60 protein-coding genes and 1 tRNA gene (2 of these 61 only partly in view) are annotated in these 53675 nt (G+C 65.3%); 42 read left to right on the forward strand and 19 right to left on the reverse strand.

The window, feature by feature from the left end; genetic code table 11:
- The 4 genes in view from HCZ97_RS03605 to HCZ97_RS03620 are tightly spaced (at most 17 nt apart) and all read left to right on the forward strand, a layout consistent with a single transcriptional unit that may run on beyond the window.
- Window positions 1–265: the 3' end of a dihydrodipicolinate synthase family protein gene (locus HCZ97_RS03605; protein WP_167687305.1), read on the forward strand. The gene continues 671 nt to the left of window position 1, outside the view; the window shows 265 of its 936 coding nt (coding positions 672–936); its start codon lies off the left edge, out of view; it ends in the stop codon at window positions 263–265.
- Between the two features lie 17 nt (window positions 266–282).
- Window positions 283–2556: a molybdopterin-dependent oxidoreductase gene (locus tag HCZ97_RS03610; RefSeq protein WP_167687306.1), complete on the forward strand. Its 2274-nt coding sequence runs from the start codon at window positions 283–285 to the stop codon at window positions 2554–2556.
- Window positions 2557–2567: 11 nt separating this feature from the next.
- Entirely contained in the window at window positions 2568–3347 is a 780-nt protein-coding gene (locus tag HCZ97_RS03615) for an SDR family oxidoreductase (protein ID WP_167687307.1), read from the forward strand.
- A 9-nt stretch (window positions 3348–3356) separates the two neighbouring features.
- Entirely contained in the window at window positions 3357–4583 is a 1227-nt protein-coding gene (locus tag HCZ97_RS03620) for a D-amino acid dehydrogenase (protein ID WP_167687308.1), read from the forward strand.
- A 14-nt stretch (window positions 4584–4597) separates the two neighbouring features.
- Here the strand turns inward: HCZ97_RS03620 and HCZ97_RS03625 are convergent, their stop codons facing one another.
- Entirely contained in the window at window positions 4598–5074 is a 477-nt protein-coding gene (locus HCZ97_RS03625; protein ID WP_167687309.1) for an Lrp/AsnC family transcriptional regulator, read from the reverse strand.
- Between the two features lie 298 nt (window positions 5075–5372).
- A tRNA-Ser gene (locus HCZ97_RS03630) sits at window positions 5373–5462 on the reverse strand.
- A 191-nt stretch (window positions 5463–5653) separates the two neighbouring features.
- Here HCZ97_RS03630 and HCZ97_RS03635 point away from each other — a divergent pair.
- The 9 genes from HCZ97_RS03635 (at window position 5654) to aroQ (ending at window position 14583) form a co-directional block, all read left to right on the forward strand.
- Window positions 5654–6856 (forward strand): D-alanyl-D-alanine carboxypeptidase family protein, encoded by a 1203-nt coding sequence (locus HCZ97_RS03635; protein ID WP_167687310.1) that lies wholly within the window; start codon window positions 5654–5656, stop codon window positions 6854–6856.
- A gap of 11 nt (window positions 6857–6867) precedes the next feature.
- On the forward strand, window positions 6868–7497 hold the full coding sequence (tmk, locus tag HCZ97_RS03640; protein WP_167687311.1) for a dTMP kinase: 630 nt from the start codon (window positions 6868–6870) through the stop codon (window positions 7495–7497).
- A complete protein-coding gene (locus HCZ97_RS03645) occupies window positions 7494–8642 on the forward strand; it encodes a DNA polymerase III subunit delta' (protein ID WP_167687312.1) in 1149 nt (382 codons plus the stop codon). Before tmk ends, HCZ97_RS03645 begins: the two co-directional genes overlap by 4 nt.
- Window positions 8643–8690: 48 nt before the next feature.
- Window positions 8691–9503 carry a TatD family hydrolase gene (locus HCZ97_RS03650; protein WP_167687313.1) on the forward strand — a complete coding sequence of 271 codons (813 nt, stop codon included), beginning with the start codon at window positions 8691–8693 and terminating at the stop codon, window positions 9501–9503.
- Entirely contained in the window at window positions 9503–10300 is a 798-nt protein-coding gene (locus HCZ97_RS03655; protein WP_167687314.1) for an MBL fold metallo-hydrolase, read from the forward strand. Before HCZ97_RS03650 ends, HCZ97_RS03655 begins: the two co-directional genes overlap by 1 nt.
- A gap of 18 nt (window positions 10301–10318) precedes the next feature.
- Complete coding sequence (locus HCZ97_RS03660; protein WP_167687315.1) at window positions 10319–11251, forward strand: AEC family transporter; 933 nt, start codon at window positions 10319–10321, stop codon at window positions 11249–11251.
- 87 nt (window positions 11252–11338) lie between these two features.
- Window positions 11339–12112, forward strand: coding sequence for a hypothetical protein (locus tag HCZ97_RS03665; protein ID WP_167687316.1), 774 nt, complete (start codon window positions 11339–11341; stop codon window positions 12110–12112).
- Window positions 12112–14085, forward strand: a complete 1974-nt coding sequence (locus HCZ97_RS03670) for a sulfotransferase (RefSeq protein ID WP_167687317.1) — start codon at window positions 12112–12114, stop codon at window positions 14083–14085. The genes HCZ97_RS03665 and HCZ97_RS03670 overlap by 1 nt, the downstream gene beginning before the upstream one ends.
- A 57-nt stretch (window positions 14086–14142) precedes the next feature.
- Complete coding sequence (gene aroQ, locus HCZ97_RS03675) at window positions 14143–14583, forward strand: type II 3-dehydroquinate dehydratase (protein WP_167687318.1); 441 nt, start codon at window positions 14143–14145, stop codon at window positions 14581–14583.
- Here aroQ and HCZ97_RS03680 read toward each other — a convergent pair.
- The gene (locus HCZ97_RS03680) at window positions 14580–15452 is read right to left on the reverse strand and encodes a MurR/RpiR family transcriptional regulator (RefSeq protein WP_368484314.1); all 873 of its coding nucleotides are present in this window, start codon (window positions 15450–15452) and stop codon (window positions 14580–14582) included. The two genes, aroQ and HCZ97_RS03680, sit on opposite strands and share 4 nt — an antisense overlap.
- A gap of 117 nt (window positions 15453–15569) precedes the next feature.
- Between HCZ97_RS03680 and HCZ97_RS03685 the strand changes: the two genes are divergently transcribed.
- The 9 genes from HCZ97_RS03685 to HCZ97_RS03725 all read left to right on the forward strand — a co-directional run bounded on the left by HCZ97_RS03685 (window position 15570) and on the right by HCZ97_RS03725 (window position 24737).
- Window positions 15570–16352 carry an N-formylglutamate amidohydrolase gene (locus HCZ97_RS03685; protein WP_167687319.1) on the forward strand — a complete coding sequence of 261 codons (783 nt, stop codon included), beginning with the start codon at window positions 15570–15572 and terminating at the stop codon, window positions 16350–16352.
- Window positions 16349–16942 (forward strand): TRAP transporter small permease subunit, encoded by a 594-nt coding sequence (locus HCZ97_RS03690; RefSeq protein WP_167687320.1) that lies wholly within the window; start codon window positions 16349–16351, stop codon window positions 16940–16942. Before HCZ97_RS03685 ends, HCZ97_RS03690 begins: the two co-directional genes overlap by 4 nt.
- A 1-nt stretch (window position 16943) precedes the next feature.
- Window positions 16944–18269, forward strand: a complete 1326-nt coding sequence (locus HCZ97_RS03695; protein ID WP_167687321.1) for a TRAP transporter large permease subunit — start codon at window positions 16944–16946, stop codon at window positions 18267–18269.
- A gap of 54 nt (window positions 18270–18323) precedes the next feature.
- Window positions 18324–19373 carry a TRAP transporter substrate-binding protein gene (locus HCZ97_RS03700; protein WP_167687322.1) on the forward strand — a complete coding sequence of 350 codons (1050 nt, stop codon included), beginning with the start codon at window positions 18324–18326 and terminating at the stop codon, window positions 19371–19373.
- 103 nt (window positions 19374–19476) lie between these two features.
- A complete protein-coding gene (locus tag HCZ97_RS03705) occupies window positions 19477–20838 on the forward strand; it encodes a glutamine synthetase family protein (protein ID WP_167687323.1) in 1362 nt (453 codons plus the stop codon).
- Window positions 20839–20840: 2 nt separating this feature from the next.
- Window positions 20841–22217, forward strand: coding sequence for an aldehyde dehydrogenase family protein (locus HCZ97_RS03710; protein WP_167687324.1), 1377 nt, complete (start codon window positions 20841–20843; stop codon window positions 22215–22217).
- Between the two features lie 10 nt (window positions 22218–22227).
- Window positions 22228–23373, forward strand: a complete 1146-nt coding sequence (locus HCZ97_RS03715; protein ID WP_167687325.1) for an iron-containing alcohol dehydrogenase — start codon at window positions 22228–22230, stop codon at window positions 23371–23373.
- 94 nt (window positions 23374–23467) lie between these two features.
- Window positions 23468–24064: a DNA-3-methyladenine glycosylase I gene (locus tag HCZ97_RS03720; RefSeq protein ID WP_167687326.1), complete on the forward strand. Its 597-nt coding sequence runs from the start codon at window positions 23468–23470 to the stop codon at window positions 24062–24064.
- A gap of 52 nt (window positions 24065–24116) precedes the next feature.
- On the forward strand, window positions 24117–24737 hold the full coding sequence (locus HCZ97_RS03725; protein WP_167687327.1) for a hypothetical protein: 621 nt from the start codon (window positions 24117–24119) through the stop codon (window positions 24735–24737).
- Between the two features lie 23 nt (window positions 24738–24760).
- On the opposite strand, the gene HCZ97_RS03730 is transcribed toward HCZ97_RS03725, so the two are convergent.
- On the reverse strand, window positions 24761–25006 hold the full coding sequence (locus tag HCZ97_RS03730) for an accessory factor UbiK family protein (RefSeq protein ID WP_167687328.1): 246 nt from the start codon (window positions 25004–25006) through the stop codon (window positions 24761–24763).
- A gap of 136 nt (window positions 25007–25142) precedes the next feature.
- Here HCZ97_RS03730 and lgt point away from each other — a divergent pair, with 136 nt between their 5' ends.
- From lgt to pgeF, 3 genes are read left to right on the forward strand one after another with little or no spacing between them, the layout of a single operon-like run.
- Window positions 25143–26042: a prolipoprotein diacylglyceryl transferase gene (gene lgt, locus HCZ97_RS03735; protein ID WP_167687329.1), complete on the forward strand. Its 900-nt coding sequence runs from the start codon at window positions 25143–25145 to the stop codon at window positions 26040–26042.
- Entirely contained in the window at window positions 26039–27124 is a 1086-nt protein-coding gene (locus HCZ97_RS03740; protein WP_167687330.1) for a class I SAM-dependent methyltransferase, read from the forward strand. Before lgt ends, HCZ97_RS03740 begins: the two co-directional genes overlap by 4 nt.
- Window positions 27121–27876 (forward strand): peptidoglycan editing factor PgeF, encoded by a 756-nt coding sequence (pgeF, locus tag HCZ97_RS03745; RefSeq protein ID WP_167687331.1) that lies wholly within the window; start codon window positions 27121–27123, stop codon window positions 27874–27876. The genes HCZ97_RS03740 and pgeF overlap by 4 nt, the downstream gene beginning before the upstream one ends.
- A 7-nt stretch (window positions 27877–27883) precedes the next feature.
- Here pgeF and HCZ97_RS03750 read toward each other — a convergent pair whose 3' ends face one another.
- Window positions 27884–28387: an Lrp/AsnC family transcriptional regulator gene (locus HCZ97_RS03750; RefSeq protein WP_167687332.1), complete on the reverse strand. Its 504-nt coding sequence runs from the start codon at window positions 28385–28387 to the stop codon at window positions 27884–27886.
- A 186-nt stretch (window positions 28388–28573) separates the two neighbouring features.
- Between HCZ97_RS03750 and trxB the strand changes: the two genes are divergently transcribed.
- From trxB to HCZ97_RS03765, 3 genes are all read left to right on the forward strand, one after another.
- Window positions 28574–29572 carry a thioredoxin-disulfide reductase gene (gene trxB, locus HCZ97_RS03755; RefSeq protein WP_167687333.1) on the forward strand — a complete coding sequence of 333 codons (999 nt, stop codon included), beginning with the start codon at window positions 28574–28576 and terminating at the stop codon, window positions 29570–29572.
- Window positions 29573–29827: 255 nt separating this feature from the next.
- On the forward strand, window positions 29828–31906 hold the full coding sequence (locus HCZ97_RS03760) for a bifunctional sulfate adenylyltransferase/adenylylsulfate kinase (protein ID WP_167687380.1): 2079 nt from the start codon (window positions 29828–29830) through the stop codon (window positions 31904–31906).
- Window positions 31907–31947: 41 nt separating this feature from the next.
- On the forward strand, window positions 31948–32793 hold the full coding sequence (locus HCZ97_RS03765) for a glycosyltransferase family 2 protein (RefSeq protein WP_167687334.1): 846 nt from the start codon (window positions 31948–31950) through the stop codon (window positions 32791–32793).
- A gap of 6 nt (window positions 32794–32799) precedes the next feature.
- Here the strand turns inward: HCZ97_RS03765 and HCZ97_RS03770 are convergent, their stop codons facing one another.
- The 3 genes from HCZ97_RS03770 to HCZ97_RS03780 all read right to left on the reverse strand — a co-directional run bounded on the left by HCZ97_RS03770 (window position 32800) and on the right by HCZ97_RS03780 (window position 34572).
- The gene (locus HCZ97_RS03770) at window positions 32800–33684 is read right to left on the reverse strand and encodes a hypothetical protein (protein ID WP_167687335.1); all 885 of its coding nucleotides are present in this window, start codon (window positions 33682–33684) and stop codon (window positions 32800–32802) included.
- 224 nt (window positions 33685–33908) lie between these two features.
- Window positions 33909–34154: a DUF1150 family protein gene (locus HCZ97_RS03775; RefSeq protein ID WP_167687336.1), complete on the reverse strand. Its 246-nt coding sequence runs from the start codon at window positions 34152–34154 to the stop codon at window positions 33909–33911.
- A gap of 4 nt (window positions 34155–34158) precedes the next feature.
- Complete coding sequence (locus HCZ97_RS03780) at window positions 34159–34572, reverse strand: Hsp20 family protein (RefSeq protein WP_167687337.1); 414 nt, start codon at window positions 34570–34572, stop codon at window positions 34159–34161.
- A gap of 166 nt (window positions 34573–34738) precedes the next feature.
- Here HCZ97_RS03780 and HCZ97_RS03785 point away from each other — a divergent pair, with 166 nt between their 5' ends.
- The 3 genes from HCZ97_RS03785 (at window position 34739) to HCZ97_RS03795 (ending at window position 36683) form a co-directional block, all read left to right on the forward strand.
- On the forward strand, window positions 34739–34963 hold the full coding sequence (locus tag HCZ97_RS03785; RefSeq protein WP_167687338.1) for a YdcH family protein: 225 nt from the start codon (window positions 34739–34741) through the stop codon (window positions 34961–34963).
- A 165-nt stretch (window positions 34964–35128) separates the two neighbouring features.
- Entirely contained in the window at window positions 35129–35617 is a 489-nt protein-coding gene (gene purE, locus HCZ97_RS03790) for a 5-(carboxyamino)imidazole ribonucleotide mutase (protein ID WP_167687339.1), read from the forward strand.
- Window positions 35610–36683: a 5-(carboxyamino)imidazole ribonucleotide synthase gene (locus HCZ97_RS03795; protein ID WP_167687340.1), complete on the forward strand. Its 1074-nt coding sequence runs from the start codon at window positions 35610–35612 to the stop codon at window positions 36681–36683. The genes purE and HCZ97_RS03795 overlap by 8 nt, the downstream gene beginning before the upstream one ends.
- A 353-nt stretch (window positions 36684–37036) precedes the next feature.
- Here the strand turns inward: HCZ97_RS03795 and HCZ97_RS03800 are convergent, their stop codons facing one another.
- From HCZ97_RS03800 to HCZ97_RS03820, 5 genes are all read right to left on the reverse strand, one after another.
- Window positions 37037–38173 (reverse strand): alpha-D-ribose 1-methylphosphonate 5-triphosphate diphosphatase, encoded by a 1137-nt coding sequence (locus HCZ97_RS03800; protein ID WP_167687341.1) that lies wholly within the window; start codon window positions 38171–38173, stop codon window positions 37037–37039.
- A 151-nt stretch (window positions 38174–38324) separates the two neighbouring features.
- Window positions 38325–38822, reverse strand: coding sequence for a GNAT family N-acetyltransferase (locus HCZ97_RS03805; RefSeq protein ID WP_217701719.1), 498 nt, complete (start codon window positions 38820–38822; stop codon window positions 38325–38327).
- 398 nt (window positions 38823–39220) lie between these two features.
- Window positions 39221–40873, reverse strand: a complete 1653-nt coding sequence (groL, locus tag HCZ97_RS03810; protein ID WP_167687343.1) for a chaperonin GroEL — start codon at window positions 40871–40873, stop codon at window positions 39221–39223.
- A gap of 56 nt (window positions 40874–40929) precedes the next feature.
- The gene (groES, locus tag HCZ97_RS03815; protein WP_167687344.1) at window positions 40930–41217 is read right to left on the reverse strand and encodes a co-chaperone GroES; all 288 of its coding nucleotides are present in this window, start codon (window positions 41215–41217) and stop codon (window positions 40930–40932) included.
- Between the two features lie 310 nt (window positions 41218–41527).
- Window positions 41528–42013, reverse strand: a complete 486-nt coding sequence (locus HCZ97_RS03820) for a DUF2867 domain-containing protein (protein ID WP_254871324.1) — start codon at window positions 42011–42013, stop codon at window positions 41528–41530.
- A 373-nt stretch (window positions 42014–42386) separates the two neighbouring features.
- Between HCZ97_RS03820 and HCZ97_RS03825 the strand changes: the two genes are divergently transcribed.
- Window positions 42387–42779: a nuclear transport factor 2 family protein gene (locus HCZ97_RS03825; protein WP_167687345.1), complete on the forward strand. Its 393-nt coding sequence runs from the start codon at window positions 42387–42389 to the stop codon at window positions 42777–42779.
- Window positions 42780–42798: 19 nt separating this feature from the next.
- Here the strand turns inward: HCZ97_RS03825 and HCZ97_RS03830 are convergent, their stop codons facing one another.
- Window positions 42799–43572, reverse strand: a complete 774-nt coding sequence (locus HCZ97_RS03830; RefSeq protein WP_175581633.1) for a DUF2161 domain-containing phosphodiesterase — start codon at window positions 43570–43572, stop codon at window positions 42799–42801.
- Between the two features lie 174 nt (window positions 43573–43746).
- Here HCZ97_RS03830 and HCZ97_RS03835 point away from each other — a divergent pair, with 174 nt between their 5' ends.
- A complete protein-coding gene (locus HCZ97_RS03835; RefSeq protein ID WP_167687346.1) occupies window positions 43747–44442 on the forward strand; it encodes a ZIP family metal transporter in 696 nt (231 codons plus the stop codon).
- Between the two features lie 99 nt (window positions 44443–44541).
- A complete protein-coding gene (locus HCZ97_RS03840) occupies window positions 44542–45462 on the forward strand; it encodes a manganese-dependent inorganic pyrophosphatase (RefSeq protein WP_167687347.1) in 921 nt (306 codons plus the stop codon).
- A 99-nt stretch (window positions 45463–45561) separates the two neighbouring features.
- Here HCZ97_RS03840 and HCZ97_RS20695 read toward each other — a convergent pair whose 3' ends face one another.
- A complete protein-coding gene (locus tag HCZ97_RS20695; protein ID WP_303048688.1) occupies window positions 45562–45696 on the reverse strand; it encodes a hypothetical protein in 135 nt (44 codons plus the stop codon).
- 281 nt (window positions 45697–45977) lie between these two features.
- On the opposite strand from HCZ97_RS20695, the gene HCZ97_RS03845 reads away from it, so the two are divergent.
- Complete coding sequence (locus HCZ97_RS03845) at window positions 45978–46640, forward strand: class I SAM-dependent methyltransferase (protein ID WP_167687348.1); 663 nt, start codon at window positions 45978–45980, stop codon at window positions 46638–46640.
- 92 nt (window positions 46641–46732) lie between these two features.
- Here HCZ97_RS03845 and HCZ97_RS03850 read toward each other — a convergent pair whose 3' ends face one another.
- Entirely contained in the window at window positions 46733–47920 is a 1188-nt protein-coding gene (locus HCZ97_RS03850; protein WP_167687349.1) for an MFS transporter, read from the reverse strand.
- A gap of 112 nt (window positions 47921–48032) precedes the next feature.
- Here HCZ97_RS03850 and HCZ97_RS03855 point away from each other — a divergent pair, with 112 nt between their 5' ends.
- From HCZ97_RS03855 to HCZ97_RS03870, 4 genes are all read left to right on the forward strand, one after another.
- Window positions 48033–48638 carry a TetR/AcrR family transcriptional regulator gene (locus tag HCZ97_RS03855; RefSeq protein ID WP_167687350.1) on the forward strand — a complete coding sequence of 202 codons (606 nt, stop codon included), beginning with the start codon at window positions 48033–48035 and terminating at the stop codon, window positions 48636–48638.
- A gap of 134 nt (window positions 48639–48772) precedes the next feature.
- On the forward strand, window positions 48773–49645 hold the full coding sequence (locus HCZ97_RS03860; protein WP_167687351.1) for a TIGR01459 family HAD-type hydrolase: 873 nt from the start codon (window positions 48773–48775) through the stop codon (window positions 49643–49645).
- Between the two features lie 85 nt (window positions 49646–49730).
- Window positions 49731–50174, forward strand: coding sequence for a MaoC family dehydratase (locus HCZ97_RS03865; RefSeq protein WP_167687352.1), 444 nt, complete (start codon window positions 49731–49733; stop codon window positions 50172–50174).
- A gap of 38 nt (window positions 50175–50212) precedes the next feature.
- Entirely contained in the window at window positions 50213–51112 is a 900-nt protein-coding gene (locus tag HCZ97_RS03870) for a DUF817 domain-containing protein (protein WP_167687353.1), read from the forward strand.
- 7 nt (window positions 51113–51119) lie between these two features.
- Here the strand turns inward: HCZ97_RS03870 and HCZ97_RS03875 are convergent, their stop codons facing one another.
- Entirely contained in the window at window positions 51120–51494 is a 375-nt protein-coding gene (locus HCZ97_RS03875) for a hypothetical protein (RefSeq protein ID WP_167687354.1), read from the reverse strand.
- Window positions 51495–51589: 95 nt separating this feature from the next.
- Here HCZ97_RS03875 and HCZ97_RS03880 point away from each other — a divergent pair, with 95 nt between their 5' ends.
- A complete protein-coding gene (locus tag HCZ97_RS03880) occupies window positions 51590–52348 on the forward strand; it encodes an alpha/beta fold hydrolase (protein ID WP_167687355.1) in 759 nt (252 codons plus the stop codon).
- On the opposite strand, the gene HCZ97_RS03885 is transcribed toward HCZ97_RS03880, so the two are convergent.
- Window positions 52289–52570, reverse strand: a complete 282-nt coding sequence (locus tag HCZ97_RS03885; protein ID WP_167687356.1) for a hypothetical protein — start codon at window positions 52568–52570, stop codon at window positions 52289–52291. The two genes, HCZ97_RS03880 and HCZ97_RS03885, sit on opposite strands and share 60 nt — an antisense overlap.
- 162 nt (window positions 52571–52732) lie before the next feature.
- Here HCZ97_RS03885 and HCZ97_RS03890 point away from each other — a divergent pair, with 162 nt between their 5' ends.
- Together HCZ97_RS03890 and HCZ97_RS03895 are read left to right on the forward strand one after the other, a co-directional pair.
- Entirely contained in the window at window positions 52733–52870 is a 138-nt protein-coding gene (locus tag HCZ97_RS03890) for an entericidin A/B family lipoprotein (protein ID WP_167687357.1), read from the forward strand.
- A gap of 101 nt (window positions 52871–52971) precedes the next feature.
- A complete protein-coding gene (locus HCZ97_RS03895; protein WP_167687358.1) occupies window positions 52972–53109 on the forward strand; it encodes an entericidin A/B family lipoprotein in 138 nt (45 codons plus the stop codon).
- Between the two features lie 305 nt (window positions 53110–53414).
- Here HCZ97_RS03895 and HCZ97_RS03900 read toward each other — a convergent pair whose 3' ends face one another.
- Window positions 53415–53675, reverse strand: partial view of a cytochrome b gene (locus HCZ97_RS03900; RefSeq protein ID WP_167687359.1) — the 3' portion only. Its footprint extends 228 nt past the window's final position; 261 of the gene's 489 nt are visible here — the last part of the coding sequence; the start codon falls outside the window, past its right edge — the gene reads right to left on this strand; it ends in the stop codon at window positions 53415–53417.

Below are 53675 nucleotides of genomic sequence, written 5' to 3' on the forward strand. Positions count from 1 at the left end.
CAAGCCCTGGGAAACCGGTGAGGATGCCTTCAACCACCGCCAGGCCTGGCTGGACAACCTGGACATGCTGCATTTCGCCTATTCGACCATCAACCCGGTCTCCATGAAGACGCTGATGCGCGCCGTGGGTCTGCCCGCGGGGCCGCTGCGTTCGCCGCTGCAACCGGCAAAACCGGAGATCCTGGCCAAGGGCCTGAAGGCCTTTGAAAAGCTGGGTCTGGCCGAGAAGTACGGCCTGTCCGCGCCGAAGATCGCGGCCGAGTGACGGAGATGGCCGGGGATATGATCCAGACCGACACGCCTGCGGACGATGCCGCAGCGACCGGGCCGGGTGACCTTGGCCCTGTCTCGCTTGCCCACTGGGGCGCATTCCGCGCCCAGGTGAAGGAGGGGCGGCTGATCGGCGCCGCCCCTCTCAACGGCGCTGACCCGGACATGGTCGGCGCATGGCCCGAACTGGTGCATTCGCCGCTGCGTATCGACCGCCCCCATATCCGCCGGGGATGGCTGGAAAACGGGCCGGGACGCAGCGATGCGCGGGGCCGGGACGACATGATCCCGGTGGACTGGGAGACCGCCCTGGACCTTGCCGCGGGTGAGCTGGAGCGCATGTACCGCGATCACGGCCCGACCGCGATCATGGGGGGCAGCTATGGCTGGTCCTCTGCCGGGCGTCTGCATCACGCGCGCAGCCAGGTCCGCCGCTTCCTGGCCGCCGCGGGGGGCTTTACCGATCAGCAGTGGAATTACTCCTGGGGCGCGGCAGCGGCCATCCTGCCCCATGTGGTCGGCTCCATCGAGTCCGTCTCTCATGCCTCGACCAGCTGGGAAAGCATCGCCGAACATACCGACAGGGTCGTGGCCTTCGGCGGGCTGAACCCGAAGAACTGGCGCGTCAGCTCCGGCGGGTCGGTCGGGCAAACCACGCCGGACCTGGTCGCCAAGGCACAGGCGCGCGGCTGCCGCTTTATCGTGATCTCGCCGCTTGCGCAGGACGTGCCCCCGGGGCTTGAGGCGGATCTCATCCAGCCACGCCCCGGATCCGACACCGCCATCATGCTGGCCCTCGCCCATGAGGCCTGGATCAGCGGCCGCGCCGACATCGCCTTCCTTGAGGCCTATACCACCGGGCACGAGGCCCTAGTGGCCTATCTGACCGGCCAGACGGATGGCACGGCCAAGACGCTGGCCTGGGCGGCGGAACAGGCCGATGTGCCCCAGGCACAGCTTCAGGCGCTTTGGGAGCAGATCCGCGAAGGCCGCGTCATGCTCTCTGCCGCCTGGTCCCTGCAACGGGCCGACCACGGGGAACAACCCTTCTGGGCGCTGATCGCCCTGGCGGCCATGCTGGGCCAGATCGGCCTGCCGGGGGGTGGCTTCACCTTTGGCTACGGCTCCATGGGCGGGGTCGGCGTGAACGCGCGACGCGGCTACGTCCCCTCCCTTCCCGGCCTGGCGAACAAGGGCATGTCCGTCCCTGTCGCCGCCTGGGCGGATGCCATCCTGCACCCCGGCGAGACGCTGGAGTTCAACGGCCAGCAGATCACCCTGCCCGATATCCGCATGATCTACTGGGCGGGGGGCAACCCCTTCCACCACGCCCAGGACCTTTCCAAGGTCCAGGAGGCCTGGTCCCGGGCCGAAACCATCATCGTGCATGAGCCCTGGTGGACGCCCACCGCCCGGCGTGCCGACATCGTCTTTCCCGCCACCACGACGGCAGAGCGCAACGACATCGGCGGCACCTCCCGCGACCACTTCGTGGCCTTCATGCGCGCGCTTGTTCCGCCGCAGGGCGAGGCGCGCAATGATCGTGACATCTTCGCCGCGTTGGCAGACCGCCTGGGCTGCCGCTACACCTTTGACGAGGGCCTGTCGGAAGACGGCTGGCTGCGCCGCATGTGGGCCGGTTCTGAGGCCCGGGGCGCCAAGGAGGGGATCGAGGTTCCCGATTTCGAGAGCTTCCGGGACATGGGGCTGTGGCCCGTGCCCGCGCCGGAGGCGCCCGAAGTGCTGATGGAAGGCTTCCGGGCCGATCCAAAGGGCAATCGCCTTGCCACCCCCTCCGGCCGGATCGAGCTTTTCAGCCAGGCCGTCGCGGATTTCGGCTATGAAGAGACCCCGGGGCATCCCCATTTCGCGCATCCCGTCGAATGGCTGGGCTCTGCCGAGGAAGGTCAGTTCCACCTAGTGACCAACCAGCCCGAGAAGCAGCTTCACAGCCAGCTCTGGCATACCCCTGCGGGCATGAGCGGCGCGCCCGCGCCGCTGCGCATCAACCCCGCTGATATGGGCGACATGCAGGCCGGGGACACCGTGCGCCTCTGGAATGATCGAGGCAGCTGCCTTGCCACCCTGCGCCCGGACACCGGCGTGCGGCCCGGCGTGCTGGTCATGCCCACCGGCGCCTGGTTCGATCCGGACCCGCAGACCGGCATCGAGCGCAACGGCAACCCGAACGTGCTGACCTCTGACCGGCGGACCTCCCGCCTGGGGCAGGCCAGCGCGGCTCTCTCGGCCCTGGTGCGCATCGCGCCCGAGCCGGCAAAAGACTGAAGGAGAAGACTATGGATCTGGGGATCCGGGGGCGCCGTGCGCTTCTGACCGGTGGCAGCCGCGGCATGGGCCGTGCCTGCGCCATGGCCGTCGCCGCCGAGGGCGCAGAGGTCACCATCGCCGCGCGCGACGCCGCGCAGCTTGAAAAGACCGCACAGGAAATCCGGGCAGAGACCGGCGCGACCGTGCATTGGGTCAGCGCCGACGTGACGACGGAAGACGGCCGGGCCAAGATCCTGGAGGCCTGCCCCGCGCCCGACATCCTGCTGAACAACGCCGGCGGCATGCTGCCCGGCGATTTCCGCGACTGGAGCCGCGAAGACTGGATCGCCGCGGTGGACCTGATGATGCTGCCCCCCATCCTGATGATGCGGGAAGTGGTCGATGGCATGATGGATCGCGGCTGGGGCCGGATCGTCAACATCGTCTCGCGCTCCGTGAAGATCCCGCAGCTTGAGCTGGGCCTGTCCAATGGCGCGCGTTCTGGCCTGGTGGGCTTTACCGCCGGGCTGGCGCGTCAGACCATCGCCAGGGGCGTCACGATCAACAACCTGCTGCCCGGCCCCTTCGACACCAATGCCCAGCGGGAGCACATCGAAGGCATGGTGGAGCCCGGCGGCCCAACAGCCGATGAGCTGCATGCGCAGCGCGCGGCGGGCAACCCGGCCGGCCGGATGGGCCGTCCCGAGGAGTTGGGCGCCTATTTCGCCTTCCTGTGTTCGCAGAACGCGGGCTTCGTCACCGGGCAGAACCTGCTGGTGGACGGCGGCAGCTATCCCGGCACCTACTGAGGCAGGCCCATGAAGATCATCGTCATTGGCGCCGGCGTGGTGGGGGTCACCTCTGCCTGGTATCTCACCCGCGACGGCCACGAGGTCACCGTGCTGGAAGCGCGCGAAGGCGCGGGGCTTGAGACCTCCTTCGGCAATGCCGGGGGGGTGTGCCCCGGTTTCGCCGGTCCCTGGGCCGCGCCGGGGATGCCCTTCAAGGCGGCGAAATGGATGTTCCAGCCCTCTGCCCCGCTGAAGGTCCGCCCGCGCGTTTCGATGCACCAATGGCGCTGGCTGGCGCAGTTCGTCGCCAATTGCACGCCAGAGCGCTTTGCCGCCAACAAGGCCCGGATGCAGAAGGTCGCGCATTACTCCAAAGCCTGCCTGGTCGCCCTGCGACAGGAAACCGGAATCGAGTACGACCACGGCGAAGGCGGCGTGCTCCAGGTGTTCCAGACCCCTGATGAGCTGGAGGGCGGCAAGCGGTCCTCTGCGGTTCTGACCGAGCTCAGGATCCCGCACCGCATTTTAACGGCCGCCGAGGTGCTGGAGGTCGAGCCCGGGCTGGCGCGCAGTGACGTGCCCCTGTCCGGCGGCCTGCAGCTGACAACCGATGAGACCGGCGACTGCCACCTGTTCTGCAAGGCGCTGGCGCGCCTGGCCACGGCGGAAGGGGCGCAGTTCCGTTATGACACGCGGGTCACGGGCCTGCGTCTGGCGGGCGAAAAGATCACCGCCGTGAAGGTCGGCCCGGAAGAGATCGAAGCGGACGCGGTGGTGATTGCCACGGGCCCGCAGATCGACCTGCTGAAGCCCCTTGGTCTCAACGTGCCGGTCTACCCGGTGAAGGGCTATTCCCTGACCGCCGAGATCACGGATGAGACCGCCGCGCCGCGCTCTTCCGTCATGGACGAGCATTCCAAGGTGATGATCACCCGCCTTGGGACCCGCCTGCGCGCAGCCGGCATCGCAGAGCTTGCCGGCTTCGACGACCGGATGCCGGCGCCGGTGCTGGACGGCCTGAAAGCCCGGGTGGCAGAGCTGTTCCCCGGCGCCGCCGATTACGAAGCCGCCGCGCTGTGGCACGGGTTCCGCCCGATGACGCCCGATGGCCCCTCACGGGTGGAAAAGACACGCTACGGCAACCTGTTCCTCAACCTCGGACATGGCTCCAACGGCTGGACCCAGGCCTGCGGGACCGGCCAGATGATGGCGGATCTGGTGGCGGATCGTCCCTTCGACCCCGCCGTGCGCTGACGGCAGAAAGGCCCCTACCCCCGGGTCGGTGTCAGCGGGATCGGGCGCTGTTCCTCGATCGCCTCCATCGCGAAGAAGGAGGTGACCGTCTCAAGCTCTATCTGGGAGATGAGGCGGCGATAGCAGGCGTCGTAGCTTGCCATGTCCCGCGTCACGATCTTGAGCATGTAGTCGTATTCGCCGCCGATGCGGAAGACATCCACCACGTCCTCGATCTGGGCGACATGCCTGCGGAAGGTCTCAAGCCAGTCCGCAGAATGGTGGCGTGTGCGGATCATCACGAAGACGACCAGCCCGGCGCCCACGGCTTCGCGGTTCAGCACCAGGGTGCGATTGCGGATCGCGCCGGCTTCTTCCAGCGCCTTGAGGCGGCGCCAGCAGGCGTTCTGGGACAGCCCCACCTTTTCGCTCAGCGCGCGCTGAGACAGGGAGGCATCGCGCTGCAGCTCATGCAGGATGCGGCAATCGATTTGATCCAGTTTTATCGCCATCTGCCTATCACATGAATGAATTTAGCTTCTAAGTATCGAAGATTCGGGCCGTGATGAAGCGAAAACCCGGATATTTCAACGTCAGCCTGGAAAGATCTGGCTAACGCAGCATGTGTCACGGCCCGAAAATGGAGCACCGACATGAGCGGTATTTTCAGGCAGGCCGACCGCGGATGATGGCTGGGCCGGCTGCACAGGGCGGAGAGATGTTCTTGGTGATCCCCCTTGTCGACATTCCCGTGCAATGCCCTAGCGAGCAAGGGGATTAGCGACACGGCAAGTGCTGCGATCGGGATGATGGCGGAGGAGGTGGGATTCGAACCCACGGTACGCTTTCACGTACGTCGGTTTTCAAGACCGGTGCAATCGACCACTCTGCCACTCCTCCGACGCGGAAGGCTCTAGCGGGCGGCGCTTGATTCTGAAAGACGCAACTTGCGCTGCTACATGGCAGAGCTGACCTGGATTTGATCGGAAAGCGCTGGCCTTCCCCATGGCGTTCCGGTTACCAAAGTCAGCAAAGACAGGCATGATGGTACAGCCGCACGCCCCAAGAACGCCAAGCAGGAGCCCCTCATGATGCCCCGCAAACCTCTTCCTGCCCTCAAGGCCCTGCTTGTCACGGCCTGCCTGGCCGCAAGCACCCTGCCCGCAGCGGCCTTCGACACCAGCGCCCGTGCTGCCTATGTCGCGGACCTGAGCACCGGGACAGTGCTGCTGGCCAAGGATGCGGATACGCCGCTGCCGCCGGCCTCCATGTCGAAACTGATGACGCTCTACGTCGCCTTCGAGGCCATCCGCGATGGGCGGCTGAGCTTGGATGAAAGACTGCCCGTCAGCCAGCACGCGATGGATTACGGCGGCTCGACCATGTTCCTGGACACGACCGATCACGTGAAGGTCCGCGACCTTCTGCAAGGCATCATCGTGCTCTCGGGCAATGACGCCTGCGCCGTCATCGCAGAGGCGCTGTCCCCCGATGGCACGGAGGCCGGTTTTGCCCGCTACATGACCCAGCGGGCGCAACAGCTTGGCATGACGAGTTCCAGCTTCGCCAATTCGAACGGCTGGCCCGACCCCTACCAGCGCATGTCCGTGCGGGATCTTGCGCTGATCGCCACCCGCATCATCGAGGACTTCCCGGAGTTCTACCCGCTGTTCTCGGAGACGGAGTACAAGTTCGACGGCCGCGCGCCGCAGAACATCCACAACCGCAATCCGCTGCTGGGCCTCGGGATCGGGGCGGACGGCCTGAAAACCGGCCATACCCAGGAAGCGGGCTACGGCCTTGTGGGCAGCGCCAAGCAGGGCGATCGTCGCGTTGTCTTCGTGCTGTCGGGGCTGGACAGCGTCCAGGCCCGGGCAGAGGAAAGCCGCTCCGTCGTTAACTGGGCCTTTCGCAACTTTCGCGAAACCACGCTCGTCCCCGCCGGCGAAGTGATCACCACTGCCCCGGTGTTCCAGGGCGCGGCCTCCGAAGTGGGGCTGACGGTGACCGAGGACCTGATCACACTGGTGCCGGTGCTGCAGGCTTCTGAAGGGGTGACCTCCGAGGCGGTCTTCGACGGGCCGATCCAGGCCCCCATCGACGCCGGGCAAGAGCTGGGCAGGCTGATCCTGCGCCCCGAGGGGCTGCCGGAACGCAGCGTGCCGCTGGTTGCGGCAACGGCCGTTCCCCAGGGTGGTTTCCTGACCAAGGTCCAATCCGCCGCCACCTACCTGATGCGCCGCATCAATCGTGGCCCGGCCGATGAAGGTGCCGCCACCGAGGCGGCCTCCTGAAGAGCAGAACCATGGTCGCTGGGCTTTTCATCTCATTCGAAGGGATCGACGGATCCGGCAAGTCGACCCAGGCCCGCCGCCTGGCCGAAGCCCTGCGCGCGGCCGGCCGGGACGTGGTCCTGACCAGGGAACCCGGCGGCTCGCCCGGCGCAGAGGAGATCCGCGCGCTGGTGCTGAACGGCGACCCGGATCGCTGGTCAGCCGAAACGGAGATCCTGCTGTTCACCGCCGCCCGGCGGGACCACCTGGAACGCACGATCGCGCCGGCGCTGGAGCGCGGGGCCGTGGTGATCTGCGACCGTTTTGCCGACAGCACGCGGATGTACCAGGGCCTGTCGCGCGGCGACCTGAGGGAGACCGTCGACAAGCTTCATGCGCTGATGATCGGGCGGGAGCCGGACATCACCATGCTGATCGACATGGACCCGGCCGAGGGTCTGTCCCGCGCGCTTGGCAGACAGGGCGCGGACACCCGCTTTGAAGGCTTCGGCCAGGACCTACAGGACCGAATGCGCGCGGGCTTCCTGGAGCTGGCCGCGACTGAACCACGGTTCCGCGTGGTTGCCGGCGCCGGCTCTGAAGACGAGGTTTTCGCGCGGCTCACCAAGGCCCTGCCAGAACTTGCCGAGGCCCTGGCATGAGCGAAGAGGATCTGCCGGAACCCGACCGCGTCGAAGGCGCCCCCCACCCCCGCGATACCCTGCGGCTGATCGGTCAGTCGCAGGCGGAAACGGAATTCCTGGATGCCTTCAACACCGGGCGCCTTCACCATGGCTGGATGATCACGGGGCCGCGCGGCTCCGGCAAGGCGACCCTGGCCTGGTCCATCGCGCGCTTCCTGCTGGCAACCCCGGATCCCGCCGCTGAGGCAGATGGCCTGTTCGGCGGCGCCGGGCTGGCCCCGGAGCTGGCAGAGACACTGGCGGTTTCCGCCGACCACCCGGTCGCGCGCCGCATGGTGGCGGGCTCTGAACAGGGGCTTTTCGTCCTGCGGCGCGGGCACAACGAGAAGACCGGGCGCATCAAGGACCAGATCACGGTGGACGAGGCCCGGCGCCTGAAGAACTTCTTCTCGCTGTCGCAGGCCGATGGTGGACGCCGGGTGGTGATCGTGGATGCCGCCGATGAGCTGAACGTCTCTGCCGCGAATGCGCTGCTGAAACTGCTGGAAGAGCCGCCCGCACGGACCACCCTGCTGCTGGTCACGCACCAACCCTCTGCCCTGTTGCCCACGATCCGCTCGCGCTGCCGGATGCTGCGGCTGCACCCCTTGTCACCTGCGGACATGACAGAGGCCATGGACCAGGCCGGCATGACCGTTGAGCAACCAGAGCGCCTGGCCGCTCTTGCCGAAGGCTCTGTCGGGGCGGCCGTGCGGCTGACGAACCTGGACGGGCTGGCCCTTTACGCGCAATGGATCGCCATGCTGCGCGACATGCCACGGTTCGACCGGGCCCGTGCCCAGGCCCTGGCCGAAGCCGCCGCCGCACGCGGCGCGGAGGAACGGCGCGCCCTGATGGTCGTCCTGCTGGACCAGGCGCTGTCCCGCCTTGCCATCGCGGGGGCGACCGGCCAGATGCCCAGCCCCGAAGCCGCCCCCGGTGAGGCAGAGGCCTTTGCCCGGCTTGCCCCAACTCCCGCCGCAGCGCGGATCTGGGCGGCAGAAGCCCAGGAGATCGGCGCGCGTCTGCGTCACGGTCTGGCGGTCAACCTTGACCCTGCCGCACTCATCCTAGATACGGTTTTCAAGCTTTCCAAAGCCGCCGCAGAGGCTCAGGCCCGCTGACTTCCTTCCGGCATTTCGCGGAAGGCGGGACGACCAGACAGGAAAATGATGACCGATATTGCCCAGATCACCGACAGCCATTGCCATCTCGACTTTCCGGATTTCGAAGGCGAACTGGACCAGGTGATTGCCCGCGCAGCAGAGGCCGGCGTCACCCGGATGGTGACGATCTGCACGAAGCTGGTCAACGAACCCTCTGTCCGCGTCATCGCAGAGGCCCATGACCCGGTCTTCTATGCTGCGGCGACCCACCCGATGTCCGTCGGCAAGGAGCCGATGGCGCGTTTCGACCAGCTGGTCGAGATCGCGAAACACCCCAAGATGGTGGGGATCGGAGAGACCGGCCTTGATTACCACTACACGGCCGAAAGCGCCGAAGAGCAGCAGGAAAGCCTGCGTATCCATTGCGCCGCCGCACATGCTACCGGCCTGCCGCTGATCATCCATTCCCGCGACGCCGATGACGACATGGCCCGCATCCTGAGCGAGGAACATGCGAACGGCGCCTTTGACTGCGTGATGCACTGCTTCTCTTCGACAGAGGCGCTGGCGAAGGCCGCGCTGGACCTGGGTTTCTATCTGTCGATGTCCGGCATCGCCACCTTCCCCAAAAGCCAGGAGCTGCGCGACATCTTCGCCGCGGCCCCGCTGGATCGGATTCTTGTGGAAACGGACAGCCCCTACCTGGCTCCGCCACCCCATCGCGGCAAGCGCAACGAACCCGCCTTCAGCGCCCTGACTGCAAAGGTCGGCGCAGAGATCTTCGGGCTGGACTACCCTGCCTTCGCAGCACGCACCCAGGCCAATTTCGAGCGCCTCTTCGCCAAGGCCGCGGCCTGGCAGAAAGAGGGCGTTGCCTGATGGCCCAACTGCGTTTCACGATCCTTGGCTGCGGCTCTTCCGGCGGCGTGCCCCGGCTTGGCGGCCATTGGGGCGATTGCGACCCCGCCAACCCCCGGAACATCCGCCGCCGCTGCTCCATGCTGGTGGAACAGGAAGGCGCCGAGGGCACGACTCGTGTGCTCATCGACACCTCACCCGACATGCGTGCGCAGCTTCTGGATGCCGGGATCGGTGAGCTGGACGGGGTGGCCTTTACCCATGCCCATGCCGATCACGTGCATGGCATAGACGACCTGCGCCAGATCGTCTTCAACACCCACAAGCGGCTGCCCGTCTGGGCCGATGGCGACACGCAGGAAAGCCTGTATTCCCGCTTCGGCTATGCCTTCGTGCAGCCAGAGGGCTCTCCCTATCCCCCGATCCTAGAGATGCATACGATCGAGGGGGCGTTCACCATCAAGGGCGCCGGCGGCCCGATCACGCTGCTGCCCTTCCGGGTCAACCATGGCTCCATCGACGCGCTCGGCTTCCGGATCCGCGACCTGGCCTATCTGCCCGATGTCGCCAAGATGAGCGACGAGGCCTGGGAAGCCTGTGCAGGTCTTGATTGCTGGGTGCTTGATGCCCTGCGCCGCAAGCCGCATCCCACCCACAGCCACCTTGAGCAATCGCTGGACTGGATCGCCCGCGCCGCGCCGGAGCGCGCCGTCCTTACCAACATGCACATCGACCTAGATTACCAGGCGATGGCCGATGAAACGCCAGAACATATCATTCCTGCCTATGACGGACTTCAGATCACATATGAGATCTGACCGCCCGATCAGTGCCGCATGAGCGCCTTGCTGACCATCGTCCTGCCGGTCTTCATGGTGATCGGCGCGGGCTACCTGGCGACGCGGGTGCAGATCGTGAACCAATCGGTGATCGACGGGCTGATGCGCTTCACCCAGGGCGTCGCCTTCCCCATTCTGCTCTTCCGCGCCATCACCCAGTTCGACGTCGGCGCCGCCTTCCACCTGCCGCTTCTGCTCAGTTTCTATGCCGCGGCGATCACCTGTTTCTTCATCGGCCTCTTCGGCGCACGTGCGCTTGGGCGGGATGCCCAGGACAGCGTGGTGATCGGCTTCTGCTGCCTGTTCTCCAACTCCATGATGCTGGGGGTGCCGATCACGGAACGGGCCTTCGGAACCGGTGCGCTGGATGCGAACTTCGCCATCATCGCGATCCATGCGCCGCTGGGCTACACGATCGGCATCGTCGCGATGGAGATCGTGCGCGCCGGCGGCAGCGGGCTGGACGCCTGGAGCCTTGCGCGCCGCATCGTCACCCAGATTTCCCGCAATCCGCTGGTCATCGGCCTGGCCTGCGGCTTCGCGGTCAACTTAAGCGGCCTGCCGGTGCCGGTGTCGCTGGGCGATGCCATGGACATGGTTGCCCGCGCGGCCCTGCCCTGCGCCCTCTTCGCCGTGGGCGGTGTGCTTGTCCAATACAAGCTCGAGGGCGACTGGCGCCTGATCGGCATGATCTGCGTGGTGACCCTGGCCATCCACCCTGGCCTGACCTGGATCTTCGGCACGATGGGCAACCTGAGCGTCGGCGACTTCCGGTCCGCCGTCCTGACGGCCGCCTGCGCCCCCGGGGTGAATACCTATGTCTTCGCCAATCTCTATAACCGCGGAAAACGCTCTGCCGCCTCGGCGCTGTTGATCTCGACCGCTGTCTGCCTGTTCACAATGTGGTTCTGGCTGACCCTGCTGCCCTGACCGAAGTTCTTGCGCCAGGCCTCTGAAACCCTTACCCATTCCCGGGTGGTAGTGAGGGAGCAACGCCAGGGAGCGCAGAACCGGCCCATGGACATCACGATCTCTTACCAGCGCGGCGAAACCGATCCGGGCAATGGCCCGGTGCGGATCGGCTGGCTGCTTTCCGAAGCCTCTTCCCCGATCGTCTACGACCCGCCCCGACGGGTCAATTCCCGCGACGCCCGGCGCAGCCATGCCAAGTCCGCATCGCGCTGCCCGGCGATCCTGAACCTTGAAAGCCGCTACTTCGAGGTCCCCTGCCCCTTCGATCTGAATATCGGCTTCACCCGGGACGACAAGGGCCGCCCGGTCCTGCGCAACCTGGCCGGTGACAGCAGCACGGTGCGCGCAGGAAAGCTGAGCCAGCTGCTCTCGCTCGTCAGCGAAAAGGAATGGCGCTACCCGGACCGCCCGGTGCTGCAGCTCAAGCTGCCCTATCTCTTTCTCTGCGATGAACCGGTCTACCTGACCCAGCTTGATGCCTACCTGCATTATCGCCCCGTGCCGCTGCCCGGCACGATCTTCGGCGGCCGCTTCCCGATCCATATCTGGCCGCGTCCGCTGATGTGGGCCTTTGAATGGCATGACACCAGCAAACCGATCATCCTGAAGCGCGGTGAGCCGCTGTTCTATTGCCAGTTCGAGGCCGATGGCCCGGACCGGTCCGCCCAGCTGATCGAAGCCGAGATGACGCCGGAGCTTGAGGCCTACCTTGATCACATCACCGGGGCGGTCAATTACGTGAACCAGACCTTCGCTCTTTTCGAAGCGGCAGAACGGGTGCGCCCGCAGCAGCTTCTGACCCCTCGAAAGGAGAGGTAATGGCGGCCCCCCTGACCGGGGACAGGAACGGCGCCCCCACGCCGGAGGCACGCCGGGCCAAGGATATCGCGGCTGCCAGCAGGGCCTTCGACAATGGCCAGATCAGCCAGAGCCACGCCCTGATCGCCCCCTGGCTCAATCAGCCCGGGGCAACTGCCGACGAACAGAAGACGTTGGGGTTCCTGCAGCTTGGCTGCGCGCTTTACCGGCAGGGAGACCTGGAGGCCGCGCGCAAGCTCAACAAGGAGCTGCCGCTGGGACTCTGGCCGACCATGCGGTACCGGCTGTCCCTGCGGCTGCGCGACCCGGCCACCGCCAAGCGTCTGCGCCGACACCCCGGGATCAGCGCCCGCACCCTTGCCGATTTCCGAACCAGCGCCGGGCTCCATGCGCTTTGGGCCGGAAGGTACGGCATCGGCTTCAAGCTGTTCACGGCGCGCCACGCGGCGATCAATTTCCCCAGGGTCCTGCCAGACGGCGTGACCTACGCCCCACTGCCTGATGATCCCACTCAGGATCTGGACGTGATCCTGCTGGAGCAGGGGCTGGGAGAGGTGCTGTTTCACCTGGCCCATATCCGGGCCGAGGGCGCCCATGCGCGCAGCCATTTCATCGGGCAGCCCAGATACGGGCACCTTGTGCGGCGCTACCTGCCCGATGCCAGTTTCGCCCCCTTCGACTCGCCCGGACGAAGCGGGCCGGCCCACCTGGCCGGGGATTTCGTGGCGCGCCACTGGCGGCGCACGGGAAAGGTCGCACCGCCCCAGATGCTGGATCAGCCCACGCGGCATGCCTTCGACCAGCCCGTCTTCGGCCTGTGCTGGCGTGGCGGATCTGGGCAGAATCGGCGCGAGGAACGCCATGTTCCGCTGGCTTTCCTTCTGGACATGCTGCCCCTTGGCGCGCGGTTCCTGGCCCTGCAACACGACATGACTACGGAAGAGCGCAAGCTGCTGCTGGCCGATCCGCGCTGCGCCATCCCGCTGGCCGATATCACCCGCAACCCGGTCGCCACGGTCGACATGATCCGCCCGCTGGCCGGCGTGATCTCTGTCGACAGTGCCAATTGGCACATGGCCGGCTTCTGCGGCGTGCCGCTGCTGGCGGTGATGAACCGGACCGCCCATTGGTTCTGGGGCCGCGACGCGGATGCGGCTTCGGTCTTTCCCTCCGCCACGACCATTCAGAAAGAGCACCTGGATGCCGAGGCGATCGCGCCCTGGATCGAGCAGACCGCCCGGGCCTGGGCCGCGCGCCCTGTTGCCCCCCTGCCCGCCCGGCACAGCCAGCCACCCCGGCTTCGGGCAGAGCGCAGGCCGGTGTTCATCTGCGGCCTTCCGCGCTCTGGCACCTCCGTGACGACCCGCATCCTTGCGGCCCATGGCCTCTGGCTGGGTGAGACCATACCGGCCACGTCCGAGAACCCCACCGGCTTCCAGGAAAACCGCCGCCTGCGAGAGACGCTGCTGAAACCCACGCTGACCGCCCTGGGGGCGGATCCGCGCGGAGTCGCCCCCCTGCCCAGGACCGACAGCCTGCCGCCCTTTCCGGATCTTGCCCGCCGGATGCGCGGCATCATCCGCGCGGAAGGCTATGACGGGAAAAGCCCCTGGGGCTACAAGGACCCCAAGCTTGCCCTGCTCTGGCCGCTCTTTGCCCGCGCCTTTCCTCAGGCCACATGGGTTATCGTGAAACGCGACCGCGAGACGGTCCTGCGCTCCATCGCCCGCGCCAGTTTCATGCGCGTCCATTCCAGCTCTACCGAGTTCTGGATCCCCTTCTGCAACGCCTATGACAGCCGACTGCGCGCGCTGGAACGCAGCGGCGTGACCGTCCTGACCGTGGATGGCGATGCCGTGACGGGGGGCGACCATTCAAGCCTGGCCCCGGTCTGTGCCACGCTTGGGCTGTCCTTCGATCCGGAGCGTGCCGCGAAGGCCGCAGCCCTGCCAAACCCATCCGAGGGCGGATAGCCTTTTGCAAATGATGGGCTTAGGAAGGGCAAATCACATCAACAGCGGAGCTGCGCAATGTCAGGACTGATCCAGATCATCAACGGTCCGAACCTCAACCTTCTGGGTCGCCGCCAGCCGGAGATTTACGGCTACGAGACCCTTGATGATGTCGAGGCGGATTGCGCCGCGCTGGCCGCCGACCTTGACCTGGAATGCGCCTTCTACCAGTCGAACTACGAAGGGGCGCTGATCGACTGCATCCACCAGGCCCGCGAAAAGGCCGATGGGATCATCATCAATCCGGCGGCCTATACGCATACCTCTGTCGCGATCCTGGATGCGCTCAACGCCTTCGAAGGCCCGGTGATCGAGGTCCATATCTCAAACGTGCACAAGCGCGAAAGCTTCCGCCACCATTCCTATGTCTCGCTGCGCGCCGATGGGGTGATCGCCGGCTGCGGCACGGAAGGCTACCAATACGCGCTGCGGCGGATGGCGACGCTGATCAAGGCCTAGGTGAAGTTCCTGAAGACTCGGGTGGTGGTGAACATCGACTCGAGCTCTTCAAGCCGGTCGCGGCTTTCATCCCAACGCCGGGCCTGTACGTCCGCGATCAGCGCCTCGACAACGGCCATGATGGCGATGGTGCTGTCCCAGTTCGACGGTGCCTCCACCTGAAGGCGGAAGACATGCTGCGCCACTTCCGCGATCGGTGAGCCCCACTGGTCGGTGAACAGCACGATGGCCGCGCCGCGCGCATGGGCGAGTTCCGCGAGCTTCTGCAGATCCTTCTCATACCGGCGGATGTCGAAGACGACCAGGACGGCGGCCTCATCCATGTCCAGAAGGTAGTGGGGCCAGACGTTCGGCGTCTGGCTCAGCAGGGTCACGTTGGACCGGATGATCTGCATGTGATTGTGAAAACTGGAGGCATTGGCCCGGGTGATCCGACCGCCCACGAAGTAGGCCGGGCGCGCGCTGTCCGCCAGCAAGCTGGCCACTGCATCGAAGACCGCTGGATCCAGCCGCTCAAGAGAGGCGTTGATATTGGCCACCACGGCCTCTGCGAATCGATGCATGAGATGGCGTTCACCGCTTTCGGCACGGGCGTCGCGCTTGAGCGCGGGAGCCTTGATCCGCTCTGCTACCTCTTCACGCAGGGCGGTCTGCATCTCGGGGAAGCCCTCGTAGCCCAGCTTGCGCGCCATGCGGATCACCGTGGGGGTCGAGACCTCGGCAAGCTCTGCAAGCTTGGTCACGGATTGCATCCCGGCCATCGGGTAGTCCCGCAGGATCATCTCGCCCACGCGCTTTTCAGACGCTGTCAGGCGTGCATTGGCGGCGTGGATCGCTGCCTTGACCTCCTGGCGGGTCTCCTCCGTCACAGGCTGCGCCTCCTTAGTGATCTGATATGTAACAGTCTCTACAAATTATTCAGGGGCTGTAGCCATGTCTACAAAATTGCGTTGACAGCACGGGCTGAGGCGTCTTCTCCTGCGCGCATGCTGCAGACCGCGCCACAAATCCTGTCGAATGAGGAAATGCCCGCCGCCGAGGTCCTTACCCCCCTCGGTACCGGGCCGGTCGTGCTGGCCTGCGAACACGCAAGCCCGGCCATTCCCAAGTCCCTGTCCAACCTCGGTCTGCGCGATGCGGACCGGCTGAGCCATGCGGCCTGGGATCCCGGCGCGCTGGCACTGGCCAAGGCCATGTCGGAGCAGCTTCACGCACCGCTCGTGGCGTCGCGCGTCTCTCGCCTGGTGTATGATTGCAACCGCCCGCCCGAAGCAGACAGCGCCATGCCCCGCCTCAGCGAGGTGGTCGAGGTTCCCGGCAACCGGGACCTGACCCAGGAACAGCGCGACGCCCGCACGCGCGAGGTCTACGAGCCCTTCCGGACCACCCTTGCCACGGTCATGGACCGGCACGGCGGCGCGCTGGTCACCATTCACAGTTTCACACCGCTCTGGCACGGAAAGCCCCGCGCGACGGAAATCGGCCTGCTGCACGACAGCGACAGCCGGCTGGCCGACAGCATGATCGCGAACTGGTCCGGCGCCCTCAAGGCAGAGCTTAACGCGCCCTACTCCGCCAGCGATGGCGTGACCCATACGCTGGCCCTGCATGCCCTGCCGCGGCAAAGGCTGAACGTGATGATCGAGGTCCGCAATGACCTGATCGAAACGGAGGCCCAGGTTGCCGAGGTGGCAGAGCAGCTGTGTTGCGTGCTCAGCCGGGCCATGGGCCAGATGGCCACGCAGCGCCACGCGGAGGGCAGTGCATGAAGGTCATGCGCGGCTACATTCGCTGGATCGACGGTATGAACTGGCTGATCGGGCGTTTCGCGATGTTCGGGCTGTTCATCCTGATGGGCATCCTGCTGTGGTCCTCCATCTCCAAGACGTTTTTCCTGCCCTCCCTCTGGACGCTTGAAACCGCCCAGTTCGTGATGGTCGCCTATTACCTGCTGGGGGGGCCATATTCGATCCAGCTGGGGTCGAACGTGCGGATGGACCTGCTGTATTCCGAGCTTTCGGATCGCAAGAAAGCCTGGATGGATGCCTTTACCGTCTTCTTCCTGATCTTCTACCTTGGCGTGATGATCTACGGCGGGCTGGCCAGCCTGGCCTATTCGCTGGGGAATTTCATGGGCGGTCCCCTGCCCTTCTTCGGCAAGCTGATCCAGGCCTTCCTTACCGGCGGCCCGGATGCGGCCGGCGAAGTCATCGGCTATGTCGAAAGGTCGTCGTCTTCCTGGCGGCCGATCATGTGGCCCATCAAGTTGATTACCTGCATCGGGCTGTTCCTGATGCTGCTCCAGGTCCTGTCGGAATTCTTCAAGGATGTCCTGCGCCTGCGCGGAGAGACGATCTGACATGTCCTACGAATTGATCGCCCTGCTGATGTTCTCCACGATGATGCTGATGCTGCTGACCGGCCAGCGGGTCTTCGGCGCCATCGGCTTTGTCGCCGTGGTGGCCGCGCTGCTGCTCTGGGGCGACAAGGGGGGCTACGACCTGGGCTACGGGGCCCTCATGAAGCTCATGAAATGGTACCCGATGCTGACGCTGCCGATGTTCGTCTTCATGGGCTACGTGCTGTCGGAATCCAAGATCGCCGATGACCTCTACCGGATGTTCCACGTCTGGATGGGCGGCATCAAGGGCGGGCTGGCCATCGGCACCATCGGACTGATGGTGCTGGTCTCTGCCATGAACGGGCTTTCGGTCGCCGGCATGGCCATCGGCTCGACCATCGCTTTGCCGGAACTGCTGAAGCGCGGCTATGACAAGAAAATGGTGACGGGCGTGATCCAGGCGGGGTCTTCGCTGGGCATCCTGGTGCCGCCCTCCGTGGTGCTGGTGCTTTATGCGATGATCGCGCGGCAGCCCGTGGGCCAACTCTGGCTGGCAGGCGTGGGCCCCGGGCTTCTGATGGCCGGCCTTTTCATCGCCTATATCGTGATCCGCTGCGCACTGAACCCGTCGCTTGGCCCCACCCTGCCGGAAGAAGAACGCGCCCAGGTGACCCGGGCCGAGAAGTTCCGCCTGATGCGCGCGGGCCTGCTGCCGGTCGGGATCTTCCTGATCATGATGGTGCCTTTCGTGAAGGGCTGGACCTCTCTGGTGGAAGCCTCTGCCATCGGGGCCATCGCGGCCTTCCTGGCGGCTGTCCTCAAGGGGCGGATGACCTGGACCGTGTTCGAGACCGCAACGCGCAACACGCTGGGTATCTCCTGCATGTTCATGTGGATCATCCTGGCCGCCCTGGCCTTCGGGGCCGTCTTCGACGGGCTGGGCGCGGTCAAGGCGATCGACTTCCTGTTCACCGAAAAGCTGGGCCTGAGCCCCTGGATGATCCTCATCCTGATGCAGCTGAGCTTCCTGGTGATGGGCAGCTTCCTGGACGACACGGCCATGCTGGTCATCGTTGCACCGCTTTACGTGCCGCTGGTGGGCGAGCTGGGCTTCGACCTGGTCTGGTACGGCGTCCTTTACACGATCACCTGCCAGATCGCCTACATGACGCCACCTTTCGGCTACAACCTGTTCCTGATGCGCGCCATGGCCCCGCCTGAGATCACGCTGAAGGATATCTATGGCTCCATCGCGCCCTTCGTCGCGGTGATGATCCTGGCACTGGTCATCGTGATGGTCTTTCCGCAGATTGCCACATGGCTGCCCAACAATGTCTACCAATAGCAACCAGAACCCCGGCTCACGGGGCTCACGAATCGTAACAATGGGAGAAGACAGATGACCAAGACACCGACAAACAGACGTTCCTTCCTGCGCGGGGCCGCGATGGCTGCCCCTGCAGCCCTGGCAGCACCTGGCATCCTGCGCGCCCAGGAAGCCATCAAGTGGCGCTTCCAGACCTACGCGGGCTCTGCCCTGGGCCAGGAAGTCACCAAGCCTGCCATCGACGCGATCAACGCCGCCGCACAGGGCGAGCTTGAGATCGAGCTTTACTACGCCGACCAGATCGTCCCCACGGGCGAGCTGTTCCAGGCCCTGCAGCGTGGCACGCTGGACGGCGTGCACTCGGACGACGACTCGATGGCCTCGCCCACCCCGGTGCGCAACTTCGGCGGTTACTTCCCGCTGGCCACCAAGCATTCGCTCGACGTGCCGGTGCTGTTCAACCAGTACGGCCTGGCCGAGATCTGGGAAGAAGAATACGCCAAGGTCGGCGTCAAGTGGCTGTCGGCTGCCGGGCAGGATCCGTGCAACTTCAACACCAAGAAGGAAGTCACCAGCCTCGCGGATCTCGAGGGCCTGAAGCTTTACACCTTCCCGACCGCGGGCCGCTTCCTGCAGCAATTCGGTGTCGTGCCGGTGAACATCCCCTACGAGGACGCGCAGGTTGCCGTTCAGACCGGCGAGCTTGACGGCATGGCCTGGTCCGGGATCACCGAGGATTACACCGTCGGCTGGGCGGATGTGACCGACTACTTCCTGACCAACAACATCTCCGGCGCCTGGATCGGGTCCTTCTTCGTCAACCAGCAACGCTGGGCCGACCTGCCCGAGCACCTGAAGAGCATCGTCTCCTCGGCCATCGAGGCCAGCCACACCTACCGCAACCAGTGGTACTGGGGCGGCGAGGCACGGCTGCGTGCACAGGGCGACAAGCTGCAGCTGCGCTCGATCCCGCAGGAAGAATGGAAAGCCGTCGAAGAGGCTGCCGTCACCTTCTGGGACGAGATGGCCGAAGAAGGCGAAGTGGCCGCCAAGATCGTGAAGATCTTCCGCGACTACAACGACGTGACGTCCAAGGCAGGCCCGCCCTACACCTTCGGCTGAGCCGGGAAATAACGCGACGTGAACGGGGCGGCCTTTGCGGGCCGCCCCCTTGCGGGTTCAGGGCTTTCGCGCCAGACCCGGTTGAGAGAAGAGGGAAGAGAACATGGCAGCACTGAGCTTCGATACGTTGAAGAAACAGGTGAAGAGCGGCGAGGTGGACACGGTCCTGGCCTGCATCATCGACATGCAGGGCCGCCTGATGGGCAAGCGGTTCCACGCGGCGCATTTCATCGACAGCGCCTGGGAAGAAAGCCATTGCTGCAACTACCTGCTGGCGACCGACCTCGAGATGTACACGGTCGAAGGCTACGCCGCGACCTCCTGGGAGGGCGGCTACGGCGACTACATCATGAAGCCGGACCTGGAAACGCTGCGCCCCGCGCCCTGGCTTGAGGGGACCGTGCTGGTGCTCTGCGATGTGCTGGATCACCACAGCCACGAACCCGTCGCCCATTCCCCCCGCGCCATGCTGAAGGCACAGGTGGCCCGGTTGGCAGAGATGGGCATCACCCCGATGATGGCGACGGAGCTTGAATTCAACCTGTTCCGCAAGAGCTATGACGAGATCCGCGCCTCGGGCTACACTGACCTCGCGACGATCTCGCCCTACAACGAAGATTATTCGATCCAGCTGACCCTGCGCGACGAGGTGGTGCTGCGCCCGGTGCGCAACGCGCTCTACGCGGCGGGCATCCCGGTGGAAAACACCAAGGGCGAGGCAGAGGTCGGCCAGGAAGAGCTGAACATCAAGTATGCCCCGGCCGTGGATTGCGCGGACTACCACACGATCGCCAAGCACTGCGTGAAGGACATCGCGCTGGAAAAGGGGCATTCGGCCAGCTTCCTGCCCAAGTGGCACCGCGACCGGGTCGGCAACTCCACCCATATCCACCAGTCCATGTGGAAGGACGGAAAGAACGTCTTCTTCGACCCGGATGACAAGCTGGGCATGTCGGACCTGATGAAGAGCTATTGCGCCGGCATCATCAAGTACGCACCCGATTACACCTACTTCCTGGCGCCCAACATCAACTCCTACAAGCGTTTCCAGAAGGGCACCTTTGCCCCGACAAAGGCCGTCTGGTCCGTGGATAACCGCACCGCCGGTTTCCGTCTTTGCGGTGAGGGATCCAAGGCCGTGCGCATGGAATGCCGGATCGGTGGCAGCGACATGAACCCCTACCTGGGCATGGCGGTGCAGATTGCCGCTGGCCTCAAGGGGATCGAAGAGGGGCTGCAGCTGGCCCCGCCCACCGCAGGCGACGTCTATGACAGCGCCGCGGTCGTTGAGATCCCCGCGACGCTGCGCGCCGCGCGCGAGACGCTCACCGCCTCTGCCATGCTGCGCGAGGCCTTCGGCGATGCGGTGATCGACCACTACACGCATGCGGCGGACTGGGAACAGGAAGCCTTCGACGCAGTCGTCACAGACTGGGAATTGCAACGCGGATTCGAAAGAGCCTGACCATGACCGATACCGTGAAACTGATCTCGCCGGTGGATGGCTCCACCTACCTGGAGCGTGAACTGCTGGACGAGGGGGCCGCCCGCGCGGCCGTCGAGGCCGCCCGTGCGGCGCAGCCCGAATGGGCTGCCACCCCCATAGCAGACCGCATCGCCATGGTGCGCAAGGCCGTCGCCATCATCGGTGAACAGACGGACCGCATGACCGAAGAGCTCGCCTGGCAGATGGGGCGCCCGATCCGCTACGGCGGCGAATTCGGCGGCTTCCAGGAACGCGCGCTCTACATGGCCGATATCGCGGAGCAGGCGCTTGCCCCCATCGTGATCGAGGACAGCGCAGCCTTCACCCGCAAGATCACCCGCGAACCCCACGGGCTCGTCTACGTGATCGCGCCCTGGAACTACCCCTACATGACCGCCATCAATACCGTGGCCCCGGCGCTGATCGCCGGCAATGCCGTGGTGCTGAAGCACGCGGTCCAGACGCTGAAGGTCGGCGAACACCTGGCCGAGGCGTTCCACGCCGCGGGCGTGCCGGCGGATGTGTTCCAGAACATCGTGATCAACCACGCCGTTAGCTCTGCCCTGCTGGCCGATGGCCTGTTCAACTTCATCAACTTCACCGGCTCGGTTCGGGGCGGACGCGAAGTGGAACGCGACGCGGCAGGCACCTTCACGCCGGTCGCCACCGAACTGGGCGGCAAGGATCCCGGCTATGTCCGGGCCGATGCGGAGCTGGATGCGGCCGTGGACGGGCTGATGGATGGCGCCATGTTCAACGCCGGGCAGTGCTGCTGCGGGATCGAGCGGATCTACGTCCACGAAAGCCTGTATGACGCCTTCGTCGAAAAGGCCGTGGCCTGGGTAAAGGGCCAGAAGCTGGGCAACCCGCTGGACCCGGAAACCACGCTTGGCCCCATGGCCAACGTGCGCTTTGCCGGTACCGTGCGCGCGCAGATCGAATTTGCCGTCGCCGAGGGCGCCACCGCGCATATCCCGACGCTGCCCGAAGACGATGGCGGCGCCTACCTGACGCCGCAGATCCTGACCGGCGTGACCCACGACATGGAAGTCATGCGCGAGGAAAGCTTCGGCCCTGTCGTCGGCATCATGCCGGTCTCGGGCGACGAAGAGGCCATCGCCCTGATGAACGACTGCAAGTACGGGCTGACCGCCGCCGTCTTCACCAAGGACGCCGCGGCGATGGAGGTCATCGCGCCGCAGCTTCAGACAGGCACCGTCTTCATGAACCGCTGCGACTACCTGGACCCGGCACTTTGCTGGACCGGCTGCAAGGATACCGGCCATGGCGCGGGCCTGTCGGTGCTGGGCTTCCAGGCACTGACCCGTCCCAAATCGCATCACTATCGCAAATCCTGAGGAAGACCCCATGACCCTCACCGGAAACTGGTCCTACCCGACCGCAATCCGCTTCGGCGCAGGCCGTATCGCGGAAATCGCCGAAGCCTGCGGCGCCGCCAATATCCGCAAGCCCCTGCTTGTCACCGACCGGGGGCTGGCAAGCATGGACATCACCCAGAAGACGCTCGACCTGATGGTCGCGGGCGGGCTGGGACGCGAGATGTTCTCTGGCGTGGATGCCAACCCGACGGAAAAGAACCTGGAAGAGGGCCTGAAGGTCTATCGCGAGGGCGGCCATGACGGGGTGATCGCCTTCGGCGGTGGCTCGGGCCTGGATCTGGCCAAGATGATCGCCTTCATGTCCGGCCAGACCCGCCCGGTCTGGGACTACGAGGATATCGGCGACTGGTGGACCCGTGCCGACCCCGATGGCATCGCGCCCATCGTGGCCGTGCCGACCACCGCCGGGACCGGATCCGAGGTGGGGCGCGCCAGCGTCATCACCAACTCCGAGACCCACGTGAAGAAGATCATCTTCCACCCCAAGGTCCTGCCGGCCGTCGTCATCTGCGACCCCGAGCTGACCGTGGGCATGCCCAAGTTCATCACCGCCGGCACCGGCCTTGATGCCTTTGCGCATTGCGTCGAGGCGTTCTCCAGCCCCCACTACCACCCGATGTCCCAGGGCATCGCGCTGGAAGGCATGCGCCTGGTGATCGAGAACCTGCCGCAGGCCTACGAGGACGGCACCGACATCGAGGCCCGCGCTAACATGATGTCCGCCGCCATGATGGGTGCCACCGCCTTCCAGAAGGGCCTTGGCGCGATCCATGCGCTGAGCCACCCGATCGGGGCGGTCTACAACACCCACCACGGCACCACCAATGCGGTCTTCATGCCCGAAGTGCTGAAGCTGAACGCCGACGCGATCCGCGACCGCTTCGACGTGGCCGCGCCCTACCTGGGGATCGAAGGCGGCTTCGAGGGCTTCTGCACCTTCGTGCAGGCCTTCAACGATCGCCTTGGCATTCCGCGCAAGCTGTCCGCCATCGGCGTGACCGACGACCGGGTGGACGATATCGTCGCCATGGCGCTTGAGGACCCCTCCTGCGGCGGCAACCCGGTGACGCTGACGGCCGGGAACCTGAAGCCGGTGCTGGAAGCCGTTCTCTAAGACTGCTGACAGGGCGCTGTCAGCAGCGCCGATTGACTTGGATGCCACGGGCCGGGACAGTTTCCCGGCCCGTTTTCCTTTCCAAGAGGCGCCCATGACCATTCCCGGCCCCGATGGCCGCCCGCGCTGCACCTGGTGCGGCGGCGCGCCAGAGTTCTTTCCCTATCACGATGCCGAATGGGGCTTTCCCGTGGCCGATGACCAGCGGCTCTTTGAAAAGCTCTGCCTTGAAAGCTTCCAGTCCGGGTTGAGCTGGCGCACGATCCTGGCCAAGCGCGACAACTTCCGTGCCGCCTTCGACGGTTTCGACTTCCGAAAGGTCGCTGCCTACGGACCAGAGGAGGTGACCCGCCTGCTGGCGGACGCGGGGATCGTGCGCCATCGTGGCAAGATCGAAGCGGTCATCAACAACGCCGCCCGCGCGGTGGAAATGGTGGAAAGCGAAGGCTCCCTTGCCGCCTATTTCTGGCGGTTCGAGGAAGCCGCCCCCGGCACGCCGCTGAGCGCCTCTCTCACCGAGACATCGAAGAGGCTGTCCAAGGATCTCAAGGCGCGCGGCTGGAAATTCGTGGGGCCGACAACCGTTTTCGCCTTCATGCAAGCCATGGGGCTGGTCAACGATCACGCCGGCGATTGCGTGATCCGCGCCGAAGTCACCCGCGCCCGAGCGGCCTTCACGCCGCCCCTTTAACGGTTACGCGTGCTGGTCTAGGCTGGTGCCATTGCCGTGAAGGAGTTCCGCCATGATCCGGTTCCTCTGCCTTGCCCTCTCGGGCCTGCTTCTGGCCGCCTGCGCCAGCGTCACCACCCAGGTGGACGCGATCTCTGCCATTCCAGAGGGGGTCGAGCCCAAGACCGTCTACATCACACCCGCTCCGGGGATGGACGGCAACTCACTGGCCTGGCAGCAATATTCCAGGGTGCTGGCCGGCGTCCTGCTGGGCAAGGGGTATACGCCGCTGGCCAGCCGCTCGGGCGCGCGCCTTGTGGCCGCCTTCGGCTACCAGATCGACAACGGAGAGAAAGTGACCACCCAGTACTCGGTTCCCGAGCGCGGCATCATCGGCTATCGCAACGTGTCCCGCCCCGGACCGAACGGCGGGACGATCCAGGAAACGGTGCCGATCTGGGGTGTCGTCGGCTACGATTGGCGGACGCGGACGGATATCGTCTTTACCGCGCAGGTCAGCATCAACATGACCGACAGCCGCACCGGCAAACGGGCCTTTGAAGGGCGCGGGCTGAACCGCGGCGCCTGCAGCAACTTTGCCCCGCTGGCCGCGCCAATGATCGGAGCCGTGCTCAGCGACTTCCCCGCCGGCAGGCAGGGGCGCGTCACCATAGAGACGGAAGGCGCCTGCTAGCAGGCAGGCGCCAGGGCCACCGCTTACTTCGCGGCGGCTTCCAGCGCGTCAAGACGGGCCTTGAGTGCCTCGTTCTCTTCGCGTGCTTTCTTCGCCATCAGCTCCACGGCCTCGAACTGCTCGCGGGTGACAAAGTCACGATCCGCAAGCCAGCGGTCGATCATGGAGTTGAAGGCGGTCTCTGCCTCGTCCTTGGCACCCTGGGCAACGCCCATGGCATTGGTCATGAGCTGAGACATGTCGTCGAAAAACTTGGACCGGGTCTGCATTTTGGCCTCGCGCCTGGCTGTTACACTTCCCCCTCTATATGGGGGCGAACAGGCTGGCCTCAACCCCGCGTGATGCCGGACCCTGCCATACGGAGCGCGCTTGACACTCCAAGCGGCACAATTGCAGATACCGCCAATGCAGGCCGTGATCCCCTTCCCCGATATCGCGCCCGAGATCTTCTCCGTGAACATCTTCGGGCTCACTTTCGCTTTGCGCTGGTATGCCCTGGCCTATCTGGTCGGCATTTTCCTGGGCTGGTTGCTGGCCCGCAGCGCGCTGCGTCGCGCCAGTCTCTGGCAGCGCAACCAGCCCCCGATGAGCGATACGCAGCTGGGGGATTTCATCACCTGGCTGATCGTGGGGGTCGTCCTGGGCGGGCGGCTGGGCTTCGTGCTGTTCTACCAGCCCGCCTATTACTTCAGCCACCCGCAGGAGATCCTGGCGATCTGGCAGGGAGGCATGTCCTTCCACGGCGGGTTGCTGGGCGTGGCAGTGGCCACCCTGATCTATTGCGCGCGCTGGAAGGTGCCGCTGCTGCCGGCGATGGACATGCTGGCGCTTGGCACACCGCCGGGCCTGATGCTGGGCCGGATCGCCAATTTCATCAATGCAGAGCTTTGGGGCAGACCGACGGATGCACCCTGGGGCGTTATCTTCCCCGGACCGGCAGCGCAGAACTGCCCCGGTGTTGACGGCCTTTGCGCGCGCCACCCCTCTCAGCTTTATGAAGCCGGTCTGGAAGGTCTGGCCCTTGGGCTGATCCTGATCGTGCTGGCCTTTGCCACCCGCACGCTGAAACACCCCGGTCGCCTGACCGGCGTCTTCATCGCCGGCTACGGGCTGGCCCGGATGGTGGTGGAGCTTTTCCGGCTGGCGGACCATCAGTTCATCACCGCGGGCAACCCCCATGGGCATGTCATCCGCTTCTCCGCAGAGCTGGGCCTGACCATGGGCCAGGTGCTTTCGCTGCCGATGGTGCTGCTTGGGCTCGCCTTCATCCTGTGGTCCTTCCGCCCCGCGAAGGCCGCCCCATGAGCGCGCTGACCCAACACCTGCTGACCCGGATCGCCCAAGACGGGCCGCTCAAGATCAGCGATTACATGGCCGAGTGCCTGCTGCATCCGCAGCACGGCTACTACATCACGCGCGATCCCCTGGGACAGGCCGGTGACTTCACCACCGCGCCCGAGATTTCCCAGATGTTCGGTGAATTGCTGGGCCTTGCCCTGGCGCAAAGCTGGCTGGACCAGGGGTCACCGGCGCCCTTCACCCTGGCGGAACTGGGCCCCGGACGGGGCACGCTGATGGCGGACCTGCTGCGGGCCACCCGTGGCGTGCCGGGCTTTCACGACGCCATGCAGCTTTACCTGGTAGAGGCCTCTCCGCCCCTGCGCGCGGCTCAGGCAGAGCTCTTGGCGGGCTACGCCCCGCAATGGCTGGACAGGGTCGACGCCTTGCCGGAAGCGCCCCTTTTCCTTGTTGCCAATGAATTCTTCGACGCCTTACCGATCCGCCAGTTCATCCGGGCCGGCGACCTCTGGAGCGAGCGGCGCATCGCTGCGGAGGGGGACAGCCTGCAACCGGGCCTGACGCCGCCCGCGCCGGAACCTGCGCTGGATCACCGGCTGGCGGACACGAAGGACGGCGACCTGGTAGAGCTCTGCCCCGCTGCCGGGGCCATCGCCGGCCAGATCGGTGCCCGCATCGCACAGCATGGCGGCACGGCCCTTGTCGCGGATTACGGCGACTGGCGCAGCCAGGGCGATACGCTTCAGGCCCTGCGCAACCATGACCACGCCGATCCCTTCGAGACCCCCGGCGAAGCGGACCTGACCGCCCACGTCGATTTCGAGGAAATCGCCACCGGTGCCGCCCCCGCGACCCACAGCCTCTTGACCACCCAGGGCGTCTTCCTTGAGCGTCTTGGCATCACGGCGCGGGCGCAGGCCCTGGCCAAGGCCCTGAGCGGCGACGCGCTTTCCAGTCACATCGCTGCACATCGCCGCTTGACCCACCCCGAAGAAATGGGGACGCTCTTCAAGATTCTAGCCCTCTTTCCCAGGGGCCAGCGCCCGCCGCCCGGCCTGGAACCGCTCCCGACGACAAAGCCAGTATGACATTGGAAATCCTCACCTACCCGACTCTCGGCGCAATCCGTCATGGCTTCTTCACCCGCAAGGGCGGGGCCTCCTCAGGGATTTTCCACGGGCTGAACTGCGGCCCCGGATCCTCCGACCAGGCAGAGATCGTCTCCATCAACCGGGCGCGCGTGGCAGAGGCGATGGATGTCGCCCCCGCCAGCCTGGTCCAGGTACGCCAGGTCCATTCCAGCCGGGCGCTGCCGGTCCGGGACGCCTTCGACATCGCACCGGAAGCCGATGCCATGGCGACCGCGACTCCGGGCCTGGCCCTTGCGGTGCTGACCGCCGATTGCCAGCCGGTGCTTTTTGCAGACCCCAAGGCACGCGTCGTGGGCGCCGCCCATGCGGGCTGGCGCGGCGCGCGGGATGGTGTGCTGGAGGCCACGCTGGACGCGATGGAAGAGCTGGGCGCGCGACGCCAGGACGTGAAGGCCGTCATCGGCCCGACCATCAGCCAGCGCGCCTATGAGGTCGGCCCCGAGTTCCTTGACGATTTCCTGGCCGAAGATCCCGACAACAGCCGCTTCTTTGCCAACGGCAACGGCGACCGGCTGCATTTCGACCTGCCCAGCTACGGGCTGCACCGTCTGCGCTCTGCCGGGGTGGCGAGCGCGAACTGGACCGGCCATTGCACCTATTCGGATCCGGCGCGATTCTTCTCTTATCGCCGGGCCACCCATGAGGGTGAAGCGGATTACGGCCGGCTGATTTCGGTGATCCGGATCTAGGACGCGCTCAGGCGTCCCGCGCCAGCCGCTCTTCGAGCACTTCGAAGGGCACGCCGGGCTCATCCTTGGCGCCACGAATGACCAGGGACGTCTTCACGCTGGCGACGTTCTCTGCGCTGGTAAGCTGGCTGGTCAGGAATGTCTGGAAAGTAGAGAGATCCGGCGCCACGCATTTCAGGATGAAGTCGACCTCACCGTTCAGCATGTGGCATTCGCGGACCAGGGGCCACTCGCGGCACTTTTCCTCGAAAGCCACCAGGTCCGCCTCGGCTTGACTGACCAGCCCGACTGAGGCAAAGACCTGCACCTCGAACCCCAGTTCGCGGGAGTCGACCTCTGCATGGTAGCCACGGATGTATCCGGCTTCTTCCAGCGTCCGCACGCGACGCAGGCAAGGCGGCGCGGAAATGCCCACGCGCTTTGCCAGCTCGACATTGGTCATGCGTCCGTCGGCCTGAAGCTCCGCCAGGATCTTGCGGTCAATCGGGTCCAAACGTGTGCCAGCGGCCATAATTATCCTCTCCAGAATTGCGTTTCTTATAGCAGCGCCCCTGACTGGCGCAATAATATTTCGTATATCGGCAAGATTCTGTTACCGCCACCAGGAAACCCCGGCCGCCTTTCTGTGCATGGCCCATTCCTTGCACCCGGACGCCCCCGCGCTTAAGTAGGCAAAGCTGCAAATCAGGGGAAAGACATGGCCGAACAGCGCAAGACGAAGGTACTCATCATCGGGTCCGGCCCTGCCGGCTACACGGCGGCCGTCTATGCCAGCCGCGCCATGCTGGAGCCCATCCTGGTCCAGGGGATCGAGCCCGGCGGCCAGCTGACCACCACCACCGAGGTGGAGAACTGGCCCGGCGCGACAGAGATCCAGGGACCGGAACTGATGGTCAACATGGAAGCCCATGCCAAGGCGATGGGCACCGAGATCATCGGCGACATCATCACCGATCTGGACCTGTCCAAGCGCCCCTTCGTAGCCAAGGGCGACAGCGGCACGGAATACGTGGCCGATGCGGTCATCCTGGCCACCGGCGCCCGCGCCAAGTGGCTGGGGCTGGACAGTGAAGAGGCCTTCAAGGGCTTCGGCGTCTCTGCCTGTGCCACCTGTGACGGCTTCTTCTACCGCGGCCAGGAAATCGTGGTGATCGGCGGCGGCAACACCGCCGTGGAAGAGGCCCTGTTCCTGACGAACTTCGCCTCCAAGGTGACGCTGATCCACCGCCGCGATGAGCTTCGGGCAGAGAAGATCCTGCAGGACCGCATGGCGAAGAACCCCAAGATCGAACCGCTCTGGTTCCATGAGCTCGTCGAGGTCGTGGGCGAGGACAACCCCAAGGGCGTCACCGGCATCAAGGTGCGCGATGTCCGCTCCGGCGAGGAATCGGATATCTCGGCCAAGGGCGTCTTCGTGGCCATCGGCCATGCGCCGGCATCCGAACTGGTCAAGGACCAGCTTGAGCTGCACCACGGCGGCTACGTGAAGGTCACCCCCGGCTCGACCGAAACCTCGATTCCCGGCGTCTTTGCTGCCGGCGACCTGACCGACCAAAAGTACCGCCAGGCCGTGACCAGCGCCGGCATGGGCTGCATGGCAGCGCTTGATGCAGAGCGTTACCTGTCCGAAGTCGGGTTGGACGAGGGCAAGGATGAAACCCTGCCGCTTGGTTACGGCGCCCCCAACGAGGCCTGAGAGGCCTGCACATTCCTGACGTCTTATGCGCCGCATCCCTTCAGGGGGTGCGGCGCTTCCCGTTCCGGGCCCCTGCCCTGCCCGCCGGAGCCAGCAGCACGCCCGAAAGCACCCCGGTTGCCTAGGCAGAGCGTAGAAAGCAGGACCTTCCTGCGCCAAATGCGCCGATTCATGCCGGGAACACAAAAAACCCCTATGCAGCGCCCTGTCGATATGTAATGCGTTCAGCCGTGAACACACTTGGGTCGCACGATTTTGCCGTCACAGAAGACATCTCCGATTTCCGACGAAGAAGATCAGCTCTTCCGCCTCCTGCGCCATCTCGACATGGCACCGGACGCGTCGCAGCGCACGATTTCTTCGGCCATCGGCGTCTCCCTGGGAAGGCTTAACGCGCAACTTCGTTCGGCCTCAGAGGCCGGGTTCATCAAGGTCAGCCAACGTGCTGGCCCCGACAAGCGTCAGCGCTTTGCCTATGCGCTGACCACACGCGGCGCGGCAGAGAAGATCCGTCTTACGGATCAATTCCTTGCCGCGAAGTTCCTCGAGTATCAGATGCTCCATGCCGAATTGACCGGCATCCGCCCTGGCCTCACACCTTTAAGCGACAGGACTACTTTCATGCAAAATAACCTAGCCCCCATTTCGGAGCTCTACGTCTCCTCTGATTCTGCCCAGAAACTGAAGGTCGAAGCAGCCGACCTCGTCTCCTGGGACCTGACCCCGCGCCAGATCTGCGACCTGGAACTGCTGATGAACGGCGGCTTCGCACCGCTGAAGGGCTTCCTGACCGAGGCCGATTACGACGGCGTCGTCGAGAACATGCGCACCGCCGATGGCACGCTCTGGCCGATGCCCATCACGCTGGACGTCTCCGAAGAGTTCGCTTCCAAGCTGGAAGAGGGCCAGGACATCGCCCTGCGCGATCAGGAAGGCGTCATCCTGGCGACCATGACGGTCACCGACAACTGGACCCCCAACAAGTCCAAGGAAGCCGAAAAGGTCTTCGGCGCGGATGACGAAGCCCACCCGGCCGTGCATTACCTGCACAACACCGCCGGCAACGTCTACCTTGGCGGCCCGGTCACCGGCATCCAGACCCCGATGCACTACGACTTCCGTGCCCGTCGCGACACGCCGAACGAACTGCGCGCCTTCTTCCGCAAGATGGGCTGGCGCAAGGTCGTGGCCTTCCAGACCCGGAACCCGCTGCACCGCGCCCACCAGGAGCTGACCTTCCGCGCCGCGCGCGAAGCCCAGGCCAACCTGCTGATCCACCCGGTCGTCGGCATGACCAAGCCGGGCGACGTCGATCACTTCACCCGCGTGCGCTGCTACGAAGCCGTCCTGGACAAGTACCCGGCCTCCACCACCACCATGTCGCTGCTGCCGCTGGCAATGCGCATGGCCGGCCCGCGTGAGGCCGTCTGGCATGGCCTGATCCGCAAGAACTACGGCGTGACCCACTTCATCGTCGGCCGCGACCACGCCGGCCCCGGCTCCAACTCCGCCGGCGAAGACTTCTACGGCCCCTATGACGCGCAAGAGCTATTCAAGGAGCACGAAGAGGAAATGGGCATCGAAATGGTGCCGTTCAAACACATGGTCTACGTGGAAGAACGCGCCCAGTACGAGCCCAACGACGAGATCGAGGACAAGGACAACGTCACCATCCTCAACATCTCCGGCACCGAACTGCGCCGCCGTCTGGCCGAAGGCCTGGAAATCCCGGAATGGTTCTCCTTCCCCGAGGTTGTCGCCGAACTGCGCAAGACCAAGCCGCCGCGCGCCAAGCAGGGCTTCACGGTCTTCCTGACCGGCTTCTCCGGCTCGGGCAAATCCACCATCGCGAACGCCGTCATGGTCAAGCTGATGGAAATGGGTGGCCGTCCGGTGACGCTGCTCGATGGCGACATCGTGCGTAAGAACCTGTCCAGCGAGCTTGGCTTCTCCAAGGAGCACCGCGACCTGAACATCCAGCGGATCGGCTACGTCGCTTCCGAGATCACCAAGAACGGCGGGATTGCCATCTGCGCCCCCATCGCGCCCTATGCAGCCACCCGCCGCATCGTCCGCGAAGGGATCGAGCAGTACGGCGCCTTCGTGGAAGTGCACGTCGCGACCTCCATTGAGGAATGCGAACGCCGCGACCGCAAGGGTCTCTACAAGCTGGCGCGTGAAGGCAAGATCAAGGAGTTCACCGGCATCTCCGACCCCTACGATGTGCCCAAGAACCCCGAGCTGTCGATCGACACCGAAGGCACAGACGTCGACAACTGTGCCCACCAGGTCATCCTCAAGCTGGAAAGCCTGGGCCTGATCAACGGTAACTAAGGGCGCTTGCCCAAGGGTGGAAAGCGGGGCATGAAGACGACATGATCGTCGTCTCGCTTTCCACCATCCCGCCCCGCTTCAACATGCTGGGCCGTACACTTCGCGCCATCCTGGACCAGCGGCACAGGGTGGACGTGATCCGGGTGAACATCCCGGAAACCTATCGCCGTTTCCCCGACCATGAATTCACCCGCCCCCCTCTGCCAGAGGGTGTGACGCTGAGCGTGGGTGACATGGATTTCGGTCCCGCGACCAAGGTCCTGCCGGCCCTTCAGGATTACCGGGACCGCAATGACGTCCGCATCATCTACTGCGATGACGACCGCGTACCCCATCCCGACTGGGTAGGCAGCCTGATCGCCGCCTCCAACGCCCGACCCGATGATTGCATCGCCAACGCGGGCTGGAACCTGTCCCGGATCGGCATTCCCCACGCAGAGACCCGCCAGCCCCGCGCCCAGGCGCTGCGCAGCCGCTGGGACCTGCCCTATCGCCTGCGCCGCCTGCGCCAGACCCTGCGCGAAAAGAAGGACGGCCGGAAATACCCCAAGCCCGCCCGCAGCCGCAATTTCAGCGAGGGCGGGTACATCGATATCGCAGAGGGCTACGCCGGCGTCCTGGTCCGCCCTGCCTTCTTCGACGCGCGTGTCTTCGACGTGCCGGCCAAGCTCTGGACCGTGGATGACATCTGGCTGTCGGGTATGCTGGAGGCCGCGGGCACGGGCATCTGGGGCAATGCCAAGGGCTCCATCCCGCCGGAACAGGACGATGCCTTCGACGATGCGCTGTTCCTTCAGGTGATCGAGGGCCTGGACCGCAGCGAGGCCAATGCCGCCTGCGCCCGTTTCCTGCAAAGCCAATACGGTATCTGGCAGCCCGAAGCCTGAGCGCCCTCAGAAGGGTTTGCGCTGGCTTTCCCTGAGGCTTTCGCGCAGCGCCTCTGCCGTGCGCCGTTCCAGGTCCGTCCACAGCGCCGCCTTGGGGCGCGCGGCCTGCAAGCCCGGAAGCCGGGCGGCATAATCGGCCTCGCTCATGCTGCGCAGCGCCTTCTGTATATCGGCGGCGCTTTCACAGATCACCATGCCCTCCACCGGCATGTAATCGGCGATGTTCGGGCAGCCCCAATAGATCGGCACGGTCAGGCAAAGCACTGAATCGACAAGCTTTTCGCTGAAGTAATCCGGTTCGCGCGCGTTTTCGATGACGACGGAATAGCGGAAGGGGGCCAGCCCATCGGCCTTGGCATCGAAGGGGGCATAGCCGCCGCCCATCGCCTCAAGCGGCAGGCCTTCGGCGCGGGCCCAGTCCACGATCTCGTGCCGCAGGCGGTGGCCTTCCTGGCTGCGCTTGGCAGAGGCGATCAGCGAACACATGCGGGTTTTGGTCAGGTCCCGGTCTTGCCAGTCCGGCACCCAGGTGGTGCCGAAGGGGACGAAGACGCCATTGGGGATCCGGTTGATCAGCGCCCGGTCATGGGTGAGCACGCGGAAGAACTTGCGATGCGACAGGCCCAGCCAGCGCCGGTGATGGCCATGGATGACCCGCGGCTCCTGCACCATCAGGGAGATCTTCGCGTTCAGCCTGTGGAAGGGACGCAGGTGGAATTCGTTGCGGGGATAGAGGATCAGGTGATCCTGTTCGCCCATCTCGGCCAAGGTCGCGCCCTGCAGGCGCCGGGGCTGGCCCAGCGGCCAGATCAGCGCATCGCAGGACATCCTGTCGTAGCGACCGGAGAACCGCGTGCCGTAGGGCGCGATGGCGATGGCGGGATACTGCATGAAAGCCCCTTTATGACCGGGCGCAGAAGCCCTTCACAGCGGAGTAATCCATGCCGACGGGCAGTTCAATCCGGCCGATCCCTTCACTTGCAGCCCGACCGCCGTTCCCGCCGCTTGCCATCTGGCGCATCAGGTCCGGCCCACGCAGGATCGCGCGAAGGCGTTAAGGGGCCCTGAATGCCCCGTTCACCCCCCCGCAATCGCGTCGGGGGGCGCGGGAGGGTTCAGTGAACCGTGACCGGTGCCAGGTCGTTCTGGCGGGCCAGCACGAAGGCCATGTCGCGGTCCTTCACAAGCGCCAGGCGCTCGCCTTCGGCGTTGTGCACCGCAAAGACGCGGGTCTGACCGGGAAGCTGTTCCTCGATCTCGGCCTGCACCTCTTCGGGCAGGTCGGCAGTTTCTACGGGACGGACATAGACAAGCTCTGCCACGGCGTCCCCGGGCTGGTCGAATTCGTAAGTGCTATCCATCTTCTCACCCTTTCCTGATCGAGATCCGCTGCACAACGCGCTCGGGTTCTGCCCGGCTGAGGTCGACATGCAGCAGACCGTTTTCCATCATCGCCTCGCCAACCTCGACACCCTCTGCCAGTACAAAACTGCGCTGGAATTGCCGCGCGGCAATACCGCGATGCAGGAAAATGCGGCCATCGCCGTCCTCTCCTTGGCGTCCGCGGATCACCAGCTGGCGGTCTTCCACGGTGATGGCCAGCTCATTTTCGGCGAAACCGGCCACGGCCAGCGTGATGCGATAGGAGTTCTCCGAGGTCTGCTCGATGTTGAAAGGCGGGTAGCCTTCGTTGCCGGACTTCGCGCTGCGTTCCAGCAGGCGTTCCAATTGTTCGAACCCAAGAAGATAGGGGTGAGACCCCAGGCTCATTTTGCTCATTCTCGCGCGTCCTTGACCGTTAAGCGACGTCTGGTGCGGGACCCCCGTAAGCGGCAGACCCCGTTAGACTGAATATGGGTTTGGCCCCGCCCCGGTGCAAGACCTTTGCGATACGGGGGGTTTGGCCCTATCCTGAGACCCAAGCGAACTAGAGGCCGAATCACGCATGAATGCCCTGTCTGACCTGTCGATGAAGTCCGACGAAGTCCTTCGTGTGGAGCTGGAGGTTTTCCGGAACGAACACCGCGATCTGGATGACGCCATCAGCGCCCTGCAGGAGCGCGGACGCGCGGACCCCCTGACCCTGCAACGCCTCAAGAAGAAGAAGCTGCGGCTGAAGGACAAGATCGCGCAGATCGAAGACCGCTTGCTGCCCGATATCATTGCCTGACTGCCGCGGCGGCACCGCCCTGGCCTGCGCGATGAAAGCGGCCCCTCAAGTCATGCCCACCTGCCCGAATTACCGGGCGCAAACCCGGCCCGGACGGCTGCATTGCCCCTGCGGACAGATGCTCTATAAGCCAAGTCTCCTGACCATTTGACCGGGGGTTCGGCGATGAGCGACATCAAGGTTGGAATCATCATGGGAAGCCAGTCCGACTGGCCCACGATGAAGGAAGCCGCGCTGGTTCTGGATGAGCTGGGCGTGGCTTACGAGACGAAGATCGTCTCTGCCCACCGCACGCCGGACCGGCTTTGGGATTACGGCAAAACGGCCGCCGAACGGGGCCTTCACGTGATCATCGCGGGCGCAGGCGGCGCGGCGCATCTGCCGGGCATGATGGCTTCGAAAACCCGCGTGCCCGTGGTCGGCGTGCCGGTGCAGACCCGGGCGCTCTCCGGCGTGGACAGCCTGTATTCCATCGTCCAGATGCCCAAGGGTTTCCCGGTGGCCACCATGGCGATCGGCGCGGCGGGGGCGGCCAATGCGGGCCTGATGGCAGCGGGGATCCTGGCGGTCTCCGATCCGGCGCTGGCTGAACGGCTGGATGCCTGGCGCGCGGCGCTGGCGGCCTCGATCCCGGAGGAACCTTCCGATGCATGATATTTTGCCAGCCGGCGCCACGATCGGCATTCTTGGCGGTGGCCAGCTGGGGCGGATGCTCTCTGTTGCGGCGGCGCGCCTGGGGCTGACGACCCATGTCTACGAGCCGGGCAGCAATGCGCCCGCAGGCGAGGTGGCCCATGCGATCACGACAGCCAGCTACGAGGACGAGAGCGCCCTGCGCGCCTTTGCCCAATCCGTGGACGTGGTCACCTACGAGTTTGAAAACGTTCCGACATCCGCGCTTGACCTGATCGAGAGCCTGGTGCCGATCCGCCCCGGTCGCGAGGCCCTGCGCATCAGCCAGGACCGGATGACGGAGAAGGATTTCCTGACCGGTCTCGGTCTGCACGTGGCGCCCTATGCCCCGGTAAATGACCTGGTGGAGCTTGAGGCCGCGCTGGAGATGCTGGGCACGCCGTCGATCCTGAAGACGCGGCGCTTTGGCTATGACGGCAAGGGCCAGGTGCGGATCACGGCGGCGGAAGAGGCGGCCGGCGCGATCGTCGAGATCGCCGGTGTACCCGCGATCCTGGAGGGCTTCGTGGACTTCAGCGCCGAGATCTCGGTCATCGCGGCGCGGGGCGCCGACGGGGCCGTGGCCTGCTACGATCCCGGTGAGAACATCCACAGCGAGGGCATCCTGCGCCAAACCTGCGTGCCCGCCGCCCTGCCCACCGGGCTGCGCACCGATGCGGTCCTGCTGGCCGGTCGGATCCTGAATGCGCTGGATTACGTCGGCGTCATGGGCGTGGAACTTTTCGTGACATCCCAAGGGCTTCTGGTCAACGAGATCGCGCCGCGGGTGCATAACTCGGGCCATTGGACCCAGAATGGCTGCGTGGTGGACCAGTTCGAACAGCACATCCGCGCCGTGGCCGGCTGGCCCCTAGGCAACGGGAAGCGCCATGCGGACGTGGTGATGGAGAACCTGATCGGCGATGACATGGAACGGGTGCCGGAGCTGGCCGCGCGCTCCGATGCGGCGCTGCATCTTTACGGCAAGACAGAGACGCGCCCGGGCCGGAAAATGGGCCATGTGAACCTGGTCAAGCCGCTGGGCTGAGCCCGGCGGGCGGCGGGGACCGACGCGGTGTTTTCCGCGTCGGTACAGCATCTGTATCGTGTCGGTATCACGTCGGTATTACGTCGGTGCGCTCCGCACGTTGCGGTAAGGGAGCTTTCACAGGATTGAGGCTGATCGGGGCTGGGGATTTCCCGGCCCTTTTGCCTGCCTGGTTTGCGAGGCGGGCGGCTTTATTGGCATTGGCGCGCCTGGGGGCTGCCTTGGGCGGCCTCCGGCGGGAGTTTTTCGGCAAGAAGAAATGCGCAGGGGGCGCCTTTGGGCCGGGAGGCGCAGCCGACAACGGACGAGGGGCCCTCGATGGGCCGCTCGGGCGTCCCCCGGCTTTCCTGCGGTCAGAGCAGGCGGGTGGCGATCTGGGGGGAGAGCCAGGCGGGGCGGCCGGCGGCGAAGGTGGCCGCGACGCGCCCCGTGGCGGGGTCGAGCGCGATCATGTCGGCGCGCAGGCCCGGGGCCAGCTGGCCGCGATCCGTGAGGCCCAGAAGCTGCGCGGGACCGGAGGAGACCAGCGCCCAGGCGGGAGCGATCCCGATCTCTTCTGCCAGCGCCAGCGCGGCCTGGCGTGGGGCGGGGTAGTGGTAGTCCGAGGCCAGGGCCGTGCAATGGCCGGCGGCCACCAGGTCGCGGGCAGAGACCTTGCCTGCATGAGAACTGCCGCGCACGACATTGGGCGCGCCGAGGACGATCGGCTCGCCCGCTGCGGCGGCCTCTGCCGCGGCGTCTGCGGTTTCGGGGAACTCTGCGATCTTTGCACCAAGGGCGCGCCAGTGGCGGCGGTCTGCGGCGCTGGCATCGTCATGGCTGCCAAAGCGGGTGCCGCGCGGGGCAAGACGCTCCACGAGGGCCGCGATGGCGTTCGGGACCTCTGGACTGCGGGCATGGAGGTCTTGCAACAGGGCCAAGTGCGCCTCTGGGCTGCGGCCGGATTTCAGCGCCTGGCCGGTCAGCCGGGGCGGCTTGCGCCCCTTTTCCAGTGCCGCGTGGGGGATGTGGTCGTTGAAGACCAGGTAGGGGATCGCGTGATCTTCGACCAGGCGGGCGGCGCGGTCGAAATCTGCCAGCAGGTGGGTTTCCAGCCGCAATTGCAGGCGCAGGTCCAGCGTGGGGCGCATCTGACCGTGGGCTTCGACCAGGCGCGTGGCGAAATCCGGGCTGCGCATCCCCCCCTCCCAGGAGAAGAACTGCGCCAGCACCCCGGTCGTGATGCCGTTCACCGCAAGCTCTGCCTCTGCCATGGCCAGACCGTCGCCGAGGTCGCGCAGCGCGCCGCGTCTTGGGGCCAGGTGGCGTTCAAAACCATCGCCATGGGGATCGACGATGCCCGGCAGGAGCCAGTAGCCCGAGAGATCCAGCGCGCGGCCCGGCCGGCCCTCTGTCAGCAGCCCGTCCTCGACCCCGATGGGGCCGTCATCCCAGCCCCCGGGGCGCAGCACCCTGGCGCCGTGGATATGGAAGGCGGGCGCGGCGGTCATTTGCACGCCCCACAGGGGTGGCAGCACCCTGTCCGGGCGGGACGGGGCGCAAGGCGGGGGATCAGGATCTGAAGAACGCAGGGGGTCATGGCGCCCCTGTTAGCGCGGGCGATCGGCCTGGGAAAGCCCCTGCCCTAGTGAGCGCCGCCGCTTAGCGGGTGGGCGCGGTGCTGAACGCGTCAAAGGCAGAGGAATAGACCAGCCGTTCCTCTGCAAAGGCGGTGCCGGCCGCGATGGGGTAGAGCAGCGTGTTTTCGATGGAATAGGGCGTGGTCAGGTTCTTGGCCGCCTTGTAGGTGAAGCCGAAGCGCTGGTAATAGCGCCCGTCGCCCAGCACCGTCACGGCCCGCGCCCCCGCGCGGCGGGCGTAATCCAGGCCATAGCGCACCAGGTCCGCGCCCACGCCCCTGTCGCGGCATTGCGGGATCACGGCGAGCGGCGCCAGCGCCACCCAGCCTTCGGGATTGAGGTGCTTGGAGAAGCCGATGTAGCCCACGGTCGTGTCCTCGTCCTTGGCAACCAGCTCGACCAGCAGCTCACCCTTCTCGCGCAGGGAGGAGACCAGCCGCGCTTCGGCGGGCGTGTCGTAGCTTTGGGTCAGGACGTTGCTCACGCCGATCTCGTCAGCGGCGGCATAGAGGCGGAGCAAGAGGTTTGAGCGCTTTGCGGCCATGGTAATCCTGGCGTTGCTTGGGGATGAGGGGCTGGAGGCGTGCGGGCAATGGAACGAAGAGGGTCACGCCGGGGGCCGGTTGTGCATTCCGGAGGCGGGGCCTTCCCCCAACTTAGCCATATTGCCGGCGGGCGCACCCCGCGAATGCCGCAGAGCAGCAAAATTTTTCCATTTCCTGCAAACTGTTGCTGATTTTCTCACCATGGGGCAGCCCGTATCGCCCCCTGCACTGAAGTACGTACCCATACACCCTTCCGGTTGCGCCGCCCCGTGCTGCAGGGGCTGATCGGGGGCCGGAAGATGCAAAAAGGAGGCCCGGAGGCCTCCTTTCCGTCCCGTCCCGAGGGGCGGGAGATCCGAAATGGATCGGCAGATTACATCATGCCGCCCATGCCGCCCATGCCGCCCATGTCGGGCATGCCGCCGCCGGCGCCGGCGCCGTCTTTCGACGGTTTGTCGGCAACCATGGCTTCGGTGGTGATCAGCAGGCCGGCGATGGAAGCAGCGTCTTCCAGCGCGGTGCGGGTCACCTTGGCAGGGTCGATCACACCGAAGGCGAACATGTCGCCGTATTCTTCGGTCTGAGCATTGAAGCCGAACTTCAGGTCGCTGGATTCGCGGACCTTGCCGGCAACCACGGCACCGTCGACACCGGCGTTTTCAGCGATCTGGCGCAGGGGTGCTTCCAGGGCCTTGCGCACGATGGCGATGCCGGCTTCCTGGTCGGAGTTTGCACCGGTCATGCCTTCGAGGGCCTTGCCGCCCTGAACCAGGGCCACACCGCCGCCGACGACGATGCCTTCCTGAACGGCAGCGCGGGTCGCGTTCAGCGCGTCATCGACGCGGTCCTTGCGCTCTTTCACTTCCGTTTCGGTCATGCCGCCAACGCGGATGACAGCAACACCGCCTGCCAGTTTGGCAACGCGTTCCTGCAGCTTCTCACGGTCGTAGTCGCTGGTGGTTTCTTCGATCTGGTTGCGGATCTGTGCGACACGCGCTTCGATCTCTGCCTTGTCGCCTGCACCTTCGACGATGGTGGTCTCGTCCTTGGTGATGGAGACTTTCTTGGCGGAGCCGAGCATGTCCATGGTCACGGATTCGAGCTTCATGCCCAGATCTTCGGAGATCACCTGGCCGCCGGTGAGGATCGCGAGATCCTGCAGCATGGCCTTGCGACGGTCGCCGAAGCCCGGGGCCTTGACGGCTGCGATCTTCAGGCCGCCGCGCAGCTTGTTGACCACGAGGGTCGCCAGCGCTTCGCCTTCGACATCTTCAGCGATGATGAGGAGCGGCTTCTGGGACTGGATGACCTGCTCAAGCAGGGGAACCATCGGCTGCAGGGAGGACAGCTTCTTCTCGTGCAGCAGCACGATGCAGTCTTCCAGCTCGGTGGTCATCTTGTCGGCGTTGGTCACGAAGTAGGGCGACAGGTAGCCGCGGTCGAACTGCATGCCTTCGACGACTTCGACTTCGGTCTCCATGCCGCGGGCTTCTTCCACGGTGATGACGCCGTCGTTGCCGACTTTCTGCATGGCTTCCGCGATCATGGTGCCGATCGAGGCTTCGCCGTTGGCGGAGATCGTGCCGACCTGTGCGACTTCAGCGGAGTCGTTCACGGGGCGCGATGCGGCCTTGATGGCTTCGACGACTTTCAGCGTGGCAAGGTCGATGCCGCGCTTGAGGTCCATCGGGTTCATGCCCGCGGCCACGGCCTTGGTGCCTTCTTTCACGATGGCTTGCGCCAGCACGGTTGCGGTGGTGGTACCGTCGCCGGCTTCGTCGTTGGTGCGGGAAGCAACTTCCTTCACCATCTGGGCGCCCATGTTCTCGAACTTGTCTTCCAGTTCGATTTCCTTGGCAACCGAGACACCGTCCTTCGTGATGCGCGGTGCGCCGAAGGATTTGTCGAGAACCACGTTACGGCCTTTCGGGCCCAGCGTGACCTTGACGGCATCGGCGAGGATGTTGACGCCCTTGACCATCTTGTTGCGTGCGTCGGTGCTGAACTTAACGTCCTTGGCAGACATGTCTGTCTCTCCTGACTAGATTGTTTGAAACCGGGAAATGCGAAAAGGGCAGTCGCTTACGCGATGATGCCCATGATGTCGCTTTCCTTCATGATCAGCAGCTCTTTGCCGTCCAGCGTGATCTCGGTGCCCGACCATTTGCCGAACAGGATCTTGTCGCCTGCCTTGACGTCCATGGCGACGCGTTCGCCATCTTCATCCTTGGCACCTGCGCCAACGGCAACAACGACGCCTTCGGCGGGTTTTTCTTTTGCGCTGTCGGGGATGATCAGACCGCCTGCGGTCTTCTCTTCGCTCTCGACGCGTTCCACAAGCACACGGTCATGCAGCGGTGTAAATGCCATCTCTGAGGCTCCTTGGCTCAAAGTTAATTCCTGTCCCGCCGATCAGCGGGGTATTATCACTCACCAGTGGCGAGTGCTAACGACAGTGAGATAGGCAAAGCGACCCAACGAGTCAACGACAGTGATATGAATTTTTCGCCGCCCCGGGGGCGGGCGCCCCTTGTGGCGCAAACGCTGGCGGGATCACTGGCCTGTCCTGCCCCGCAGGTGGCGCCCTGCCCGACCCGTTTCAAGGCGAGCGGCACCGGGAAATCCCCGACCGGCGGATCGCCGCAGGGCAGATTGGGTCCTTTGTGCGGGAGTTTGCGCCCTACGCCGCGAGTTTCCTTTGAAGGCGACGCAGCATATTCCTGACAATGACCTTGTGAGCGATGCCCACCGGCAGCATGTAGGCTGTGCCAAACGCGTTATGCACGGTCACAGAGGAGGTGATGGAGACCTCCTGTCCCTCAACCGACACGCAGGTCATCACATCAAGATGCCGATCCCGTTCCGTCAGGACCAAGGTCGTGTCGTCGCTGTGTTCGACCAGGAAGAAGTCCAGGTAGTCACCTGCGCGGACAGTCTCTTTTGACATGCCGGAAAAGCCGCCAATGGATTTCACGCCAAACCCTCTGGAAACTGCATCGCGTAGCTTGAAGGCGATTTTCAAGAGAGGCTGCGGATCTTCCATGATCAGGTTCCACGCCTGCAAGGGTGTGACCTCGCGCGGCAAGCGCACGGTTTGACTGTCGAAATAGTCCAGCGTTTCCAAAGGTGCGAGGACGCGGATGTTGCTGCTTGCCATGCTGATCATAAGACCAGCTTAGCCGCGCTGCAGCATTATGCAATATGCGCTCAAGCCGGACATGCGCCGCAGTGGATCCATCCGGCCGCTTCTGCCTGCCGATTGCGATCCGGCCCCGTGCGCAGACCGGAAAGCCGGTTTGGCCGGCTGCCAACAGCACTTTGAGCGGCAACGACACGCGGCGTTTACCCAACATGCGTAATCGTATGCATGAGGCAATGCGAAGGGTCTATTTCTCTGGGGTTTGCGGCCTTTTGCGGCCCCTTGATCCCCTTAGGGAAACCGGCCTGAAAGCACGCCTAGAGCGCGAAATCGGACGATTCCAAGGAACTTCTGCGGGTTTCAGCGCTTGTTTCGTGGAACGCAAACCGGAGGAGACCGGATGCTTGAAGCGATTGAACAGACCCTTTGGAATGAAGAGCGGACGCTCTGGACAAGCGGAGTCGACAGCTTCGCCGAACGGATCACTCCGTTCTGCCTGATGGCCTTCCCGGGCGCGGGCATACTGAAGGGCAAGGAGATCCTGGAAGGGCTGAAAGAGGCCCCGCGCTGGACCTCCGTCAAGATGCTGGGCAAGCGGGTTTCCGAACACCATGGCGCCGCCGTACTGGCCTACCGGGCCCAGGCCGTGCGTGCCCGCACCGCAGAGCTTTACGAATGCTGGTGCACCTCCTGCTGGGTAGTGCGGCGCGGGCGCTGGCAGATGATCCAGCACCAGCGCACCCCGATCGATCCGGGCACCGAGGTCGATCCCGAAGACACCCTGGTGGCCTGAACGGCCACCAAAGGCTCGGCTAACCCGAGGCCTTGGAACGGGGCGCCTTTGATCGGGCGCCCTTCGTGTTTGCAGAATGCGACCCCGCTTCCGGGACCACATCCCCGGGGGCACTGGGATCAGGGACAGAGGGGGCCTGGCCTGCCTGCGCGGCAGCGGCCTGCCCCGCCTCTGTCAGGGCATAGATGCCCGTGGAGACCTTCTCAAACCAACCGTAGTGATCGTCCCGCATGATGCGGGTTGCCCGTGGCACGCCCGTGGCACGCGCCACCTCTGCCCCCTTGCTGGGGCCGGCCTGGGCAAGCTGGGCGGCACAGCGCAGCGCGTCCTGGCGATAGGCGGTCACCAGCGTGACCCGGTTCGATCCCCCGGTATTGGGATCGCCCTGCCGCATCTGGAATTCCTTCAGCAGCCGGCCCTGCCGGGGGCGCGACTTGCGCGGGGCATAGGGGCCGGGATCGCAATGCGGCGTGACGAAGCCATCGCGCAGCCGCACGGTCAGCAGGCCCAGCCCCAGGCGACGGCAAAGCGCGACATGGGCCGCCAGCTGCTTGCGCCCGCGCATGGCCGGGATCGCGAGGTAGACGAAATCCGTGACCGATTGCCGAGCGATCCCCTGTTGCAGCAGCGCCAGGGTCATGCCGGTCTTGAGCTCCACGATCACGGGGTGCGGGTCATCGGCGCGCATGGCCATGACATCGGCCCCGGCGACCTCTGCCTTGACCTCGTAGCCCTGCGCCTGAAGGAAGACTTTCACCGGAGCGTAAAGATCTGTTTCACGCAGCTTTGCCATGCCACAGGCCTAGCCTGCGCCCCCGTGCCCGACAACGTCAAAAAGAACGGCGGCAAAAACGACAGGGGCCATGCGGCGTGAGGGCGCTGGACAAGCGGGCCGCGCCGCCTAGCTTGGGATTGTCCCGACTGCCCAAGTCCAATCCCGGATTCCAATCTTCGCCGGAGCCCTCCGATGTTAGTTGCCATCACCGTCACGCTGGTTTCGCTTGCCCTGATCCTGGGCGCCGTCTGGGGCCTGTCGGGCAAGCTGACGCCGCGCACCGAAGGCTTCCTGGTGGCCCTGTCGGGCGGCGCGCTGATCGTCTCTGTCACCGAAGAGCTGATCCGCCCGGCCCATGCCAACCTGTCCCTGCCCTGGCTGTCGCTGGCCATTGCCGCCGGTGCGGTGGCCTTTACCGTGGCCGATACCGCGCTTGAGAAGAAGATGGGCGACAGCAAGGGCGGCGGGCTGCTGCTGGCGATCACCTTCGACGGGGTGCCGGAGAACCTGGCGCTTGGCGTGGCACTGATCGGCGCGGATGCCAAGGCGGTGGCGGCGCTGGCGGGCTCCATCTTCCTGTCGAATTTGCCGGAGGCCGCGGGCGGGGCCAACCAGATGAAAAAGGGCGGGCTGAGCCGCCGCCGCGTGCTGCTGCTGTGGTCGGGCACGGCCCTGGTCCTGGCCCTTTGCGCCCTGATCGGCAATTTCGCCCTGCGCGACATCGGAGAGGTCCCGCTGTCCGCCATCCGCGCCTTTGCCGCCGGGGCGGTCACCGCTTCGCTGGCGACAGAGGTCTTTCCGCAGGCCTACCAACATGACCACAAGGAGACCGGTTTTGCCGTAACGCTGGGCCTTATCCTGGCCTTTGTGCTGAGCGACCTTGGCTGAGCGGCGATTTTGCGGCATCGCAGCGTGGACCGGGTGACACTGCCCCTGCGCCCGATTATAAGGGCGCCGGATTTTCCTTCTTTCAAACGGATGCATCACATGACGATCAAGGTCTTTGGCCACAAATCCCCCGACACAGACTCCACCGGCTCGCCGCTGATCTGGGCCTGGTATCTCTCGGAAATCGCTGGCACCCCGGCCGAAGCCAAGCTTCTGGGCGAGCCCAACACCGAAGCCGCTTTCGTGCTGGAAAAGTGGAACTTCGAGAAGCCCGAGATCATCTCTGAAGTGGGCGAATCCGACGATGTCGTGATCGTGGACACCAACAACCCGGCCGAACTGCCCGCAGCGATCAACGATGCGAACGTCATCCAGATCATCGACCACCACAAGCTGGTCGGCGGGCTGGAAACCAAGGGCCCGATCGACATCACGATCAAGCCGCTGGCCTGCACCGCGACGATCATGCACGACATGATGGGTGATGACGCGGCCAAGATGCCCGACAACATCAAGGGCGCGATGCTGAGCTGCATCCTGTCGGACACGCTGGAGTTCCGTTCGCCCACCACGACCGACGTGGACAAGGCCCTGGCCGAGAAACTGGCCGGTGAGCTGAACCTGGACCTGGGCGCCTATGCCAGCGAGATGTTCGAAGCCAAGTCCGACGTCTCTGCCTTCTCCGATGCAGAGCTGATCCGCATGGATTCCAAGGAATACGCCGTGGACGGCACCAAGTTCCGCGTCTCCGTCCTGGAAACCACCGCGCCGAAGATCGTCCTGGACCGCAAGGCCAGCCTGATGGAAAGCTTCAAGGCTGTGGAAGCCGAAGACGGCGTGGACCAGGTCCTGCTGTTCGTGGTCGACATCCTGAACGAGGAAGCGACCCTCTTCGTGCCCAACGACCTGGTCAAGACCGTGGCCGAGAAGAGCTTTGGCGCCGTGGTCGAAGGTGACGCGGTTGTCCTGCCAGGCGTGATGTCGCGCAAGAAGCAGATCATCCCGAACCTGAAAGTCTGAAGCCTTAGGAGCGGAAATTGAAAAGGGCGCCTTCGGGCGCCCTTTTTGCGTTCAGCGGAAAGACCCGGCTGCCGGGGGCGGCTAGCCGGCGCGGGCGGCTCACTTGCCCTTCTTCTCACCAAGAGAGAAGGGTTTCGCCGCGCCGGAATTGGCGGTTGCCAGAACCTTGGGCTTTTCCTGCTTCGGTTTCTTGGCTTCCTTGTTGCCGCGCTTGTTGTTGCCTTTTCCCATCATGACCTCACGGGTTGAAACACCGCTCCGGCGACATGCCGGACGGATAGATCCTCAGCTAGATCAGGGTTGCCTGAAGGCGTCAGGGCGATGATTTCGATGAGCGCCGCGCGGCCTCCTCCGGCCGGGCGTGCCCTTCATATCTAAGCCTCTGCCGGGGGTCCGGCAAGGGGCGGTGCATCGGGGGCGGCATTGGCGCCATCGCCTCAGGGCATTGACTTAGGGCGGGCGGGGCGCGCATAGGGCGCTTTCTCACGCCCCTGCCGCGAAGGCCCGCCCGCCCCATGACCAAGAACCCATATGAAGCCGCCGGTTTCTACGATGCCGCCATCGCCAAGGGCCGGCACCGCGACGTGGTCGGCGGCCGCTGGGACGAGACCGGGCGCGTGCAGATGCAGGTGCTGCGGGCCGCCGGACTGGAGCCGCATCACCACCTGCTGGACATCGGCGCGGGGTCCCTGCGGCTGGGCTGCAAGGCGGTGCCCTACCTTGAGCCGGGCCATTACTGGGGCACGGATGCGTCGCGCGCGCTGCTGCTGGCCGGCCACGCGGCAGAGCTGGAAGACCCCGCCCGGCTGGACCGCGCCCAACTGGTGGAGGATGCCAACTTTGCCTTTCCCGGTGTCAGCGACCGCATCACCCATGCCATCGCCTTTGCCGTCTTTCCCCATCTGCACATGGCCTACCTGCGCCGCGCCCTGACCGGCCTGCAGCGCTTCCCGGTGCTGGAGCAGGTCCTGTTCACCGTCTTCCTGGCCCCCGATGCCGGGGCTGCCGCCCTGCCCTATCGCCAGCCCGACGGCGTGGTCACCCATGACATCCGCGCGCCCTATCACCTGCTGGAGGCCGATGTGCTGCACATCGCGGCCACGACCGGCTGGCAGGTCACCCGCGACAGCGTGATGCTGCCGCGCGGCCAGGTGCTGTTCACAGCCCGCCGGGCCTGACCGCCCGCTGACAGCGCGGCGCTTTTATGGCAAAGGAGGGCCCGGTTTCCCGGACCCTCCCTGTTGTTTGTCTGGCAGAATGGCGGCCCCGGTCAGAACTGCAGGGCAAAGCCCCGGCGTTCGCGGAAGATCACCAGGGAGATCAGGGCGCAGATCGCCAGGATCGCGCAGTAAACCTCGAAAGTGCCGAAGTAGCCAAGCCGGTTGACCAGCGGCAGGCTGAACAGCGGCGAGAGGAACTGGCCCAGGAAGATCGCCATGGAGACAGAGCCGGCAGCCATGCCGCGCCGGGCGGCGGGGGCCAGGTCCAGCGCCACGCCCATCAGGGTGGGCATGATCAGCCCGGCCCCGCCACCGACGCAGAGCGCCCCCACGGCGGCGATCCAGAGGTGGAAGGAGAAGCCCATCACCAGGAAGCCCAGGGCCGCCACGCTGAAGCCCAGGGCCAGCGTGCGTGCGCGCCCGAGGATGCCGCGCAAGCGCCCGTAGACAAGCGACACGACCCCGGCCGCGAAGGTCACGCCGACCATCAGCATCGCCGCGGCCGCCGGTTCCGGATGGCCGATGAGGGGCAGGAAGTAGGCCGCCTGCGTGGGCAGGATGTAGAAGGTCAGGAAGGTGATCCCGGACAGCACCACGGCGGCGATCAGCAGGCCGACCCAGCCCTGTGCGCCCTCTCCGCCCGGGGCATGGGCGGCGGCATCGCGGGAGGCCTTGCTGGGTTCATCCAGCGCGAAGATCAGGAACGGCAGGTAAAGGATCGCCACCCCGTAAAGCAGGAAGGGCAGCATGGCATCCACGCCCGCCAGCCCACCGGAGAGCGCGATCAGCACCAGCCCACCAAAGTTCATCGCCGCGATCTGCATGCCCATGAAACGCGCGCGCAGCTCTCCCTGGAAGTAGTCTCCGACCAGGGCGGTGACGGCGGTCATCATCATGGCGACGCCGATCCCCAGGATCAGGCGGCTGACGAAGATCGCCTCGAGGCTGGGCAGCCAGATCCCGGCGGTGCCGCAGACCCCGAAGAGCGCCACACCGATCAGCAGCTGGCGGCGACGGCCGAACCGGTCCGCCATCATGCCCGCGAAGGGCGCCACGATCGCCACGAGCAGCGAGGGCGCGGCGACAAGCATGCGGGTCAGAAGCTCAGCGTTGGGGTTGTCGGAGAAATGCGCCTCGATCCCGGTCAGGGAGGGGCTGATGATGGCGTTGGACATCACCGTGAGAGAGGCCGCCAGCATGAGCGCAATGGCGCGGCGGTCCTTGAGAAGAGCGGACATCGAAAATTACCTTCGGGACGGGCGTGCTGTGGGGACAGACTATGGGGACAGATTACAATTTACAAAACTTGTAACCTGTAACATAAACGCTGGCAAGGGGAGCGGAGACACCATGCCACGGACAGGATTGAATGCAGGTGAACTGAAGGAACGCGCGGTGGCGGTGGCCAGCGAGCGGATGGCCGTGATGGGCTGTGACAAGTTCCGGGTGACGGATGTGGCCGGGGCCCTTGGGGTCAGCCATGCCGCGCTTTACGCGCATTTCTCCGGCAAGGCGGCGCTGATCGACGCGGTGGTCGACGACTGGCTGGACCATTCCCGCGTGCCCCTGGCAGAGATCGTCGCCGGTGAGGGCCCGGCGCAGGAGCGCCTGCGTCTTTGGGCGCTGACCCGGCTGCGCCTGAAGCGCGAGGCCGCGCGCAAGGAACCGCATCTGTTCGCCGCCTTCGACCTGCTCTCGCACCGGCTGAGAGAGGTCGTGCTGCACCACATCGCCCACCAGCGGCTTGAGATTACCACCCTGCTGGCAGAGGCCTATCCCGCCCTGCCCGACCCGGAGCACGCCGCCAAGGTGGTGCAGGCCGCGCTGGTCGGCTACAGCCATCCCAAGCTGGTGGCGGAATACCTGTGCCTGCCCGACGAAGAGGTGGAGGGCAACCTGCTGGCGGTGCTGGACGCGGTGCTGAAGGGGCTGACGGCGGAGCTGCCGCAGGGCTGATCCCGCGCCGGTTCAGCGCCCAGTTCCGGTTTCTGCTGGTCCCGCAGGGCAAGCTGCGCCATATCTTCGGAAAGCGCCGGCTCCCCACCGGATCGCGGGCGCGGTTCCTGACCCTTTTCCAGCGCGAGATTTCCATGACCCGCATCGTTTCCGCCCTTTCCGAGATCGCCTCTGACTACGACGCGCTGTTCGTCGACCTTTGGGGCTGCGTTCATGACGGCGTGAAAGCCTACCCCGAGGCCGTCGCCGCGCTGCAGGAATACCGCAAGGGCGGTGGCACCGTTGTCCTGCTGACGAACTCTCCGCGCACCCGCCACGAGGTGGAAAAGCAGCTCAAGGTCTTCGGCGCGCCGGAAGATTGCTGGGACACGATCGCCACCTCGGGCGACAGCGCGCGATCGGCCATGTTCCAGGGAACCGTGGGCCACAAGGTCTATTTCATCGGCACCGAGGCCGAGCAGCATTTCTTCGAACCGCTGAACATCCTGGAAAACCCCGAATCCGTCGAGATCTTCCCCATCGAAGAGGCAGAGGGCATCGTCTGCACCGGCCCCTTCGATCCGATGGCCGATCTTTCGGTCCTGCGCCCGCAGCTTTTGCTGGGCAAGACCAATGGCTTGAAGCTGCTCTGCGCGAACCCCGACATCGTCGTGGACCGGGGCGAGGTGCGCGAATGGTGCGCCGGGGCCGTGGCCCAGCTTTACACCGAAATGGGCGGGGAAAGCCTGTATTTCGGCAAGCCCCATCCGCCGATCTACGACCTGGCCCGCCTGCGCCTGGCCGCCACCGGCGCGGATGTGCCCCCGTCCCGCGTGCTGGCGATCGGCGACGGGATCCGTACCGATATCCTGGGCGCGCTCGGGGAAGGGATCGACAGCCTGTTCATCACCGGGGGCCTTGCGGCTGAGGAAACCCGCACCACCGACCAGCCCGATCCCGAAGCGCTGGAGGCCTATATCACAGAGCAGGAACTGACCCCGACATTCGCTATCGGCAAGCTGCGGTAAGACTTGATTCTGCATCTGCGAAGTAATATTGTTGCTCAAGGCAAGATTCATGTGGCGCAATATTACTCACCCATTGGAGGGTCGGATGTTGGACAATTTCCCCCGGGGCACGATCTGCCTGGAAGACCTGGAGATGGGCATGACCCGTCACATCCGGAAGGTGGTGACGGACGAGGATATCGAGATGTTCGCCCAGGTCTCTACCGATCGGAACCCGGTGCACCTGGACGATGCCTATGCCCAGGACACGATCTTCGAGGGGCGCATCGCCCACGGGATGCTGACGGCGGGGCTGATCTCGGCCGTGATCGGGGAACAGCTGCCCGGTCATGGCACCGTTTATATGGGACAGAGTCTTAAGTTTCTGGGACCGGTCCGTCCGGGGGACATGGTGACCGCCGAAGTGGAGGTCACCGATATCAATTACGCCAAGCGCCGGGTCACGCTGGATTGCCGCTGCACGGTGGACGGCAAGAAGGTGCTGGCGGGCGAAGCGCTGGTGCTCGCGCCCTCGCGCAAGTTCGACTGAGGACTGGACAGCCGGCCCCCTGCGGGTGAGAAACCGGCATGATCCGACGCAGCCCCGACAGCCCCCTGACCCGTGCCGCCGATGCGCTGCGCCACCGCCTGCCGCCCGTCTGGGCGCGGCTGGCGATCTTCGTTGCCAAGCAGCTTTGGGCAGGGCTTTTCGCCATCATCATCCTGGGGGCAATCCTGATGACGCGGGCCATCTGGTCGCCGGACTGGGCGCTGCAACGCTATGATGCGCTGTTCCTGATCGCCATCACCACACAGGTGGTGCTGATCGCCACCCGGCTGGAAACCTGGGACGAGGCCAAGGTGATCCTGCTGTTCCATTTCACCGGCACGGCCATGGAGTGGTTCAAGGTCAACGCGGGCAGCTGGGGCTACCCGGAGCCGGGGATCTTCAAGGCCTTCGACGTGCCGCTTTTCACCGGTTTCATGTATGCCTCTGTCGGCAGCTACATCGCCCGCGCGATCCGGCTGTTCGATGCGCGCTTCGCCCCCTACCCGCCCTACTGGGCCTCTGTCCTGCTGGCGGTGGCGATCTACGTGAACTTCTTTGCCCACCACTGGTTCGTGGATATCCGGCTGGGGCTTTTCGCGGCCAGCCTGCTGCTGTTCGCGCGCACCCGGATGTGGTTCCGGGTGGGGGGCAGCTATCACTGGATGCCCTTCCCGCTGGCCGCGCTGATGATCGCCTTCGCGCTTTGGGTGGCAGAGAACATCGGCACCTTCACCGGCACCTGGGCCTATGCAGGGCAGCGCGATTTCCAGCTGGTGAGCTGGGGCAAGATGGGATCCTGGTACCTGTTGTTCTTCGTCAGCTTCACCACGGTGACGCTGGTGCTGCGCGATGCGCTGTCAGCGCGGCCCTTCAGGCCCGAAGCTTTCGGGGAAAGCCCTGGCGAACAAGTACCTGCGGAACAGGATCCCGCCAGGTAAGAGCCTGTCAGATAAGGCCGCGCCAGTGGGCCAGGACCAGCATGATCACCCCAAGCACCAGCAGGTTGAAAGCCAGGGCGCGCAGCACGCTGAGCAGCAGGTCGATCCGACGCGCCTTGTCATCGTAATCGCGCACCGCATCCCCTAGCACCCGGACGGAGCCCTTCAGCCGCTCGCCATCCACGACCCGCGCCAGGCGGGGGTGGTGGGCCATCTGGCGGGCCTCCTGGATCTCTGCCGCGGCCTTATGGGCGCGGGTCGGCAGCCGGCGTCCGGCACGGCGCATCAAGCGGTCGATCCCCCAGCGGGAATGACCGAACTTGCGGTGCAACTGCCGCTCTACCTTTTTCAGTTCCGGCTCGACGCTGGAGAAACCCGACATGCCCTGCCCCCCGGTTGATCCGCGCAGGTTAGCGGTTTCGCGCGGCGATTCCAATTGGTCTGGAATGCCCCCGGGCCATCGGCTATGGCTTGCTCATGCTGAACGTGATCCGCCATGACGGCCCCGCAGAGGCCACCCCGCTTGTCATCGCCCATGGGCTTTTCGGCTCTGGCCGGAACTGGGGTGTCATCGCCAAGCGCCTGTCCACAGAGCGCCCCGTCATCGCCGTGGACATGCGCAATCACGGGCTGTCCCCGCGCAGCGATAGCAATTCCTACCCCGACATGGCGGATGACCTGGCCGAGGTGCTGCAGGCCGAGGGGCGCCCCTGCGCGGTGCTGGGCCATTCCATGGGCGGCAAGGCTGCCATGGTGCTGGCGCTGCGCCATGGTGCGCTGGTCGAACGCCTGGTCATCGCCGATATCGCGCCGGTCACCTATGGCCACAGCCAGCAGGAATTCATCGACGCGATGCGCAGCGTCGATTTGGACACGGTCAGCCGCCGGTCCGACGCAGAGGCCCAGCTGGCCGAGGCCGGCGTGCCGCGCGCGCTGCAAAGCTTCTTCACCCAAAGCCTGGACGTGCAGGAAAAGCGCTGGCGGCTGAACCTGGAGGTGCTGGAGGCGGAGATGGACAAGATCACCGGTTTCCCAGAGATCACGGGCAGTTACGAGGGGCGCACGCTGTTCCTGACCGGGGCGGACAGCGATTACGTGCTGCCCGAGCACCGCGACCGGATCAAGGCGCTCTTCCCCCGTGCCGCCTTTGCCAAGCTGCCCGGTGCGGGCCATTGGCTACATGCGGACAAACCGCGGGAATTCGAAGCCGCGGTGGCCCATTTCCTGACCCTTTGACGCCTGCCTGACGCTGGCGGCGGCGATCTGCCCGGGCTGATCGGCGGCGGCAACCGCGGCCTCGATCCCGCGCGAGAGCGGGAAAGCCAGTGCAATTCCAGCAAGATAGGTCAGTGCCAGCGCGGGCCATCCCGGAAGGTCCAGCAGCAGGACAAAGGTGCCACCGGCGCCGCAGAGCGCAAGCGCGGTCAGGCTGAACAGCAGGACATGCAAACGTGTCATGGCAGGACTCCCTTTCCTGCCGTCATGATGCCGCCAGGGGCGCGGCGCGGCCTTGACGTGGATCAACGCCAGGCGACACCTTTTGCGCTGGCGTCGGCGCGCGGGCTGCGGCTAATCTGCTCCGGCGCGCGCAGAGGCGCGAACGGTATGACGGAGAGACAGATGATCAGACTTCTGAGCTGCCTTGCGGCGCTTCTTGCCCTGACGGCCTGCAACACGGTGCGCGGCGCCGGACAGGACATCCAGAGCGCGGGCCAGGCGATTTCCAGCACCGCCTCGGAGACGCAGAGCAAGCTTTGAGGGGCTGAGCGCGGATTGTTTTTTCTGGCTTTTTCTCGATCCGGCGGAACCCTTTGGCGCGCCGGGGGTTGGGCCTGCGAAGCCAGAAACAGGAGAATAGCATGACCCGTATCGTTGCATCCCTTGCCGTCCTTTGCGCCCTTGCCGCCTGCGAGACCGTCGAAGGCGCAGGCCAGGATATCGAGAACGCCGGCCAGGCGATCTCTACCGAAGCAAACGACACCCAGGCCGAGATGTAAGACCCCTAACAGGGCCTTTTCCAAAGCCTGGCAGAAATGCCGAAACCCCTTCGGAGCCGCGCGCTCCGGAGGGGTTTTTCATGTTTTGGAAAGGTTTGGGGCCGAAGTATGCCCCTGACGGCCCGGGCTGGGCGAATCGCCACCCCGGGCCTTGGTTAACTGGGGTTTCGGGGCATCGGTGCGACGTCTGTATCGCGTCGGTATGACGTCGGTATCACGTCGGTGCGCAGCGTACGGTGCCCCCGCCGTTAACGCCCCGCGCGCTGGGGGCGTTAACCTTTGACCTGGCGATGGAGCCCGCGCCGTTAGTGGGGCGACATGCGGCGGAGAAGCCCGGTCTTCAGCACGAACTGCTGGTAAAGCGCCCCGGCCACATGCAGCGCGATCACCGCCCAGAGCAGCGTGGTCAGCACCTCATGCGCGCCAGCGGCGGGCGCGACCTGCCCGAACCAAGCCGCGAGGCCGGAGAGCGGGATCAGCACCAGCAGCGCGTAGAAGACCCAGTGGACGATTCCGGCGAGCGCCTTCAGCGGGCCCGGTTCCTCCTGCGGCAGGGGCGGCGCGCC

The organism is Pseudooceanicola sp. HF7 (assembly GCF_011806405.1).
In the GTDB taxonomy this organism is placed as follows: Bacteria; Pseudomonadota; Alphaproteobacteria; order Rhodobacterales; family Rhodobacteraceae; genus Pseudooceanicola.

Coding starts and splice junctions, on each gene's coding strand:
- HCZ97_RS03825 (WP_167687345.1), top strand. CDS start 42,387: ATGCTTGAAGCGATTGAACAGACCCTTTGGAATGAAGAGCGGACGCTC.
- HCZ97_RS03770 (WP_167687335.1), bottom strand. CDS start 33,684: ATGCAGTATCCCGCCATCGCCATCGCGCCCTACGGCACGCGGTTCTCC.
- groES (WP_167687344.1), bottom strand. CDS start 41,217: ATGGCATTTACACCGCTGCATGACCGTGTGCTTGTGGAACGCGTCGAG.
- HCZ97_RS03620 (WP_167687308.1), top strand. CDS start 3,357: ATGAAGATCATCGTCATTGGCGCCGGCGTGGTGGGGGTCACCTCTGCC.
- HCZ97_RS03700 (WP_167687322.1), top strand. CDS start 18,324: ATGACCAAGACACCGACAAACAGACGTTCCTTCCTGCGCGGGGCCGCG.
- HCZ97_RS03685 (WP_167687319.1), top strand. CDS start 15,570: ATGCTGCAGACCGCGCCACAAATCCTGTCGAATGAGGAAATGCCCGCC.
- HCZ97_RS03890 (WP_167687357.1), top strand. CDS start 52,733: ATGATCAGACTTCTGAGCTGCCTTGCGGCGCTTCTTGCCCTGACGGCC.
- HCZ97_RS03780 (WP_167687337.1), bottom strand. CDS start 34,572: ATGAGCAAAATGAGCCTGGGGTCTCACCCCTATCTTCTTGGGTTCGAA.
- HCZ97_RS03710 (WP_167687324.1), top strand. CDS start 20,841: ATGACCGATACCGTGAAACTGATCTCGCCGGTGGATGGCTCCACCTAC.
- HCZ97_RS03880 (WP_167687355.1), top strand. CDS start 51,590: ATGCTGAACGTGATCCGCCATGACGGCCCCGCAGAGGCCACCCCGCTT.
- HCZ97_RS03875 (WP_167687354.1), bottom strand. CDS start 51,494: ATGTCGGGTTTCTCCAGCGTCGAGCCGGAACTGAAAAAGGTAGAGCGG.
- HCZ97_RS03725 (WP_167687327.1), top strand. CDS start 24,117: ATGATCCGGTTCCTCTGCCTTGCCCTCTCGGGCCTGCTTCTGGCCGCC.
- HCZ97_RS03835 (WP_167687346.1), top strand. CDS start 43,747: ATGTTAGTTGCCATCACCGTCACGCTGGTTTCGCTTGCCCTGATCCTG.
- HCZ97_RS03670 (WP_167687317.1), top strand. CDS start 12,112: ATGGCGGCCCCCCTGACCGGGGACAGGAACGGCGCCCCCACGCCGGAG.
- HCZ97_RS03740 (WP_167687330.1), top strand. CDS start 26,039: ATGAGCGCGCTGACCCAACACCTGCTGACCCGGATCGCCCAAGACGGG.
- HCZ97_RS03855 (WP_167687350.1), top strand. CDS start 48,033: ATGCCACGGACAGGATTGAATGCAGGTGAACTGAAGGAACGCGCGGTG.
- aroQ (WP_167687318.1), top strand. CDS start 14,143: ATGTCAGGACTGATCCAGATCATCAACGGTCCGAACCTCAACCTTCTG.
- lgt (WP_167687329.1), top strand. CDS start 25,143: ATGCAGGCCGTGATCCCCTTCCCCGATATCGCGCCCGAGATCTTCTCC.
- HCZ97_RS03800 (WP_167687341.1), bottom strand. CDS start 38,173: ATGACCGCCGCGCCCGCCTTCCATATCCACGGCGCCAGGGTGCTGCGC.
- tmk (WP_167687311.1), top strand. CDS start 6,868: ATGGTCGCTGGGCTTTTCATCTCATTCGAAGGGATCGACGGATCCGGC.
- HCZ97_RS03730 (WP_167687328.1), bottom strand. CDS start 25,006: ATGCAGACCCGGTCCAAGTTTTTCGACGACATGTCTCAGCTCATGACC.
- HCZ97_RS03695 (WP_167687321.1), top strand. CDS start 16,944: ATGTCCTACGAATTGATCGCCCTGCTGATGTTCTCCACGATGATGCTG.
- HCZ97_RS03845 (WP_167687348.1), top strand. CDS start 45,978: ATGACCAAGAACCCATATGAAGCCGCCGGTTTCTACGATGCCGCCATC.
- HCZ97_RS03860 (WP_167687351.1), top strand. CDS start 48,773: ATGACCCGCATCGTTTCCGCCCTTTCCGAGATCGCCTCTGACTACGAC.
- HCZ97_RS03750 (WP_167687332.1), bottom strand. CDS start 28,387: ATGGCCGCTGGCACACGTTTGGACCCGATTGACCGCAAGATCCTGGCG.
- groL (WP_167687343.1), bottom strand. CDS start 40,873: ATGTCTGCCAAGGACGTTAAGTTCAGCACCGACGCACGCAACAAGATG.
- HCZ97_RS03830 (WP_175581633.1), bottom strand. CDS start 43,572: ATGGCAAAGCTGCGTGAAACAGATCTTTACGCTCCGGTGAAAGTCTTC.
- HCZ97_RS03840 (WP_167687347.1), top strand. CDS start 44,542: ATGACGATCAAGGTCTTTGGCCACAAATCCCCCGACACAGACTCCACC.
- HCZ97_RS03895 (WP_167687358.1), top strand. CDS start 52,972: ATGACCCGTATCGTTGCATCCCTTGCCGTCCTTTGCGCCCTTGCCGCC.
- HCZ97_RS03635 (WP_167687310.1), top strand. CDS start 5,654: ATGCCCCGCAAACCTCTTCCTGCCCTCAAGGCCCTGCTTGTCACGGCC.
- HCZ97_RS03705 (WP_167687323.1), top strand. CDS start 19,477: ATGGCAGCACTGAGCTTCGATACGTTGAAGAAACAGGTGAAGAGCGGC.
- HCZ97_RS03765 (WP_167687334.1), top strand. CDS start 31,948: ATGATCGTCGTCTCGCTTTCCACCATCCCGCCCCGCTTCAACATGCTG.
- HCZ97_RS03850 (WP_167687349.1), bottom strand. CDS start 47,920: ATGTCCGCTCTTCTCAAGGACCGCCGCGCCATTGCGCTCATGCTGGCG.
- HCZ97_RS03865 (WP_167687352.1), top strand. CDS start 49,731: ATGTTGGACAATTTCCCCCGGGGCACGATCTGCCTGGAAGACCTGGAG.
- trxB (WP_167687333.1), top strand. CDS start 28,574: ATGGCCGAACAGCGCAAGACGAAGGTACTCATCATCGGGTCCGGCCCT.
- HCZ97_RS03610 (WP_167687306.1), top strand. CDS start 283: ATGATCCAGACCGACACGCCTGCGGACGATGCCGCAGCGACCGGGCCG.
- HCZ97_RS03885 (WP_167687356.1), bottom strand. CDS start 52,570: ATGACACGTTTGCATGTCCTGCTGTTCAGCCTGACCGCGCTTGCGCTC.
- HCZ97_RS03615 (WP_167687307.1), top strand. CDS start 2,568: ATGGATCTGGGGATCCGGGGGCGCCGTGCGCTTCTGACCGGTGGCAGC.
- pgeF (WP_167687331.1), top strand. CDS start 27,121: ATGACATTGGAAATCCTCACCTACCCGACTCTCGGCGCAATCCGTCAT.
- HCZ97_RS03690 (WP_167687320.1), top strand. CDS start 16,349: ATGAAGGTCATGCGCGGCTACATTCGCTGGATCGACGGTATGAACTGG.
- HCZ97_RS03715 (WP_167687325.1), top strand. CDS start 22,228: ATGACCCTCACCGGAAACTGGTCCTACCCGACCGCAATCCGCTTCGGC.
- HCZ97_RS03795 (WP_167687340.1), top strand. CDS start 35,610: ATGCATGATATTTTGCCAGCCGGCGCCACGATCGGCATTCTTGGCGGT.
- HCZ97_RS03655 (WP_167687314.1), top strand. CDS start 9,503: ATGGCCCAACTGCGTTTCACGATCCTTGGCTGCGGCTCTTCCGGCGGC.
- HCZ97_RS03660 (WP_167687315.1), top strand. CDS start 10,319: ATGAGCGCCTTGCTGACCATCGTCCTGCCGGTCTTCATGGTGATCGGC.
- HCZ97_RS03645 (WP_167687312.1), top strand. CDS start 7,494: ATGAGCGAAGAGGATCTGCCGGAACCCGACCGCGTCGAAGGCGCCCCC.
- HCZ97_RS03665 (WP_167687316.1), top strand. CDS start 11,339: ATGGACATCACGATCTCTTACCAGCGCGGCGAAACCGATCCGGGCAAT.
- purE (WP_167687339.1), top strand. CDS start 35,129: ATGAGCGACATCAAGGTTGGAATCATCATGGGAAGCCAGTCCGACTGG.
- HCZ97_RS03820 (WP_254871324.1), bottom strand. CDS start 42,013: ATGATCAGCATGGCAAGCAGCAACATCCGCGTCCTCGCACCTTTGGAA.
- HCZ97_RS03720 (WP_167687326.1), top strand. CDS start 23,468: ATGACCATTCCCGGCCCCGATGGCCGCCCGCGCTGCACCTGGTGCGGC.
- HCZ97_RS03775 (WP_167687336.1), bottom strand. CDS start 34,154: ATGGATAGCACTTACGAATTCGACCAGCCCGGGGACGCCGTGGCAGAG.
- HCZ97_RS20695 (WP_303048688.1), bottom strand. CDS start 45,696: ATGATGGGAAAAGGCAACAACAAGCGCGGCAACAAGGAAGCCAAGAAA.
- HCZ97_RS03870 (WP_167687353.1), top strand. CDS start 50,213: ATGATCCGACGCAGCCCCGACAGCCCCCTGACCCGTGCCGCCGATGCG.
- HCZ97_RS03625 (WP_167687309.1), bottom strand. CDS start 5,074: ATGGCGATAAAACTGGATCAAATCGATTGCCGCATCCTGCATGAGCTG.
- HCZ97_RS03650 (WP_167687313.1), top strand. CDS start 8,691: ATGACCGATATTGCCCAGATCACCGACAGCCATTGCCATCTCGACTTT.
- HCZ97_RS03785 (WP_167687338.1), top strand. CDS start 34,739: ATGAATGCCCTGTCTGACCTGTCGATGAAGTCCGACGAAGTCCTTCGT.